Genomic DNA, 56723 nt, shown 5'->3' on the forward strand with positions numbered 1-56723 from the left:
CATAACAGTGTGGCGGCTTCCCTGAACGGCACCCCGGTCCGCGTCGTATGGTGACGGTAGTCACAATGGGCTGACGCAACTGCCGTAGGAGATGCGGCAGCGAGATCGGAGGTGGTCGATGACGACCAGCGTTCGAGTTCCCCGGCCCGCGTCCGTGCCACGGACGGAGCTGCACGTCGATCCGCGGTTCCTGCCGCTCGCCGACCGATTCTTCGCGATGTACCGGCAACCACAGCACGGCGGCGGGGCGCTCACCGCGTACTTCCGGGGTGAGAAAGTCCTCGACATCTGGGCGGGCTGGGCTGACCGCGACCGCCGATGGGACCGCGACACCGTCGCCCTCTCGTTCTCGACGGGAAAGGGTGTGGCCAGCACGGTCGTCCACCGCCTCGCCGAGCGCAGGCTGATCGACTACGACGCGCCCGTCGCACGCTACTGGCCCGAGTTCGGCGCGGCAGGCAAAGACGACATCACGGTCCGCGAACTCCTCACCCACCGGGCCGGACTGCACAAGGTCCGGGGCCTGATGCGGAGCCCGCTCGATCTCCTCGACTACGACGCCGTCGTCCAGGCCCTCGCGGCCACCCCCGCGGATCCGCGCAGGCTGCGCGGTCCCGGGTATCACGCCGTCACCTACGGGTGGCTGGTGGCCGAGCTGATCGCACGCGTCACCGGGAAGCCGTTCGTTCAGGCCGTTCAGGACGAAATCGCGGGCCCGCTCGGCGTAGACGACTTCTGGTATCAGGTTCCCGGACAGCACCGTCCACGGATCGCGAAGCTGTTTCCGCACATCAACCCGGCCGGCCTCAACTGGGAGCTCACGTCGAACGTGCTCTCGCTCGTCGGCCCCACCCGGGGCCTCGCCGAGGCGGCGATGCCCCAGGGGTTCGACGTTCTGGTCCGGAACCCCGCGGTGCACGACGCGGTGATGCCCGGCTGGAACGGCGTGTTCAGCGCGCGGGCGCTCGCGCGCATGTACGGCGCCATCGCCAACGGGGGCAGGCTGGACGGCAACCGGTTCCTGCGCAAGGCCACCATCGCGCAGATGTCGCAGGTACAGACCCACGACCGCGACTACGTCCTCGGTATCCGGCCGCAGTGGTCCCTCGGCTATCACCGGCCGATTCTCGCGTCCCGGGAACAACCGCGGAACGCGATCGGGCACTACGGCGTCGGCGGGTCCGGTGCCTACGCGGACCTCGACAGCGGATTGTCCCTGGGCTTCGTCACCAACCGCCTCGGGAGTTCCCTCACGGCTCTCGGCGATCTTCGTCTGGCCCGGCTCGGTGTCGAGGCGCAGGCGATCGTCCGGAACGGCAAGTAACCACGAAAGGAATCCCGATGAGTGATCACGTGTACCGAGTTGTCGAGGTCGTCGGTTCGTCGAGCGACAGCACCGATGCGGCCATCGAGAACGCCATCGCGCGGACCAACGAAACCGTGCGCAACGTCGAGTGGTTCGAAGTCGTCGAGACCCGGGGTCACGTCGAGAACGGCGTCATCGCGCACTACCAGGTCACGGTGAAGGTCGGATTCCGTGTGGAGCCTGGCGACGCGGTCTGACACCGCGCACGGTTCTCGCGCAAAATTGGAACACGTTATAGTCTGGTGTCACATCTCGACGTCGGACTGCGCGTACTCAGGTAGGGGAGAACCGTGGCTTATGTGATCACGCAGCCGTGCTGCAACGACGCCTCGTGCGTCGACGTCTGTCCGGTCAACTGCATCCATCCCACACCGGACGAGAAGCCGTTTGCCACCACGGAAATGCTGTACATCGACCCGGACACCTGCATCGACTGCGGGGCCTGCGTCGAGGAGTGCCCGGTGGAGGCCATCTACGCGGAGAACGACCTCGACGAGGTCGACGAGCCGTACTTGGACATCAACGCGCAGTACTACACCAAGCACCCCATCGGCCCCGACTGGCCCGAGCCGCTCAAGCTGCCCCAGATCGATGCGGCCCTCGGCACACTCCACGTCGCGGTCGTGGGGTCGGGTCCGGCCGCCTGCTACGCCGCGATGGAACTCACCGCGAAGCCGCGCGTCGAGGTCGACATCTTCGACCGCCTGCCCACCCCGTACGGACTGGTGCGCGCCGGTGTCGCGCCGGACCATCCGGGCACCAAGGGCGTCACGGACCAGTTCCGCTCCGTCGTCGGCAAACGCACGGTGCACTGCCACTTCAACGTGGAAGTGGGCCGGGACGTCAGTCATGAGGAATTGCTCGCGCACCACCACGCCGTCATCTACGCAGTCGGTGCGGCAGGCGACCGCACGCTGGGCATTCCCGGCGAGGATCTGGTCGGCAGCCACGCCGCCACCGAGTTCGTGGCCTGGTACAACGGTCATCCCGACTACGCCGACCGCACGTTCGACCTGTCGGGGGAGCGGGCCGTCATCGTCGGCAACGGCAACGTGGCACTCGACGTGGCCCGCATCCTCGTCACCGATCCGGAGATCCTGGCGAAGACGGATCTCGCGGAGCACGCCCTCGAGGCCCTGCGGGCGAGCAACATCCGTGAGGTCGTCGTTCTCGGCCGCCGGGGCCCCGCCCAGGCCGCCTACACCAACCCCGAACTCCTGGCGCTCGGGCGCATGCCGCACGTGGACATCGTGGTCGACCCGGAAGAAGCGGTGCTCGACCCGGCGAGCCGCGCGTTCATCGACGGCGACGAGGCCGAGCCGTCGCAGCGCCACAAGGTGAGACAGGTCGAGGAATTCGCCCGGCGCACCGCCGATCCGGCGAAGAAGCGGATCGTGCTGCGTTTCCTGACGTCACCCGTGGAGATTCTCGGCACCGACACCGTCGAATCGGTTCGCATCGCGAAGAACGAGTTGGTCACGGACGCATCCGGCAGGCTCAGCGCCAAACCCTCCGACGTCACCTCGACGCTGGACACCGGCCTGGTGCTGCGCTCGATCGGCTATCGCGGCCAACCCGTGGCCGGGATCCCCTTCGACGACCGGCGCGGCGTCATCCCCAACGAGAACGGCCGGGTGATCGATCCGGAGACCGGCGCTCCCGTGCCCGGCGTGTACGTGGCGGGCTGGATCAAACGCGGGCCGACGGGCGTGATCGGCACCAACAAGTATTGCTCCGCGGAGACGGTCAGGATGCTGATCGACGACTTCTGCGCCGGGCGGCTCGACGCGCCCGCCGAACGCGAGGCCCTCGACCGGCTGATCGCCGAGCGTGCACCCGACGCCGTCGACTACCAGGGCTGGCAGCGGATCGACAAGACCGAACGCGCCGGGGGCAGGGCGGCCGGTCGGACGCGCACCAAGCTGATCACCATCGAAAGCATGCTCGCCGCCGCCCGCGCCGAGACCTGATCGTGAGGACTTCTTGACCGCTCGGTGACACCACCGCCTCGCAGGCCGCGGAGCGGCAACGATTGCGGGCAAATTGCTCGTGGCCGGATGATGTGTGTTAATGGCAGTGCGCGATTGATAGGTCCGTCGGGGACGCGCGTTGCACACGTCGTCGAACGAGAGTGGTCATATGGGCAAGTCAGGAATCGGATTTTCCAGGAACAAGCACTGGTCTTCGCGCGTCGCCGTCGCACTGACCGGGGCCGTCGTCTCCGGAACTGCGCTGGTCGGGGCCGCACAGGCCGCACCGCTCTTTCCCGGTGGACCGGAGATTCCGAGTCTTCCCACCCTTCCCGGGCTGCCCGGCGCGCCGCAGCTGCCGCTTCCCGAGCCGGCACCCGCGCCTGCGAACTTCTCGGCTCCGTCCCTCAACCCGGGCGCGGGCGAGGTCGTGGGTGTCGCGCAGCCGGTGATCATCCGCTTCAACGAGGCGATCGGCGACCGCGCCGCCGCCGAGCGGGCAATCAAGGTCACCACCAGCCAGCCCGTCGAGGGTGGTTTCTACTGGATCAACGACAGCCAGGTGCGCTGGAAGCCCACCGAGTTCTGGCCCGCGAACACCGAGGTCACCGTGGATGCCGGCGATTCGCACTCCACTTTCACCATCGGCGACGCGCTGGTGGCGACCGCGGACGACAACACCAAGCAGATCACCGTCACCCGGAACGGCGAAGTGGTCAAGACCATGCCGACGTCGATGGGTAAGACCGATCACGAGACGCCGAACGGCACGTACATCATCGGCGACAAGTTCCGCGACATGTACATGGACTCGTCCACGTACGGTGTCCCGGTCGACTCGGCCGAGGGGTACCGCACGTACGTCGAGTACGCCACCCGCATGTCGTACAGCGGCATCTTCGTCCACGCCGCACCGTGGTCGGTGGACGCCCAGGGCAACACCAACGTCAGCCACGGCTGCCTCAACGTGAGCACCGAGGACGCCAAGTGGTTCTACGAGAACTCGAAGAAGGGTGACGCCGTGGTCGTGCAGAACACCGCGGGCGGCGTGTTGAACGGCTCCGACGGACTCGGCGACTGGAACCGCTGACCCCGATTCCCACCGCGTTCTTCCCGTAGCCCGCACAGTTCAATGTGCGGGCTACGGCAATTCACCGGCTATTCGTCATCGGTCGTCAGACTGCCGCAGTGAGATCGAGTCCGCAACGTTCCCTGCCGTCGCCGGGAAAGCAGGGACTGCTCGGGCGTCCATGGCGGGACTACGCGTTGTTCGCGGCGCTGGTGGGTCCCAATCTGGTTCTGCTCGTGCTGTTCACCTACCGGCCCCTGGTCGACAACATCCGGCTGTCGTTCTTCGACTGGAACATCGCCGACCCCGTCGCCATGTTCGTCGGATGGGACAACTACCGCGAGTGGTGGAGCCGGACCGACACCTGGCAGATCGTCGGGAACACCGTCGTGTTCACCGTCGCGACCGTGGTGGGATCGATGATCGCCGGTCTCGCGCTCGCCGTGCTGCTGGACCGTAACCTGCACGGCCGCAACCTCGTCCGCTCGGCGATCTTCGCGCCGTTCGTCATCTCGGGCGCCGCGATCGGGGTGGCGTTCCAGTTCGTGTTCGATCCCCGTTTCGGGTTGATCCAGGATCTGCTGCACCGTGCCGGGGTCGGCTCCGTCCCCGACTTCTATCAGGACCCGCACTGGGCGCTGTTCATGGTGACGGTTACCTACCTGTGGAAGAACCTCGGCTACACGTTCGTGATCTACCTTGCGGCACTGCAGGGCACGCGGCGTGAGCTGACCGAGGCCGCGGAGATCGACGGGGCGGGCAGGTGGACGACTTTCCGCCGGGTCATCCTGCCGCAGTTGCGTCCGACCACCTACTTCCTCTCGATCACGGTGATGCTGGGCTCCCTTCAGGTGTTCGACATCATCAACGTGATGACCCGGGGCGGTCCGCTCGGCACCGGAACCACCACGATGGTCTACCAGGTCTACAACGAGTCGTTCCGCAATTTCCGTGCCGGCTACGGCGCCACCGTGGCCACGATCATGTTCCTCGTCCTGCTCGGGATCACCGTCTACCAGGTGCGGATCATGGATCGCGGTGAGGTCCGGTGACCGCGGACACCCGGCGCGAACAGCGCAGCACGGAGGTGCCGGTGACGGCAGACCCGGCCCGTGACCATCGCCGCCGGGAGGTGCTCGTGACGGCCCTGGGATACGCCGCGATGGTGGCGGTGCTGGTCATGGTGGCCCTGCCGCTGTACTGGATCGTGATGACGTCCTTCAAGGATCGCCCGGACGTCTACACCCTGCCGGTCACCTGGTGGCCCGGCACCTTCCATCCCGAGAACTACTCGGAGGCCACCACGTCGGTGCCGTTCTGGACGTTCCTGCGCAACTCCGTGATCATCACCGGGGTGCTGGCCGTCGTGAAGTTCGCACTCGGCGTGTTCAGTGCCTACGGACTGGTGTTCCTGCGGTTCCCGGGCAAGAACGTCGTATTCCTCGGCATCATCGCCGCCTTGATGGTGCCCAACCAGATCACGGTCATCTCCAACTACGCACTCGTCGCCGAATGGGGCTGGCGGAACAGCTTTCACGGCATCATCGTTCCGCTCGCCGGGGTCGCGTTCGGAACGTTCCTGATGCGCAACCACTTCCTGTCGATACCCACCGAGATCGTCGAGGCCGCCCGGATGGACGGCGCAGGCCACTTCGGGCTGCTGTGGCGGGTGATCCTGCCGGTGTCGGGGCCCACCATGGTGGCGTTCGCGATCATCACCGTCGTCACCGAGTGGAACGAATACCTGTGGCCGTTCCTGATGGCCGACGACGCGTCCGTCGCGCCCCTGCCGGTCGGGTTGACCCAACTCCAGAACAACGACGGGCTCACCAACTGGGGCCCGGTCATGGCGGGAACGGTACTCACGATGCTGCCGATTCTCGTGGTTTTCCTTGTGCTGCAACGGCACATGATCAAGGGCCTCACATCGGGTGCGGTCAAGGGATAGCGGAGAACGAGGAGAGACATGAATCGGATGAACCGTCGGGGATTCCTCGGGCTGGCGGGCGCGGTGGCCGCCGGCGCCGCGCTGACGGCGTGCGCCGGGTCGGGGTCGGGCTCGTCGGCGACGTCCGGCGCGAACACCATCACGTTCTGGTCCAACCACCCCGGCAAGTCGCAGGACGTCGAACGGGAACTGATCAACCGGTTCCAGGCGAAATACCCCGACCTCACCGTGAACCTCGTCGACGGCGGAAAGAACTACGAGGAGGTGTCGCAGAAGTTCAACGCCGCCCTGTCGGGCGGCGAACTGCCCGACGTCGTGGTCCTGTCGGACGTCTGGTGGTTCAACTACGCCCTGACCGGGGCCATCGAGCCGCTCGACGGACTGTTCGGCGAGGTCGGTGTCGACTCCTCCGATTACGTCGACTCACTGCTCGCCGACTACCTGTTCGAGGGCAGGCACTACGCCCTTCCGTACGCGCGGTCGACGCCGCTGTTCTACTACAACAAGCAGGTGTGGGCGCAGGCCGGCCTGCCCGACCGCGGGCCCGCCACCTGGCAGGAGTTCGACGAGTGGGGTCCCGAACTGCAGCGGGTGATGGGCGGCGGCAAGCTGGCCCACGGCTGGGGCGACGCCAAGAACTACCTCGGCTGGACGTTCGAGGGGCCGGTCTGGACATTCGGCGGGGCGTACTCGGACCAGTGGGACCTGAAGTTCGGCGACGAGAAGACACTCGCCGCGGGAACGTTCCTGAAGGACATGATCCACACGAAGAAGTACGCGGCCGTGTCGAGCGACATCGCCAACGAGTTCGGTGCGGGCATCCTCGCGTCGACCATCGCCTCGACCGGCGACCTGTCGGGGATCACCAAGTCCGCCGCGTTCGACTTCGGCACCGCCTTCCTCCCCGCGTCGGGCGCGCCGGGCTGCCCGACCGGTGGCGCGGGCCTCGCGATTCCGGCGCGGATCTCCGACGAGCGGAAGAAGAACGCGCTGACGTTCATCGACTTCGTGACCAACGGCGAGAACACCGCGTACTTCTCCCAGAACGTCGGGTACATGCCCGTCCGCAAGTCCGCTGTCGAGGACCCGAGCATGAAGGCGTACCTCGACGCGAACCCCAACGCGCGCACCGCCGTCGACCAGCTCGCGAAGACCCGGTCGCAGGACTACGCCCGGGTGTTCGTGCCCGGCGGTGACCAGATCATCGGCACCGGACTCGAGCAGATCGCGCTGCAGAACGCGGACGTGGCGGCGACGTTCGCCGGTGTCGGGACACAACTCCAGCAGATCATCGACCGACAGATCACACCCAAGCTGCCCCAGTAGGAGGAGAAGGAATATCCATGGCCCACGTCCAGTTCGCAGGTGTCACCCACCGCTATTCGGGAGCCGATCGACCCGCGGTCGATCGGCTGGACCTCGACATCGCGGACGGCGAGTTCCTCGTCCTCGTGGGTCCGTCCGGGTGCGGTAAGTCGACCAGTCTGCGGATGCTGGCCGGCCTCGAAGCCGTCGAGGCGGGCCGCATCGAGATCGGCGGCGCCGACGTCACCGCGCTGCCGCCCAGGGCGCGGGACGTGGCCATGGTGTTCCAGAGTTACGCGCTGTACCCGAACATGACCGTCGCGGACAACATGGGTTTCGCGCTCCGCAACGCCGGCGTCGGGAAGGTGGAACGCACCGCGCGGGTGCTGGAAGCGGCGCGGATGCTCGAACTCGAGCCGCTGCTGGATCGTAAACCGGTGAAACTGTCCGGCGGGCAACGTCAACGGGTCGCGATGGGCCGGGCCATCGTGCGGCACCCCAAGGTGTTCTGCATGGACGAACCGCTGAGCAACCTCGACGCCAAGCTGCGGGTGAGTACCCGCTCGCAGATCGCGGGTCTGCAGCGCCGGCTCGGCACGACCACCGTGTACGTCACCCACGACCAGGTGGAGGCCATGACGATGGGCGACCGGGTGGCGGTCATGCAGGGTGGGCGCCTCCAGCAGGTCGCCCGGCCCCGCGATCTCTACGACGACCCGGTCAACACGTTCGTCGCCGGTTTCATCGGCTCGCCCGGGATGAACCTCATGGACACCCCGATCCGCGACGGCGTCGCCGAACTGGGCGGCCTGCGTATTCCCGTGCCGCACTCGGCGATCGGGGACGGCTCCGTGATCGTCGGGGTGCGCCCGGAGTCGTGGACGCTGGTGGGGTCGTGGCGTAAGGACTCGTACACGGTCGACGCCGACCTGCTCGAGGAACTCGGGGCGGAGTCCTTCGTGTACGCGTCCGGGACGTCCGGGAAGGTGGTGGTGCGGGTGGACCGCACCCGCACCGTCGCCGCGGGGGAGAGGGTGCACCTGCAGCCGAAGCCCGGTGCGGTGTACTTCTTCTCCGCGGCGACGGGGAACCGTCTGCGGTAGTCGCTACCAGATCTTGACGCGCTCCTCCTGATCGAGGTAAAGCGCGTCACCGGGCTTGACGTCGAACGCGTCGTGGAACGTGTCGAGGTTGCGAACCACGCCGTTGCAGCGGAACTCCGGCGGCGAGTGCGGATCGACGGCGAGCCTGCGGAGCGCCTCGGCGTCCCGGGCCTTGGTGCGCCACACCTGCGCCCAGCCGAAGAACACCCGCTGGATACCGGTGAGGCCGTCGAGAACCTCGGGCTCGGACCCTTCCGTGGCGATCCGGTACGCCGCGATGGCGATGGACAGGCCACCGAGGTCGCCGATGTTCTCACCGATGGTGAACTCGCCGTTCACATTGTGGCCGGGCAGCGCCTTCGGCTCGAACTCGTTGTACTGCTCGATCAACGCCTTCGTGCGCTTGCCGAACTCGGTCCGGTCGTCGTCGGTCCACCAGTCGACCATGTTGCCGTCGCCGTCGTACTTGGCGCCCTGATCGTCGAAGCCGTGGCCGATCTCGTGACCGATGACGGCACCGATTCCGCCGTAGTTGGCGGCGTCGTCTGCGGCGGCGTCGAAGAACGGAGGCTGCAGAATGGCTGCGGGAAAGACGATTTCGTTCATGCCCGGGTTGTAGTAGGCGTTGACCGTCTGCGGCGTCATGAACCACTCGTCGCGGTCGACGGGGCCGCCGAGCTTCGCGAGGTCGCGGTCGTACTCCGCCGCGTAGCCGCTGCGGTAGTTGCCGACCAGGTCGTCGCGGGAGATGGTGACGGCCGAGTAGTCGCGCCACTTGTCGGGGTACCCGATCTTGGGTGTGAACTTCTCCAGCTTGCGCAGCGCCGCCTGCCGCGTCTCGGGGCTCATCCAGTCCAGGTCGGAGATGTTGCGCCGGTACGCCTCCTGCAGGTTGGCGACGAGTTCCTGCATGCGGGCCTTCGCGTCGGCCGGGAAGTGGCGTTCGACGTAGAGCTTGCCGACGGCCTCGCCCAGCAGATCCTGCACCAGGGACACGCCGCGCTTCCAGCGCTCACGGATCTCCTCGGCGCCGGTCAGCGTCTTCCCGTAGAACGCGAAGTTCTCGTCGACCAGGGCCTGCGTGAGGTACGGGGCGCGGGAGCGGATGACGTTCCACGTCGCCCACGCCTTCCAGTCGTCGATGTCCTCGGACGTCCACAGCTCGGTCAGCGTGGTGAGGAAATCGGGCTGGCGGACCACGATCTCGGCGAACTGCTCGGACGTGCCGCCGAGCGCGCCGATCCACGACGACCAGTCCAACCCGGCGGGGAGCTGGTCGAGGGTGAGCAGGTTGTAGCTCAGCTCGGCGTCGCGACGCTTCACGACGTCCCAATGACCGGCCGCGATCTTGGTTTCCAGGTCGAACACGCGCTGCGCGTCGTAGTCGACGCCTGCGAGGGCGAACATCTTCGCGATGTGCTTCACGTACGCCGCGCGGATCTCCGCGTGGTCGTCCTGGCGGTAGTACGACTCGTCGGGCAGGCCGATGCCCGACTGGCTGAAGTGGACGAGGTAACGCTCGGAATTCTTGGCGTCCGTGTCGACATAGTGGCCGACGGCTCCGCCGACCCCCGTGCGTTGCTGGCGGCCGATGACGGCGGCGAGCGCGGAGAGGTCGGCGGCCGAGGCCACGTCGGCGAGCTCGCCCGCGATCGGTGCGAGCCCCGCGGCCTCGACGACGTCCGCGTCCATGAAGCTGCCGTACAGGTCACCGATGCGCTGCGCGTCGGTCCCCGGCGCCGCGCCGGAGTCCGCCGCCTCCTCGATGATGGTCTGGACGTCGACCTCGGCCTTGTCGTACAGCGTGCGGAACGCGCCGTCGATCGCCCGGTCCGCGGGAATCTCGTAGTCGTCGATCCACTTGCCGTTCACGTGGACGAAGAGGTCGTCCTGGGCGCGGGTGTCGTTGTCGAGGTGAGTGAGGTCGATGCCGGAGCGCTGAGCCGTGGTCATGCGTTCCATCCTTACACCGTTCCGGGCCGGGAGGTCCACCACTGCGCTCAGGGCGAAACAAAGGTCCGGGGATCGATCAGACGTCGATGCCGAGGTTGATCGCCGCGAGGTAGCCGTCCGACTGCTCGGCGACGGTCAGCAGGCCTGCGGCGTCGTAGATGCTGTCGGTGGAGTTGTTCACGTTGTTCTCGCGTCCGGTGTGGTCGGAATACGGTGCGGTCGCGTACACCTCGTCGAGCAGGGCCTCGTCGAAGAACAGCTGGGTGGTGAGCACCGTCTTCTTGTCGATGTGCACCTTCAGGTGGATGTGCGTGGTCCGGCCGGTGTACCACCCGGGGAAGATGGTGGTGAACTGGGCGATGCCGTTCGCGTCCGTGGTCTGGGCGCCGCGCAGGTAGGTGCCGTCGTCCGTGGTGGCGGCCTCGCTGTCGCCGACGCTGTAGGACCCGTCGGACGTCTCACCCGAACCGCCGGACATGTCCCCACCGGGACCACCCGCTCCGGGACCACCGGGACCACCGGCCGGGAGCTGGCCGCCGCCACCGGGTCCGCCCACCGGAGGCGCGCCTGCGGGGGCGCCGTTGCCGCTGAGGTCCGCGGCCCTCGAACCCGACTCGAAGCCCGAGTACACACCACCCGCGTCGCAGTGCCAGATCTCCACGACGGCATTGCTCACCACCGCGGCGGAGCCGTCCGCGGAACAGTTCGTCAGGTCCTGCACCCGCAGTGCGAGCTGCAGCTTCGTGCCCGGCCGGTCCTCGCGGATGTCGCTGCGGATCGAGTCGACGTCGAACCAGTACGGTCCCTGCGTCTCCTCGACGGCCATGACGCACTGCGGGGCCTGGTCGAGCAGGGCGCTCACCGTGTCGGCGCTGGTCGTCGCGGCACTGGATGCGGCTGCGGTCGACGTGGCCGACGCCGACGTGCTGCTGCTCCCGTTCCCGGTGCAGGCGGCGATGAGCCCACCCAGGCTCACCGTTCCTCCGACCGCCAGCGCGCGGCGGCGGCTGATGCGCAGACGGCTCTTCTCCACGTCCTTGTTCACTGTGCGTACCTCTCCATGATCGGGCTGTGACCCGATCGTGGCGCACGAACCTGCGCGCAGCGTGCCGTCCAGCTGTGAACTTGCTGGGAACTCACCCGCCGAGGCGGGCGTGCATCTCCCAGACGAGGACCTCGGCGCCGGAGTGCGAGGTGACCTGCTGGCCACCGGAGGCGCTCAAACGGACGGCGTCCCCCTCGTACAGGGTGCCGACACCCTCCATCTCCGCGGTGCCCCGGGCGACGAACACGTGGAGGAACGGCGCTTCGGGAAGCGTCACCGATGCGCCGGGAAAGAGTCGCGCGACATGCAGGGCCGCGTGCTTGTTGTTGATCCGGATCGCCGAATTGTCCTTGTATTCAGGCATTCCGGACGCAACGGGCACCAGCCCGCCCTTGAGGATCTCGTCCTCGATCTCGAGTTGTTCGTAGCTCGGAGTGAGGCCGGCTTCGTCGGGTACCACCCACATCTGGACGAAATGCACCGGCTCGTGATGCTGCTCACCCTCGAGGCGCCAGCTGTCGTTCTTCTCGGAATGCATGATGCCCTTGCCTGCGCTCATGCGTTGCGCAAGGCCGGGATAGATGATGCCGGAGTGGCCGATCGAATCCTGATGCACGAGCGAGCCGCGCAGCACCCACGTGACGATCTCCATGTCCTTGTGCGGATGCGTGTCGAATCCCTGACCGGGGAGCACGGTGTCGTCGTTGTTCACGAGGAGCAGCCCGTGGTGTGTGTTGTCGGGGTCGTAGTGCTGGCCGAAGGAGAACGAGTGCTTCGAATCCAACCAGGAAATCTTGGTTTTCAGCCGATCGCCGGCACGATGAACATAGACATGAGGTGTGGTGACTGCTGGCATATCGGTCCTCCTTCGGGTGGTACCCGGTCCAGAGTACGAGGTGCCGGCTGCAGGTACTCGCAAGACGGTGTCGATTGTGCATCGAATTCATCGCCTGCCGGCAGCGGTGGAGGACCCGCGTCGAAGGCGAAATGAGGTTGCGCAGTGCGACATTGGCGTACCTGGCGCCCGTAAGGCGGTGTTCGGCAACAGCTTTCATCGACGGTGCGAACCGCGTGAAAGACGGGCGTCCAGTTCGTGCCGCCGTGAATGCCCGCTTCGGCGGGCCCGCGGCGTACAGTTCGAATTGTGCGTCCGGAAGTCGCAGGATTTGCGGCACGTCGCACACAGCGGAAGGAGCGTGATGAAGGCGAATTCGGATCGACACGATCAGCACCTCCCCGAGCACCAGCGGATCGCAGACCTCGTCGACGACATGGAAGACCGGCTGGTGGCCGAGCGTGAGGCGAAGGGAATCGCGGGCAATGCGTCCGAGCGGAAGCAGGCGGAACAGGTCGAGCCCGACGACCAGGCCCCCGAGTAGGCATGCGCCTTCGGCGCCTGTGAGTACTTGTTAACCGCGGGCGGTTAACAAGTACTCACAGGTGGGTCACTCGAAGAAGCGGTACACGGCCTCGGCGACGACCGCGGGACGCTCGCTGCCCTCGAGTTCGATCTGCCCGGCGACGGTCACCTGGACGCCTCCCTTCGGCAGCTCCTCGACGGACTGCAGCGTCGCGTTCAGGCGGACGCGTCCCTCGGCGGGCACGGGGTTGGTGAATCGGACCTTGTTGAGACCGTAATTGACGGCCATGGTGACGCTGTCGACGGTCAGGATCTCGTCCCACATGGGGATGATCAGCGACAACGTCAGGTAGCCGTGGGCGATGGGCCCGCCGAACGGGCTCTCCGCCTTGGCGCGCTCGGGGTCGACGTGGATCCACTGGTGGTCGTCGGTGGCGTCGGCGAACGTGTTGATCCGCTGCTGGGGGATGTCGATCCACGAGCTGGTGCCCAGCGGCCGGCCCTCGAGTGCGGCGAGGTCGGCGAGGGTGGCGACCCGGGTGGTGGTTGCGGTGGTCACGATGAGTCTCCTGGTGGTTCGGTGGGGCAGGGTCAGTGCTTGATGCCGAGAACGCGCAGCGCGTTCTGCTTGAAGATCAGGGGCGCGACCTCGGGTTTGATGTCGAGGTTCGCGAAGTCCTTCATCCAGCGGTCGACCTGGATGACGGGGAAGTCGGAGCCGAACAGCACCTTGCCGCCGAGCATGCTGTTGGCGGCCTTGACCAGCTGCGGCGGGAAGTACTTCGGCGACCACCCGGACAGGTCGATGAAGACGTTGGCCTTGTGGGTGGCGATGGAGATCTGCGAGTCGACCCACGGCACCGACGGGTGCGCCATGATCAGGGTGAGGTCGGGGAAGTCGGCGGCGACGTCGTCGAGCAGCATCGGGTCGGAGTAGCGCAGTTTGATGCCGTGGCCGCCGGGCAGCCCGGCGCCGATCCCGGTCTGACCGGTGTGGAACAGGGCGGGGACCCCGGCCTCGGTGATGGCCTCGTAGAGCGGGTAGAACTGCCGGTCGTTCGGTTCGAATCCCTGCATGCTGGGGTGGAACTTGAACCCCTTCACGCCGTAGTCGTCGACGAGCCGGTGGACGCGCCGCACGGCCGCCTTGCCCTGCCAGGGGTCGACGGATCCGAAGGGGATCAGGACGTCGTTGTGGCGGGCCGCGCCCTCGGCGATCTCCTCGACCGAGTTGGTGGGGTGTCCGCTGGCCGAGGCCGCGTCGACGGTGAACACGACCGCGGCCATGTTGCGGGCACGGTAGTGGTCGGCGATCGCGTCGATGGACGGGGTGCGTTCCTCGCCGGACTTGAAGTACTTCTCCGAGGCGGCCATCAGTTCGTCGTCGAGGGACCGGTGCCCGCAGCCGTCGATCTCGACGTGGGTGTGGATGTCGATGGCGTCGATCTTGTCGAAGTCGATGCCGTACTCGTAGCGGCTCACTTCGCCATCAGCTCCTCGGGGAATTCCTCGCCGACGGACTGGACGGCGTCGCCGAACGTGCCGGCCCACTGAGCCGCGATGTCGTCGGCCGACCAGCCACCGTCGTGGTACTCGACCGCGGTCAGGTCGGGGTGCGACCACAACGCGAGGCGGTCGCCACCGACGGCGAACGCCTGTCCGGTGATCTCGGCTGCCGCGTCGGACGCGAGGAACGAGATGATGCCTGCGGCGTCCTCGGGGGTGCCCAGGCCCACCTCGCGGCGGATGATGTCGGGCAGCGGCTCGCCGTTCTTCATGCCCTCGATGTAGGGGGCGAGGAACGGGACGGTCTCGGTCATCGCGGTCGCGGCCACGGGGCAGACGGCGTTGGCGGTGATGCCCGCGCGCTGCAGTTCCATCGCCCACGTGCGGACCATGCCGACGATGCCGGACTTGGCGCCCGAGTAGTTGGTCTGCCCGAAGTTGCCGCGCTGGCCGGCGGGGGACCCGATGCAGATGATGCGACCACCGTCGCCCTGTTCGCGGAACTTCAGGACGGCTTCGCGGACGCAGGTGAAGGTGCCGCGCAGGTGCACAGTGATCACGGCGTCGAAGTCGTCGTCGGTCATCTTCCACAGCACCTTGTCGCGGAGGATGCCTGCGTTGGTGACCATGACGTCGAGGCGTCCGAACGCGTCGACCGCGCCGGCGACCAGCTTCTGGGCGGTCTCGGTGCTGCCGACCGGGGCGACGACGGCAACGGCCCGGCCGCCCGCGGCGGTGATCTCGGCGACGGCGGCGTCGGCGGTGGCCTGGTTGACGTCGTTGATCACGACCGCGGCGCCGTGGCGCACCAGGTCCTTGGCGTATGCCAGTCCGAGGCCCTGTCCGCTGCCGGTGACTACGGCGACTTTGTTGCTGAGGTCCATGTCGTGATTCTCCTAAGGTCGTGTTCGCTGAATCACACGTAATCATTGATGATTGAGAATGTCAATGATTAAGGTCTGCTACTCTACCGACAATCATCAGAAGGGGGTCGTCGCATGGCAGAGTCGCAGGCGTTATCGGACGACATCGGGTTCCTGCTCTCGCGCGTCGGCGGAATGGTGCTGGGCGCGGTGAACAAAGCCCTCGTACCCACGGGTCTGCGGGTGCGCTCCTACTCGGTCCTGGTCCTCGCCTGTGAGCAGGCCGAGGGCGTCAACCAGCGCGGTGTGGCCGCCACCATGGGTCTCGACCCCAGTCAGATCGTGGGTCTGGTCGACGAACTCGAGGAACGCGGACTCGTCGTGCGCACCCTCGACCCCTCGGATCGCCGCAACAAACTGATCGCCGCCACCGAGGAAGGGCGCCGGCTCCGCGACGACGCGAAGGCGCGCGTCGACGCCGCGCACGGACGCTACTTCGAGGGCATCCCCGACACGGTCGTGAATCAGATGCGGGACACGTTGCAGAGCATCGCCTTTCCCACCTTCGTGGAGTAGCGCGCGCGATGACCGAGCTCCTCACCCCGGCACCGCCCGGCATGTCGTTCCTCGCCACCTTCGTCGTGGAGGTGGCCGAGCCGGTGGAGATCGGGTCCACGCCCGAAGGCACACGGCGCATCATCCCCATCGTCGGTGGCCGGGTCGAGGGCCCCGAGCTGCGGGGCACCGTGCTGCCGGTCGGGGCGGACTTCCAGCTGCTCAGCTCGTCCACGCTCACCGAGCTCGAGGCCAAGTACGTCATCGAGACCGACGACGGCGACCGCATCTACGTCACCAACTTCGGGCTGCGCTCGGGTACCGCCGAAGACATCGCCCGTCTGGTCGACGGCGAGGCCGTCCCGCCCGACCGCGTCTACTTCCGCTGCACCCCACGGCTCACCGCCGCCGAGGGCCGGTGGTCGTGGCTGCGCTCGCGGATCCTCGTCGGCACCGGCGAACGCCTCCCCGGCGAGGTACGACTCGCGGTGTTCGTGGTGGACTGACCGGCCATGGAAATCCGCTGGATGAAGTCGTTCGTCGCGGTCGCCGAAGAACTCAACTACGGCCGGGCGGCCGAGGTGCTGCACATCGCGCAACCGGCCGTGAGCCAGCAGGTGCAGCAACTCGAGAAGCGCCTCGGCGTGAAACTGTTCGACCGCACCACGCGATCGGTCCGGCTCACCGCGGCGGGGGAGCGCTTCCTGCAGCCGTGCAAGGACGCGCTCGCCGGAATCGTTCGCGCCGTCGATGCCGCGGTGATCGCGGATCCGGCGGTCGAGGGTCGCGTCCGGGTCGGTTTCAGCGGCGCCTACGGGCAGACCGAATTGTCCTCTCTGGCACGATCGGTGCGCCGCCGGTACCCCCTGATCGATCTCGTCCTCGAGGGGGCGACGGTCAGCGGGCAGATCCTCGACGAAATCTGGGAGGGACAACTCGACCTCGGCATCGTCTCGGACGCGGTGTCCCACCCCCATGTGCTCACGCGGCAGATCTCGGTGGAGTACCTCAGTGCGCTGCTCCCGAGCGATCACCCACTCGCCGAACGGAAGTCGATCGACCTCGCGGAACTGCGCGACGAAACGTTCGTCGCGAATCCCGCCGCCACCGGATCCACTCTCCGCCGCGATCTGCTCGCCGCGTGCCGGGACGCCGGGTTCACGCCGAACATCGTGCAGGAGACCACCGACGGCATCGTGCTGACCGCCCTCGTCGCGGCGGGGGTCGGTGTGGCGCTCGTGCCGGGTGACGTCCAGACGTATCCCAATCGCGTGGTGCTCGTTCCCCTCGATGCCGGCCGATACGAAGTCCGGGCCGCGCTGGCCTGGTCGGACCGTCCCGTATCGCCCGTCGTGCAGACGGTTCTCGACCTCGCTGCCGAGGTGCTGCCGTCGCCGGACGCCCTCGCCGTCGAGCAATAACGATCGCTTATCAATCACTACCGATACTGCTCTTGGACGGTGATCGGTTTCTTTGGCAGAGTCTCCCTCGGTGGCAGCGGATGTGACCTGGACAACTCCGATCCCCGGTGCCGCACCCGCCTCGAGGCCTCTCCGAACTCCCGGATGCCCTTCACATTCAGGTAGGAACCACATGACTTCCACATTCGACGGCCGCGTCGTACGCGCCGACACCAGCGTCCGATCGCCCCACGCGCGCCGGGCAGCCCTGGCCTCATTCGTGGGCAGCACACTCGAGTACTACGACTTCTTCATCTACGCCTCCTTCTCCGCGCTCGCGTTCAACACCCTGTTCTTCCCGGACCTCGGCCCGTTCTGGGGGACCATCGTGTCGATGGCGACCATCGGGATCGGTTACGTCGTCCGACCTCTCGCAGCCCTCGTCTTCGGGCACTTCGGAGACACGCTCGGGCGTAAGCGGATGCTGGTGGTCACGCTCGTGATGATGGGTGTGGCCACGTCCCTCATCGGCTGCCTGCCGACATACGGGGCGATCGGCGTCGCAGCACCGATCCTGCTGGTGCTGCTCCGGGCCGTTCAGGGCGCGTCGGCGGCAGGCGAATCGGCGGGAGCCGCGTCCCTGGCGCTCGAACACGCACCCGCCCACCGCCGGGCGCTCGCGGCCAGCTGGGTGAACACCGGCGCCGCCGCAGGAATGCTGCTGGCGTCGCTGGTCGTCCTCGTGTTCTCCGGACTGCCCGAGGACGCCTTCCTCAGCTGGGGATGGCGTATCCCGTTCCTGCTCAGCATCTTCGTCGCACTCGCCGGGCTCGTGATCCGCCGGATGCTGCCCGAGAGCGAGGTGTTCGAGGAGGCCGTGTCGACCGACGAGCCGAAGGAGATGCCGGCGAAGGTGATCTTCCGCGACCACTGGCCGAGCGTGCTGCGGGTCGTCGGGTGCGGACTGTTCGCGGTGGTCTCCACCATCTTCAGTGCCTTCGCCCTCTCGTGGGGCACCCACGAGGCCGGTGTGTCCCGGACCGTCATGGTCGGCGCTACCGTGCTCACCGCCGCACTCGCGCTCGTGGCCCAGCCCGCCGCGGGGATTCTCGCCGACCGGATCGGACGCAAGCCGATCTTCATCACCGGCAACCTCGTCTGCGCCGTCGCCATCTCCGGATTCTTCTGGGCGGTCAGCCAGCGTTCGACAGCCCTGATCCTGATCACGGCGTGCGTCGTGATGGTGGCCGGCTACTCGCTCGTCAACGCCGTCGGTCCCGCGCTGTACGCCGAGATGTTCGAGACGCGCATCCGTTATTCGGGCATGGCGATCTCCGGGCAGCTGGCGCTGGTGGCCACCGGATTCGCCCCCACCATCGCCGCGGCGCTCGTCCGGCCCGGACCGAACGGCTGGATCCCGGTGGCCGTGTTCACCGCGTGCTGCTGCCTGGTCAGCGCACTCACCACGCTCACAGTCCGCGAAACCTACCGGACCAGCACCACCGACCTCGGCAAATGACCGAACTCCCGTCGAAAGTGACCGAACCTGTGAAACACGATGTACTGATCGAGAACGACATCGAGGCGACGATGCGGGACGGGGTGGTTCTGCGCTCGACCGTATACCGCCCGAACGGATCCGGACGTTTCCCAGTACTGCTCACCCGCACCCCGTACGGCCGCGACCTGTCCGTGAACTCGGGCTACCTCAACCCCACCACCGTCGCAGCCGCCGGATTCGTCGTGATCATGCAGGACGTCCGCGGCAGGTTCGGCTCGGACGGCGAGTTCGTGCCGTCCGAGAACGAAGGTCCGGACGGTTACGACACGGTTCAGTGGGCCGCCGAACTGCCGTACTCGACCGGCGCCGTGGGCATGTGGGGGCGGTCGTACTTCGCCGAAACCCAGTGGCGTGCAGCCCAGGAGAAGCCGCCGGCCCTGCGTGGTATCGCCCCGGGCATCTCCGCAGGCGGCAATGCGCGGTCCGGTGGACTCGTGCGCGGCGGCGCGATGGAATTCGGTGCCCGGCTCGGGTGGGGGCACCACTCGGCCGGACCGGCCGAGATCGCGAAACTGTCCCGCACCGATCCCGTCCGCGCCGAACGCGAATGGGCAGCGTGGGCCCGGATCGATCGGGCGATGTCGGAGGACACGTTCCTCGACACCCTCCCCGTCCGCGACATGGCCGCCGACGCCCCGGCGTTCTTCGCGTCGCCGATCGTCGAATCGCTCGGATTCCCGATCGATCACCCCACCCGCGACCTGTGGGACAGCGCGAGCGACCGGGCCGTCGACCTCCCCTCACTGCACATCGGCGGGTGGTACGACATCTTCGTGAACAGCACCCTCGACCAGTACTTCGGCCAACTGGCGCACAGTGATTCCGGAGCGGCCCCCGCGCCGTACCTGATCGTGGGCCCGTGGAGTCACACCAACTTCTCCGGGCTCGGTGGGTCGGTCGTGTTCGGAAGTCCCGCGAATCAGGCGGTGCTCGATTCGGGTCAGGACCTGTCGTCGGTCCACGCGCAGTGGTACGCGTCGGTGCTCCGCGACGAGGAACCCACCATGCCCCGCGTCCGGATCTTCGTGATGGGGGAGAACCGGTGGCGGACGTACGACCGCTTCCCGGAACCCGCGCGGACGGCCGAACTCTTTCTCGCTCCAGGCGGAACCCTCGTCGCGGACGCGGAGGACACCGACGGGCGCGTCGACTACGACTACGACCCGGCGGATCCGGTGCCGACGGTCGGTGGGGCGACGATGATGCCGGGAACGTTCGCGCCCGGCGCACTGGAACAGAGCCGCGTCGAATCCCGCGACGACGTTCTCGTCTTCACCGGTGGGGCACTCACCGAGCCGTTGACGGTGATCGGCCGGGTGTCCGCGACGCTGTTCGCGTCGTCCAGCGCGGTCGACACCGATTTCGTCGTGCGACTGTGCCGGGTGACCGCGGACGGCACGTCGATCACGCTCACCGACGGCATGGTGCGGGCCCGCTACCGCGACTCCTACCGGACCCCCGGGACGTACACGTCCACCGAACCGAGCCTGCTCGTGCCCGGGGAGGTGTGCGAGTACGCGATCGACCTGTGGTCCACGGCCGTCACGTTCCAGCCGGGCGAGCGGATCCGGGTCCACGTGACGTCCAGCAATCATCCCCGCTGGGACCGCAACCTCAACACCGGCGAATCCGCCTACGAATCATCGGAATCCGTGGTCGCCCACCAGACCGTGCACACGGGGCCGCGTCACCCCAGCCGCGTGTCGCTGTCCGTGGTGCGCTGACGCGCCCGTGAGTACTTATTAACCGTCCGCGGTTAACAAGTACTCACGGGTCGCGAAGCGGCATGCGTCGTAGCCGGTCTGCCTTTCAGCAGGCCGGCTTTTGCGTAGACCAGGGAACCGGTGCACACGCTGGTCATCAACGGAACGTCGGCGCGCTGCCGGCGGACCCAGTCGAGATGGGCGTCGTCGAGCAGTTGTGGTCGCGTGCCGTGAACCTGGTGCGCTGACGCGCTCGTGAGTACTTGTTAACCGCCCGCGGTCAAGAAGTACTCACAGGCTGCGAAGCGGCAAGCTTGCGCAGGTCAGGTTTGCGGATCTTACCGGTGGCGGTGCGGGGGAGTGCCTCCGCGATCTGGATGAATGTGGGAATCTTGAACCCCGCGAGCTTTTCTCGCAGCCGGGCGCGGACCGTCTCCTCGTCGAGTGTCGTGCCGTCGGCGGCGACCACGAAGGCCATGCCGGTCTCGCCCCACTTCTCGTGGGGGACGCCGATGACCGCCGCCTCCCGGATGCCGTCCAGTTTCAGCAGCGCAGCCTCGACCTCGGCGGGGTAGACGTTCTCGCCGCCCGAGATGTACATGTCCTTGTAGCGGTCGCAGATGAAGAGGAAGCCTTCGTCGTCGAAGTAGCCGGCGTCGCCGGTGTGCAGCCAGCCGTCGACGATGGTGCGGGCGGTCGCCTCGGGCTGATTCAGGTAGCCGAGCATCACGTTCGGGCCCTTGGCGACGATCTCGCCGATCTCGTTCGGTTCGGCGCTCGACCCGTCCGGGCGTACGACGTCGACGTCGGTGAAGAACGTCCGCTTACCGGCGGAACCGATCTTGGTGCGCACGTCCGCACTCGACAGCATGGTCACCGACGGCGCGGTCTCCGTCAGGCCGTACGCCTGCGTGATCGCGACGTCCCGGTCCTGCCACGGGGAGATGAGCGCTTCGGGCAGGGGAGCCCCGGCGACGCAGATGGCCCGCAGGCTGGACAGGTCGGCGTCCGCGAACCGGGGGTGGTGCCAGAGTTCCTGGATCATCGTGGGGACGGCGAAGAACGTGGTGATGCGTTCCTTCTCGATCGTGTCGAGGACGACGCCGGCATCGAACTTGCGCAGCAGCACCACGGTGCCGCCGTTGAGCAGCGTGGGTGTGACGGCACCGCCGATCCCGCCGATGTGGAACAGCGGCGCCACCGACAGAGTGCGTTCCTTCGACGTCATGTCCTGGGCGAGAAGCTGGTTCAGTGCGTTCCACAGCATGTTGCCATGGCTGAGCATGACGCCCTTCGGTGCGCCGGTGGTGCCCGACGAGTACATCAGTACGGACAGGTCGTCGAGGCCGACCTGTTCGTCGATGCGGGTGTCCGGCTGCCCGGCGCGCACGCCCTCGTACGTGTGGGTGGACCACGAGTCGCCCAGGCCGATCCAGGTGGTGACCGGGGTGTCCGACTGCGCCAGCTCCTGCGCGACGTCGGCCTGCTGATCGCCGAAGATCACTGTGGTGCAGCGTGAATCGCCGAGCACGAAGCGCGCTTCCTCGGCGGTGAGGCGTGCATTGAGCGGGAGATACGTGGCGCCGAGCAGCCCGGCCGCGAACATCACCTCGAGCGCTGCCGGGTCGTTGAACCCGAAGAAGCCGACGCAGTCACCCTTCTCGACGCCGAGGGCGCGCAGGCCGTGGGCGAGTCGGCGTGTCCGCAGGGCCATCTCCTCGTACGTGACGGCCCGTCCGTCGAAGACGAGCGCCTCGTTCTTCGGCGTCATGGTGATGCGGCGCTCGAGCCACGAGCCGATGCCTTCGTTGTCCATGGTGACTCCTCGTTCTCTTCGAAACTACTCTCGAGCTTGTGGCGGGGTGGTGTGTCAGGCCGACGGGGTGTCGGCGCTCAGGTCGTTGTCCTTGCTCTCCTTCGTCGCGACGAGGAAGACGGCGCTGACCACGCACAGTGCGATGATGAACAGCCCGACGGGGAGGATCGATTTACCGGACGACGCGAACAGCGACGCCAGGATGACGGGGGTGAATCCCGCACCGATGAGGGTGGCCAGCTGATATCCGAGCGACGCACCGGTGTAGCGCGCCCGGGTGCCGAACTGCTCGGAGATGAACGCGGCCATCGGACCGTAGGTGGCCGAGTGGCAGATGGTGTAGCCGACGAAGGCGAGCGCGATGAACAGGAACTGTCCCGTGCTCAGCAGCAGGAAGAGTGGGTAGACGCTGAGGATCATCGCGCCGAGTCCTGCGAGCATGACCGGGCGGCGGCCGATCCGGTCGGACAGTCGCGCCGATCCGAGGACCAGGAAGATCGCGCAGAACTGGCAGAAGGAGAACGCCAGTAGCGCGTCGGACCGCGCGGCGCCGCTCGACACGGCGTAGGTGATGGCGAACGTGGTGAACGCGGTTTGCATTCCGAAGCTCGCGATGCAGCTCATCGACGCCACGACGACCGCGCGGGGCCGCTTCAGGATAGTGACGATGGGCGGGGTGGTTTCCTTCTTCGCGGATTCCTTCAGTGCCGCCGTGAACAGCGGGCTCTCCGACACCTTGGACCGGATGAACAGGCCGAGGGCCAGCATGAACGCCGAGATCAGGAACGGGATGCGCCAGCCCCAGGTCAGGAACTGCTCGTCCGGGAGAAGTGACACGGCCGCCAGCGCGAGCGTGCCGAGCAGTGCGCCGGTGGGGGCGCCCGCGTTGGTGAACGCCGCGGCGAAACCGCGCTTGCCGGATTCGGCGTGCTCGAGCGACATCAGCGCTGCGCCACCCCATTCGCCGCCGACGGCGAGTCCCTGGCAGACGCGGAGGAGGACGAGGATCACCGCGGCCCAGGAGCCGATCATCTCCGGCGGGGGAATGAGCCCGATCGCGAACGAGGCGATGCCCATGACGGTCATCGAGATCAGCAGCATGGCCTTGCGGCCGACGGTGTCCCCGAAGTGACCGAAGACGATTCCGCCCAGGGGGCGCGCGACGTAGCCGGCGGCGAACGTTCCCATCGACGCGATGCTCGCGGCCAGGGGGTCCAGATCGGCGAAGAACACCGGACCGAAGACGAGGGACGCTGCGGTGGCGTAGAGCAGGAAGTCGTAGAACTCGATGGTGCTGCCCAGGTAGCTCGACAGGATCACCCTGCGAACTTCCTTCTTGCGTTGGGTGGCCGACATGGTGCCGGCGGTGGCGGTGACCGTCATCGATACTCCTTGGCCGAAGCGTGGGACAACAGAGCGGAGCGCGCGTGTAGCGCGGATCACAATTAAACATTAATCATTGAACTTGTCAATGGAAGAGATTGACAACGCTTCTGTGGTAACTGCACCCGTCAGGCACGCGTGAGCTTGCGCCCGATGATTTCCTTCATGATCTCGGTGGTCCCGGCGTAGATCGGCCCGCCGCGGCAGTCGAGATAGTCCTGGGCGACGTCGTACTCGCGCATGTATCCGTACCCGCCGTGCAGTTGAACCGCGCGCTGGACGACCCGTTGCTGCAGCTCGGTGATCCACCATTTGGCCATCGCCGCGGTCACCTCGTCGAGCGTGCCGTTGGCGGCGTCGAGGATGCAGCGGTCCGTGAAGCACTGCGCGATCTCGATCTCGGTGGCGAGTTCCGCGAGGTAGAAGCGATTGGCCTGGAAGTCGGCCACCCGCCGGCCGAACGCTGTGCGGTCGCAGCTGTACGTCAGAGCCTGGTCGAACGTGCGTCGCATCGACGCCATGGATGTGACGGCCACGCTGAGGCGTTCCTGGGGCAGATTGTGGCGCAGGTAGCCGAAGCCGTCGTTCGGCTCGCCCAGGACGTTCTCGCGGGGGACGCGGACGTCGTCGAACACCAGCTCGGCGGTGTCCTGTGCGGTCAGGCCGATCTTGTGCAACGGTCCGTTGCGGGTGAAGCCGGCCATCCCGTCTTCGACCACCAGCAGGCTCACGCCCTTCTTGCCCGCCGCCGGATCCGTCTTGGCCACGACGATCACGAAGTCGGCGAGCATTCCGTTGCTGATGAAGATCTTGGTGCCGTTGAGGACCAGGTCGTCGCCGTCGGGGAGGGCGGTCGTGGAGATCGCGGCCAGGTCGCTACCCGCACCCGGCTCGGTCATGGCGATGGCGCCGATCTTCTCGCCGGTGCACAAGGGGGTCAGGAACCGATGCTTCTGCTCCTCGTTCGCCAGCGAGACGAGGTACGGCGTCACGAGGTCGTTGATGCCCGCCAGGCCCATCACCACGGCGGGGGCCCCGACGCGGCAGAGCTCTTCGATGACGATGGCGTTGAAACGGAAGTCGTCGATGCCGCCGCCGGCGAATCGTTCCTCGACGTCGATCCCGAGGAGCCCGAGCTTGCCGGCCTGACGGTAGAGGTCCCGGTCCACCTGTCCCGCCTCGGCCCAGTCACGAAGATGCGGGGCTACGTCACGTTCGGCGAACCGGCGCACCGTTTCCCGGAACGCATCGTGATCGGCGTCGAAGATGGTCCGTTCCAGTGCAACCGAAGACATGCGAGGTTCCTTTCGACCGCACGCGTGCGGCGCACGCATGCATACTCGAAAGGAACCTATCTATCAATCATTGATAATGTCAATGATTGACTATGTCTGGCGGATGGGCGCCGGGCGTCAATACCAGTACTTCCGCCCGCCGACCGCGCGGCCCGTCGTGCCCAGCACGAGTAGCACGAGGCCGATGACGAGAAGGATGATTCCGATCGTCGTGAGGATGGAAATCCCCGCGACGAGGCCGATGACGAGCAGGATGATCCCGAGAACGATCACGGTCTTCCCTCTTTCGGTTGACGGTCTGGAACTACTGACTCGGTTGCGGCACTTCACAATCGATCTTCGGGTTCACACCCGCGTAGTTGAGTGGGCCGGCGATCACCGTGACCGCGATCGTTCCGGCGCTGGCGCAATCGGCCGCCGTGTCCTTGAAGTAACCGCGCTGCCACACGGCAACGGCGCCGATGATCAGCCAGATGATCACGATGAGCGTCACGAGCCGTCCGATACGCATTTCCGACCTCCCGTGTGGGCACCGGCGCCGAGCCGGTGCACATGTCGTACTCGAATGCTATGTCGACGACGTGTCGGTCGGCTTCGCGTGTGCTCCATGAGTATTCGTGGAGTCCGTGCCGTTGGGGCGACCGTTGGCAGGCCCTGCGCCCGTGGTTCGAGCGTCGGTGGCCCGAGTGTTCGCGGGCCCCGCGCCCGTGGTTCGAGCATCGGTGGCCCTGGCGTCGTTCGTCGCAGTGTCCGTCTTCTTGACGTCGGGATCGAGCTCGTCGGCGCGCTGCCACTCGTGCTTCAGGTCGTCACGGGACGTGGTCGCCGTGTTCTTGTGCGTCTGCGCATCGACCTGCAGTCTCTTGGCCTCTGCCGCCTTGGCCTCGGCTTCTGCTTGAGCCCTTCTGGCGTTGGCTGCAGTTTCCTCCGCGATCGCCTCGCGCTTCTCGACGACGGACGTCTGCTCCTGCGCGTTTGCGCGGATGCTGTCGGCCTGCTGACGGTGGCGCTGGTTCCGCTTGCGCGATGCCGCAACGGCCAGCGCGATCAGGGCGAGAACGACGACGATCGCGACGATGATCCAGATGACAGTCATGGTGTCCATTGGTTACTCCCAGCGGTTGTGTTGTTAAAGTACCCCGCGCTGAAACCCGGCAAACAGACCGAGAGCCAATCGCAATCAACCGTCGTATTTCGACACGACATAGGGTGCGGGCATGGAGATCCGCTGGATGCGCGCGTTCCTCGCCGTAGCCGAGGTGTCGAACTACGGCCGGGCCGCCGAGTCGTTACGTATAGCCCAGCCCGCGGTCAGCCAGCAGATCCAGCAGCTGGAGAGGCATCTCGGAGTGAAGCTGTTCGACCGCGGTACGCGACCGATTCGGCTGACCGCCGCTGGCGAGCAGTTTCTCGAACCCTGCCGGGCCGCGCTCAAAGCCGTTGCCTGGGCCGAGCAGTCGGCGTCGGCGGGCAATCCTGCGGAGGAGGGGCGTGTTCGGGTCGGATTCAGCGGTGCCTACGGCCAGTCGAAGCTGCCCTTGTTCGCCCGCACCGTGCGCAAGAGGTATCCGAAGCTCGAGCTGGTTCTCGACGGGGCGAGACCGAGTGGGCTGATCCTCGACGACATCTATTCCGGCAAGCTCGATCTCGGTTTCGTCTCGGCGGCTATGTCGCATCCCGAGATTCGGACGAGAGTGATCTCGATCGAGCCACTGGGGGCGCTACTCCATGCCGACCACCGACTGGCGAAACGCTCGGAGATCTCGCTGTCCGAACTGCGCGACGATCCGTTCGTCACCAACCCCGCGTCGTCGGGATCCACACTTCGTCTGGACGTGCTGGCCGCATGCCACGACGCGGGGTTCACGCCGGAGATCGCGCAGGAAACGTCGGATGGATCGACGCTGACCGCACTGGTCGCGGCCGGCGTGGGGGTGTCACTCATCCCGGTGAGTTCTCATCGCGCCGGAGCAGCCGACGCCGTCGTCGTGCCCACGGACGGCGGCCGCCACCGAATCCGCGGGGCACTGGCGTGGGCGGACAGGCCCCTGACACCGTTGCTCGAGACCGTCCTCGCGCTCGCGGAGGAGCTCATGCCGACGATCCACGGGATCGATAAGTAGAGCTTATCGAAAGTATGCCAAGTTGATCTTGGACGGTGATGAAGGGGTTTGGCAGAGTCGTCGGCGCAGCGGTGGTGTGATCCGCGGCACGTCATCACCTCCACTCCGGTCCGAAAGGCCTCCCATGAGCGTACGAGCTGGTTCTGCTGCGCACCCGGACGCGCAGCAGCCTGTCGGTACCCCGGCGAGTGTGCCCGCGCGTCAGCCGCGCAGGGCGGCTTTCGCGAGTTTCCTCGGCAGCCTCGTCGAGTACTACGACTTCTTCATCTATGGGTCGGCGGCCGCCCTGATCTTCCCGACGGTCTTCTTTCCGTCGGAGAGTCCGGCGACCGGCACGTTGGCGGCACTGGCGACATTCGGCGTCGGATACATCGCCCGCCCGATCGGGGCCGTCGCGCTCGGACACTACGGCGACCGCGTCGGGCGCAAGCGTGTGCTCGTCTTCACGCTGGTCCTGATGGGCGTCTCGACGTTCCTCATCGGATGCCTGCCGGGCTTCGCGAGCATCGGGATCGCGGCGCCGATCCTCCTGGTGGTCCTTCGCCTCATGCAGGGTGCGTCGGCAGCGGGCGAGCAGAGTGGCGCCAATTCGCTGACCCTCGAGCATTCCCCGGAGGGTTCGAGGGCGTTCTACACCAGCTTCACGATGAGCGGCACCCAGGCGGGGCAGCTCGTCGCGACCCTCGTCTTCATCCCCGTCGCCGCGCTGCCCGAGGACATGCTGATGACGTGGGGGTGGCGAATCCCGTTCCTCGTCAGTGGAATCCTGACGATCGTCGCGCTGTTCGTCCGCCGGACGATGGAGGAGACACCGGTGTTCCGGGAGGCGGAACGCGACAACGAGTTGGTCGAGATACCCGTCGTCGAACTGTTCAAGAACTATCGGCTGCAGATGCTCCGGGTGATCGCGTGCTCGCTCTTCGCCGTGTCGGGCACGATCATGACGGTCTTCGCGCTCGCCTACGGTACCGGTGAGGCCGGGCTCGAACGGCAGACCCTGCTGTGGGCGGGCGTCATCGCAAACATCATGCAGCTGTTCGCCATTCCCCTCTGGGCGATGCTGGGAGACCGGATCGGCCGCCGGCCCGTGTATCTCGCCGGAATCGTCGGCGCCATCGCCGCGTTCTTCTTCTACTTCGAGGCGATGAGCATCGGTTCCGTTCCTCTGATCTTCGCGGTGTCGGCCTTCTTCGGTGCCGCCGCATCCGGTGTCAGCGGTGTCGGTCCGACCTTCTTCGCGGAAATGTTCGATACCCGAGTGCGGTTCTCCGGCATCGCCATCTCGACGCAGATCGGGTTCGCCTTCGCGGGCTTCGCCCCGAGCATCGGCTATGCGCTGCTCGGAACCGGCACGCACGGGTGGATACCGGTGGCCGCGTTCGGCTCCGTCTGCCTGCTGGTGGCCGGCCTCTCGGCGGTGACCGCCCCGGAGACAGGCAGCGTCGCGATCACCGACCTGGGCAAGAAGTAATCGTTCCCCGAACCGCCTCGGCGCGGTTCCCCATCACGAGGAGAATCATGACGCTCGACCCCGACATGGCCGTACTACTGGACAAGTTGAACGACTGGGACGCCGCCGCAGGTGCCCAGACGACGATCGAAGGCGCCCGCAAGCGCATCGAAGAGATGCGTGCCCTCTACTTCGAGCCCGAACTGCTCGAGGTACGAGAAGTCGAGAACGTCACCGTCCCGGGTCCTGCCGGCGGCATCCCCGCCCGCATCTACCGGCCGGACACGGAGGAGTCGACTCTGCCGACCGTCCTGTACCTGCACGGCGGTGGCTGGGTGATGGGCGGCCTCGATTCGCACGAGTCACACGCTCGACGCGTCTGCGCTCGAACCGGCTCCGTCGTCGTCGCCGTCGACTACCGGCTGGCGCCGGAACACCCGTTCCCGGCCGGCTACGACGACTGCCTGGTCTCGCTCCACTGGATCCACGACACCATCGATCAGCTGGGCGGCGACGCGTCCCGAGTTGCCGTCGCCGGAGACAGCGCGGGCGCCAATCTCGCGGCGTCGGTGGCCTTGGCGGCCCGCGACGCGCAACTTCCGCTGCGGGCACAACTGCTGCTGTACGTGCCGGTGCATTTCGCGAAGCGTTACCCGTCGATGGACGAACTCGCCGACGGGTATTTCCTCAGGATGCCGGCAAACGAGGACATGGGGGCCGGCTACCTCGAAGACCGCAGACTGTCGTCGGACCCCCGCGTCTCGCCGATCGAGGGCGATCTGACGGGGGTGGCACCCGCCATCGTGTGCGGTGCCGAATGCGATCCGCTCCGAGATCACGCCCCCGCGTACGCCGCTGCGCTGGAGGCCGCCGGCGTGCCGGTGCGACTCCGGATCTCGCCGGGCATGCTGCACGGGTACTGGAGCATGGGCGTCGTGCCACGCGCCAACGACCTCGCGAACCAGCTGTGCGAGGAACTCGCGGAGTTGCTCACCCCGGAGTAGCTCGACATTCCACTACCGTGAACCGCATGATCGAGTTGCTGGAACGTGACGGCGTGCGCGGACATCTCCACCGCCCCACGGGTGACGGGGTGGCGGGGCTGGTTCTGACGCATGGAGCGGGAAGTGACTGCGACACAAAGCTGTTGCGTGCCGTGACCGACGGGTTCGTGGAGCGGGGCGTCGTCGTCCTGCGGTTCGATCTCCCGTTCCGTCAGCGCCGCTCGTCGGGTCCTCCGCATCCGTCGAAGGCGGCGGAGGATCGGGACGGCATCGCGGCCGCGGTGGCCGTGATGCGGGAGCTGGTGTCGGCGCCGGTGTGGGCAGGCGGGCACTCGTACGGCGGGCGGCAGGCGTCCATGCTCGCTTCGGAGCGACCGGGTCTCGTCGACGCCCTGTTGTTGCTGTCGTACCCGCTGCATCCACCGGCCAAGCCGGAGAAGCTCCGGACCGAGCACCTGCCCGGTCTCCGCACCCCGTCCGTGGTGGTGCACGGTTCGAAGGACCCGTTCGCGACCACCGGTGAAATGCGGTCGGCACTCGAACTGATCCCCGCTCCGACGACGCTCGTCGAACTCGAGGGGGCCCGCCACGACCTGGCCCCGGACAAGTTCCCGGTGGTCGAACGCGCGGTCACGGCCATGCTCGACCTTCTGTAGGCCGGTCGAGGACGGCCGCGCGTCGTCGGTATGTTCGGTGAATGAGCAACGTGCAGACGGACGCGCCCCACTGGTTCACCACGGCGTTGGCGTCGCCGGTCGACACCGGCCGGGTCGACGTCGCAGGTGCGCAGGTCCACTACCGTGCGTGGGGGCCGTCGGGCTCACCCGGAATCGTGCTCGTGCACGGCGGCGCCGCCCACAGTCGGTGGTGGGACCATGTGGCACCCATGCTGGCCACGGGCCGTCGCGTCGTCGCACTCGACCTGACCGGGCACGGCGACAGCGACCGGCGCGCGGAGTACGGCCTGGAGCAGTGGGCGGAGGAAGCCCTGGCGGTGGCGAAGCCGGCGGGCATCTCGGGGGCGCCGGTGTTCGTCGGGCACAGCATGGGCGGCATGGTGTCCTACGTGGCAGCGCAGCTGTTCGGCGAGGATCTGGCCGGTGTCCAGCTGATCGATTCGCCCGTCCTCGCCCGCACACCGGAGGAGGAGGAAGCGCGCAAGCAGCGTGCCTTCGGTCCGAAGAAGGTCTACCCGTCCAGGGCCGAGGCGCTCGAGCGGTTCCGGTTCGTCCCGCCGCAGGACACCGCGGTGCCCGCGGTCCTGCGTCACGTCGCCGAGAACTCGATGGAGGAGGTGGACGGCGGCTGGTCGTGGAAGTTCGATTCCACGTTCTTCGCGCGCCACAGCAGCAACCACCTCGGCGGATCCGACCCACGCTGCCGCATCGCCTACTTCCGTGCCGAGAACGGCATCGTCACCGAGGCCATGATGGACGACATGCGCCGTCGATTCGGGCCCACCGCGGTGGTCGTCGAAATCCCCGACGCCGGACACCACGTGATGATCGACCAGCCGCTCGCGCTCGTCGTGGGCATCCGGACGGTGCTCGCGTCGTGGGATGTCGAAGATTCCGTGGCCGGGATGCCGGGCTGACTCAGTCGCCGGACCGGACGGCGGCGACGAACTGCTCGATCAGCGCCGCATCCTTCACTCCACGCGACGATTCGACGCCGCTCGACACGTCGACGCCCCACGCGCCGGTCGCGTCGACGGCGGCCCGCACGTTGCCCGGATGAAGTCCGCCGGCGAGGATCCACTCGCCGTCGGGACGGCTCTGGTTCGCCCAGTCCCAGGGCACGCCCGCCCCGGCGGTCGCCCCGTCGACGAGGATGCGGTCGGCGCCGAAATCGCCCGACGTGTCACCGGCGACCACGGCACGGATCACGCCGAGCCCCGCCTCCCGCAACCGGGCGACGTCGTCGGCGGACGTCAGGTCGTGCACCTGGACGGTTCCGAGACCCGCCGCGGCGGCGACCTCGATCACCTCCGACACGGGACTCCCCTTGAACACACCCACCGCGACCGTGTGACCGGTGACCCGGCGGACCAGCGGCGCGGCGTCCGCGGGGGAAATCCGGCGGACGCTGTCGGCGAACACGAAACCCACGGCGTCGACGCCGAGGCGCACGGCCAGATCGACCGAGGTCTCGTCTCGCAGACCGCACACCTTGATGAATGTCACCCCGGCAATTTTACCGGTCGCTCCGAGTCGCCGACGCAGCGCGGGTTCGCGCTCTAGGCTTCGTGACGTGGAATGGCTCAGCGACCTCAGCGTGATCTCAGGGCCTCTGCCCTGGATCCTCACGGTGATCGGTGTGCTCGGCGGCGTGTGGCTGCTCGCCGCCCGCACCCCGTGGTACCGCAGGAAGGCGATTCCGATCTGCCTGGCCGTGTCGGTGGTCGTCACCGTCGTCCTCTACTGGATGGTCGAGAAGGTTCTCCGGCCGTTCCCCGACCCCATCGAGATCCCCATCTACGTGTGGATCGGACTGGGGCTCTTCGCGATCGTCCTGCTCGTGCCGAGGATTCGCGCCGGCCGGACGGTGAAAGCCGCCGTCGTGTCGGTTCTCGCGGTACTCGCCGTGCTTCTCGCGTCCGCGACGCAGATCAACCTGGTGTTCGACGCCTACCCCACGGTGGGCACGGCATTCGGGGCGGAGCCGTTCGACCGGGTTCAGATGAACGACCTCGGCAGCACCGCCGAGAACGTGGTGACGGGAACGCCTCTCGACGCGTCGTGGACCGCCCCGCCCGGAATGCCGAGCGAGGGACGGGTCCTGACGGCGGGCATCCCCGGAACGGCGTCGGGGTTCGCCGCCCGCGATGCCGAGATCTACCTCCCGCCCGCCTACTTCGCCAACCCGCGCCCCCTGCTGCCGGTGCTCGTGATGCTGGCCGGTCAGCCCGGTTCGCCGGAGGACTGGTTCGCCGGAGGCAAGCTCGCCACCACGATGAACGAATTCGCCGCGAAACACGGGGGACTGGCCCCGATCGTGGTGGTGGCGGACGGCACCGGCTCGCAGATCGCGAACCCTCTGTGTGTCGATTCGAAGCTGGGCAACGTGGCCACGTATCTGGCGAAGGACGTTCCGTCCTGGGTGAAGTCGAACCTGCAGGTGAATCCGGACCCCAAGGCGTGGGCCATCGGCGGCCTCTCCTACGGCGGCACGTGTTCGCTGCAGATGGCCACCAACTATCCCGACGTGTACCCGACGTTCCTCGACATCTCGGGTCAGGAAGAACCCACGCTCGGCGACCACCAGCGCACCCTCGACGACGGATTCGGCGGTGACGAGGCGGCGTTCAAGCGGGTCAACCCACTCGATCTGATGGCGTCGAAGCAGTACCCGGATTCGGCCGGGGTCTTCGTGATCGGCAGCGACGACGACGCCTACAAGCCGGGGGCCCAGAAGGTCTATCAGGCCGCGAAGAACGCGGGCATGGACGTGCAGTACGTGGAAGTGCCGGGCGGGCACAGCTTCGCGGTGTGGTCTGCCGGACTGGAGAAGGAACTGCCGTGGCTGGCACAGCGGTTGGGGCTGATCGGCTCGTAGGCACTCGTCGCGGCGGAGAGGGATGGGATGACGGCGGCAGCGCACATACTGCGGGTGGGTTCGGCGTTGCCCGACCCGCCGTTCGAGTTCCGGGACGGCGGGGCTCCGGCGGGTTTCGATGTCGAGTTCACGCGGGCCGTCGCGCAGGTGCTCGGCCTCGAATGGTTGCTCGTCCCGTACCGGGGCACCGACTTCAACGGCATCTTCGATGCGCTGGCGGACGGTGAATTCGACTGCATCGCCTCGGGAACCACTGTGACGCCGCAGCGGAGGGCGCGCGCGGATTTCTGCGCTCCGTACCTCGTGTCGGGTCAGTCCCTCGCCGTCGACACGTCGCGGCATCCGGGAGTGCGCGGGGTGGACGACCTGGGCGGTCTCACCGTCGGTGTCCAGCACGGCAACACGAGTCAGCCGATCGTGGAGGGACTGGTTGCGGAGGGTCGCGCGGGCGCGATCCGGGTGTACGCGTACGACCGGATCGGGCAGGCTCTCGACGATCTGTCCTCGGGCGGGTGCGATGCCGTGATGAAGCTCGCGCCTGTCCTCACCTGGCTCGTCCGGGACCGCCCGCACGTGGAGGTGGTCGAACGAGGAATCTCCCGCGAGGAGATCGCTGTCGCTGTGCGCACGGGTGATGACGCGCTGCGCGAACGTATCGAGTCGGCGCAGGGCACCCTGGCCGCGGACGGCACCCTCGACCGGCTGAGGTCGACGTGGCTCGGGATCGGTGAAACGGACGGCGGCTCGTTCTGACCGGCACACCTGTCCAAGAATAGGAACGTGTTCTATATTTGCGGCAACCCTTTCTCTCAGTGACTGGAGTGCCCGGCATGTATGAGTGGTCAGATACCGACCTGATGTTCCGCGACGCGATCCGCGGTTTCATCGACAAGGAAATTCGACCGCACGTCGACAAGTTGGAGACCGGTGAGCTGCCTCCGTTCGACATCATCCGCAAACTCTTCGCCACCTTCGGTCTGGACGAGATGGCCCGTGATGCGCTGACGAAGTCGCTGGACCGCGAACGCAGTGGGGCCGCGTCCGGCGCGAAGGAAGAGAAGTCCGGCGGGCTCGGCGGTGCGGGCAGCATGGGCGTGATCATGAACGCCGAGTTGGCCGGCGTCAGCCTCGGGCTCGTCGCCTCGCTCGGGGTGAGCCTCGGGCTGGCGGCGGGCACCATCCGCAGTCGCGGGACGCTGGCGCAGAAGGAGCGGTGGCTGCCCGGCCTGGTCACGTTCGAGAAGGTCGGAGCGTGGGCCATCACCGAGCCCGACTCCGGCTCGGACGCGTTCGGCGGCATGAAGTCGTACGTGCGCCGCGACGGTGACGACTACATCCTCAACGGGCAGAAGACGTTCATCACCAACGGTCCCTACGCCGACGTCATCATCGTCTACGCGAAGCTCGACGAGGGAGACTCGTCCGTCGACCGCCGCGACCGGAAGGTTCTCGCCTTCGTCCTCGACGCGGGCATGGAGGGGCTCACTCAGGGTGCGCCGTTCAAGAAGATGGGCATGAACTCCTCGCCCACCGGAGAACTGTTCTTCGACAACGTGCGCCTCACCCGCGACCGTCTGCTCGGCGAGACGGAGGACGGCGGAAAGTCCGACGGCAAGTCCAGCGCGAAGGAGAGCTTCGCGGCCGAACGGATCGGCATCGCGTCGCTGTCGCTCGGGATCATCAACGAGTGTCACCGGCTGTGCATCGACTACGCCAAGTCCCGCAAGTTGTGGGGCAAGGAGATCGCCCAGTTCCAGCTCATCCAGCTCAAGCTCGCCGAGATGGAAATCGCCCGCATCAACGTGCAGAACATGGTCTTCAACGCCATCGAACGCACCGCGGCGGGCGATCAGGTGAGCCTCGCGGAGGCGTCGGCGATGAAGCTCTACTCCTCGCGGGCGGCTACGGAGGTGGCGATGGAGGCGGTGCAGTTGTTCGGCGGCAATGGGTACATGGCCGAGTACCGGGTCGAGCAACTCGCGCGCGACGCGAAGTCGCTGATGATCTACGCAGGCAGCAACGAGATCCAGGTGACGCACATCGCGAAGGGCCTGCTCGCGATGTGATGCGGGCGCCCGGGAACTAATGTCGTACGGCGTACGTTAGTGGGGTGTCGTCAACGAAAGGACACCACCATGAAGGTCACCGCGAGCGCACTGTCGCTGAACGTCGCAGACCCCAGTGCGTCGGCCGAGTTCGCCAAGTCCCACCTGGGCTTCGTCGAGGAGATGGCCGCCGAGGGCTTCGTGTCACTGAAGCGTGCGGACGTGGGCTTCAACCTCGTCTTCCTGAAGACCGGACTGGAAACCTTCAAGCCTGCGCGGATCGCCGGTGACGCCGGCCAGGGGTTGCTGATCGCGCTCGTCGTCGACGGTATCGACGCCGAATACGAGCGACTGCAGGCGGAGGGCGTCCCGATCGTGACGCCCATCGAAACCGAGCCCTGGGGCGAACGCTACTTCCAGATGAGTGACCCCAACGGGGTGATCATCCAACTGGTCGAATGGATGTAGCGGTCACACCGAGGCGAGGAACGGCTCGACGGCCGCGAGCACCTCGGGGCTCGCGGCCACCGCCGTCGAGTGGTCGAAACCGGGCAGGATCGTCAGCGACGCACCGGGAATCAGCGCCGCCACCCGCTGGGTGTCGCCGATCCGCTCGGCGTCGTTCGAACCGACGAACAACAGGGTGGGGACGGCGATCCCGCGCAGGACGTCGTCGTCCACTCCCGGCTCCACACCGGAACGCCGCATGTACGCGGCGAGCGCCTGCGCGTCGTTCGCCATGAACGCCGCCCGGGTGCCCGCGTCGATCGGCCACGAGCGCCGGGCATTCCACTGCGCCAGGAACGCATCCATGCCGTCCCGTTCGAGGACGTCGATGCAGCCCGGGAAGAACAGGCGGTCGAACGCGCCGGCCTGCGGGCGGCTGCTGCCGCCGCCGACGATCAGGCTCTCCAACCGTTCGGGCGCCCCGACCGCCAAGGCCAGCGCGACCCGGCCGCCGAGCGAATACCCCAGCACGTGCGCGCTCGGAAGATCCAGGTGATCGAGGACCGCCAGAACGTCGCCGCTGACCAGATCCATGGCGTACGCGCTCTCGTCGTGCGGCTTGTCGCTGCACCCGTGGCCCCGCAGATCGACCAGGATCAGCCGGTACCGGTCACGCAGCGCGGCGACGTAGCCGAATCCACGCCAGATCGCGTGCGAGAGCGCCGTGCCGTGGATGAGAACGAGGGGCTCGCCGTCCCCGACGGTCTTGTACGCGATCCGGACACCGTCGACGGGATTCGTAGCATGCTGCACCCGCCCAGTCTGCATCACTCAGAAGTCGCGGCCCTCCGACACCCACTGCAGATCCTCCGAACGCGCACCCTCCACGTGTTCCCCGGCCGAGTTCAGTACCGCCAGCTGCTCCGCATCGAGTTCGATATCGAGAGCGCCGGCGTTCTCCGTCATTCGTTCCGCACTGCGGGTTCCGGGGATGGGTACGACCGGAAGTCCGAACGCGCGGCCTTGCGCGTAGAGCCACGCCAGCGCAACCTGTGCGGGCCTGGCCCCCAGGTCGCCTGCGACCGAATTCACCGCATCCACCACGCCGAGGTTCCGCTGCAGCGTGCCCTCCGCGAACCGGGGGAGAGTCCGTCGGAAGTCGTTGGGCGCCAAGGTGTCGACGCCGGTGACGGTCCCGGTGAGGAACCCCCGGCCGAGTGGCGAGTAGGGGACGAACCCGACACCCAGTGCGGCCGCCGCCGGCACGATCCGCGCCTCGACGTCGCGGCTCCAGATGCTCCATTCCGACTGGACTGCCGTGATGGGATGCACCGCGTGCGCGGACGCCAGCTCCCCGGCCGTCACCTCCGACAGTCCGAGATGTCGCACCTTGCCCGCCGCCACCAGTTCGGCCATCGCACCGACGGTGTCCTCGATCGGAACCGACGGGTCGGGGCGGTGCAGGTAGTAGAGGTCGATCGTGTCGATGCCGAGTCGGCGCAGGCTGGCGTCCACCGACTCGTGGACGTAGGCACGGTCGCCGCGGGTCGAGGCGCCGCCCTCGCTCCGCTTCCTCGGATCCCCCACAATCCCGAACTTGGTTGCCAGCGTGACTTCCTCGCGCCGGTCCCTCAGCAACTGCGCGATCAACCGCTCGTTGTCGCCGGCCCCGTACACGTCGGCGGTGTCGAGGAAACTCACTCCGAGATCCACCGCGTGATGCAGTGTCGCGAGCGCCTTCCCCGGTTCCACCCCGCCGTAGACGGGTGTGAGAGCCATTCCTCCGAAACCCATGTCGGAGACGGTGAGCGAGTCGCCCAGGGTTGTCGTACCGATGTCGGTCATGCTTCTCCTCGTCGTTGTCGGGCAGGGTCCTCGTCGGTCCCTGCGATGAGGGCCCGGTAGTGATCGACCTTGGTGTCGAGGGCGGCCAGGGCGTCGTCGAGCCTCGCCTGCTGGGCGAGGATGCGTTCGCGATGCGCGAGCAGCAGCGCCAACCGCCGCTCATGGGTCTCGGCGCCCCCGGCCAGCAGCACCGCGAAACGCTGCATGTCACTGGTCGGCATGCCCGTCGTCCGCAGCTTCACCAGCAGTTCGATCAGCCGCACGTCCCGCTCGCTGTAGCGGCGGCGACGGTCCGAACCGCGCGCGATCGTCGGGATCATCCCCTCACGCTCGTACCAGCGCAGGGTGTCCTGCGTGAGACCCGTGATCGCCGCGACCTCCGAGATACTCGCGAACGTTCCGGGCGACTGCTCCAACTGGGTGGCCATGACTGAACCGTACGACCTGGAGTGCACTCCAACGCAAGGCCCGGGCCGACTACCGCCTCGTCGATCTGTCCGCACCGGGAGCCCGTTTGACGGACACATTGTCGGTTGTCGCTGCAGGCCTGGGCGAACACAGTGCTTCTATGGCAATTACCGAGGGCACCAGCAGCGAGGCGACGCCTGCCGAACGCGAGTACGGCGACCGCGTCCTGGCCGTCGAACCGGGCGGAAACGAATTCATTCCGCACGAGGTCCGCCACGGAACTCCACGCCAACTCTTCTGGACGTGGATGTCGCCGAACCTCGAGTTCGCCACGATCTTCATCGGGGTCCTGTCCGTGTCGGTGTTCGGGATGACGTTCTGGCAGGCGACGCTCGGGCTCGTCCTCGGAACAGGACTCGGGGCGGCAGCGCACTACGTTCTGTCCGCGCGAGGTCCCTTGCACGGCGTTCCGCAGATGGTGCTCGGACGCCTCGGCTTCGGCTATCGGGGCAACGCCCTTCCGGCGGCGTTCATGTCGATCATGTGCGGCGTCGGCTGGTTCGCCACCAACAGTGTCAGCGGCGCGTTCGCGCTCAACACGCTGACCGGTCTGGCGCCCCTGCCGTCCCTGCTCGTGATCGTCGTCATCCAGACCGTGTTCGCGTTCTTCGGGCACAACCTGGTCCAGGCGTTCGAGCGTTACGCGTTCCCCGTGCTGGCCGTGATCTTCGCGATCACCGCAGTGGTGGTACTCGCGAAGTCGAACCCGGGCGCGCCGGCGGTCGAGGGTGGTGTCGGCGGAATGGGCGGGTTCCTCCTCACCGTTGGAACGGCGTTCGGCTATGCCGCCGGGTGGACGCCATACGCCGCCGACTACACGCGGTATCTGCCGGCCACCGTGTCGAGGGTCCGCACCGGGCTGTTCGCCTCGGCCGGACTGTTCGTCTCGTGCGTCGCACTGTCGGTGGTCGGTGCCGCCTCCGTGACGATCGGCGCACCGTCCTCCGACAACCCGACCGACGCGTTCACCGCGAATCTTCCCTCGGCACTGGCGAACCTGACGCTGCTCGCCATCGCGCTCGGGGCGGTCGCCGCCAACGCCCTCAACGTGTATTCCGGGTCGATGGCCTTCGTGACCATCGGACTGAAGTTGCCGCTGAAGACTCAGCGGGCGATGGTCACCCTGATGTTCGGAGTCGTCGGATTCCTCGTGGCGTGGTGGGCGCTCGCCGACGCCGCCGCGAGCTACGAGGCCTTCCTGCTCATCGTCGCCTACTGGATCGGACCGTGGCTGGGGATCATGTTCGCCGACCAGTACCTGCGCCGCGGGCAGCGGATCGACAACCTTCTGTACGACCGCGGGTACAGCAACTGGGGTGGTCTGACCGCGTTCGTGATCGCCCTCGTCGGATCCGTCCTGTTGTTTTCCAACCAGGAGAAGTTCGTCGGCTACGTGGTGCAGGCTGTACCCGAACTCGGCGACATCACGTTCTTCGTCGGCTTCGTGCTGGCCGGTGCGCTCTACTTCGCGATCAACGGTGCCAGGATCTCACGTGGCCAACCTATTGGCGCACAGGGCAAGTAGCAGCGAACCGTACATCGACGGCGAACCCGGGTCGTATCCGAGCAACGCCCGGATACGCTCGAGGCGCTGGTACATCGATTGCCGGCCGAGATGCAGCGCCGACGCCGAACTGGTGGCGCTGCACCCGTGCCGAAGGTGCACCTCCAGGGTGCGGACCAGGTCGCTCGAATGGGTTCGATCCCACTCCACCAACGGCGCAATGGTTGTCGCGACCATCCGCTCCCGGACGTCGGGAGGTAACCGGTCGAGCGCGAGTTCGGGGGCGAGTTCCCGTGTCGTCGTCACCACCCGCCCCGCCAACCACGACCGCCGGGCAGACATCGCGAGGCGCAGTCCCGAGCGGGCGGTGTGCAGCGCGGCGCCGACGTCCCCGGGAGCGAAGTCGCACGGATCGCCGACCACCACCGTCACCCCGTCGGTGATGTTGGACGCCAACGATTCCTGAAAGCAGTCGACGGCGGTCCCCACCGGGTCGACCACGGTCGCGGGGACCGCGATCAGGCCGAACGTGCTCGCGTGCACCTCCGCACGCAGGCACGGCTGCCCGAGCAGTTTGGCGGCCGAATCCAGCAACCGGGTCGCGATGCGCGAACCCGGGGAATCGATGGCGACCGCGACCACCCGGTTGCCCGGTGCAGGATGGAACCCCGCCGCGGCGGCTCGCACCGTGAGGTCGATCTGCCGAACGTCGCTGCGGTCCAGCAGGTCCGACACCAACGCGGCCGCGGCGCGCTGGGGACGTCCCGCGAGGCTGCCGGAGTAGGTCAGTGCCAACCCCAGGGACGCCGTCGATCGTTCGAGCAGCGCACGCAACACGGAAGAATTCATCGTGGAACCGGGGCCGGCCGTCAACGTCCCCCACGCGCCGTCGCGTGAATGGATGGTGGCCGTGACGGTTCCGGCGTCGGCCGCCGCCCAGGCTGCGCGGTCGTCGTCGACGCCGTGCGCCGCGACCAGTGCCCCGCTGCCGCTGGTGACGATCAGCGGGCAGCCGCTCGTCTCGCTGATGCGCTCGAGCAAGCGGGCCACCCCGTTGCCTGCCATCAACTCCGCTTCCAGCACACGGGACAGTTCGTTCTGGGTCCGCAGGGCCGACACCTCGCGGGAGATGATCTCGGTGTTGGCGTTCTGGCAGAGTTCGATGAACGGGACCACCGTCCGGAGCGCGATGAGCGGTAGGTCCAGGGCGGCCGCCTCTTCGATCATGTCACCAGGAACGACGTCGAACGTCCGGCCCAGCTCGATCGCCACGCCCGCGACATTGCGTTCCCCGACCTCGCGGAGATAGTGCCTGCGCGTCCCGGGATCCACACCGGACAACCCCAGCCCGGTGGTCAGCAGCAACTCGTCGCCGGACAGCAGCGGGCTTATCTCGTAGATCTCACTGGAATGCACCCAGCGCACCGCGCGGCCGAGCTGCGACTTCCCGGCCAGAACCTGCGGGTTCGCGCTGACGAACTGGTTCCGGAGCAACTCGCGCACGGTCAACGACATCGTCGAACCCTCCTCGGGAGGCGGACAGTCTGTACAGGTTAAGGCCCGTTCGTTACCACAGTGTGTCCGTTGTGGTCGCGGCGTCCGAGACGGAAGGTAGAGGCATGTCGATCTCTGTGAACTCTGCGCGGATGGCCCTCGACCCCGAGGAACTGCTGACCGTGGCGATCGCCGAAGCCGAACTCGGCAAACGCGAGGGCGGGATACCCATCGGGGCCGCACTCTTCGCCGGCGACGGATCCCTGCTGGGCAGCGGCCGCAACCGACGGGTCCAGCACGCCGATCCGTCCGTCCACGGTGAGACGGACGCGTTCCGGGCTGCCGGGCGCCAGCGCGACTACCGCTCGACGATCATGGTGACGACCCTGTCGCCGTGCTGGTACTGCAGCGGTCTGGTCCGGCAGTTCAACATCGGTGCGATCGTCGTGGGGGAGAGCGTCACGTTCACCGGCGGTCACGAATGGCTCCGTGAGAACGGCGTGGACGTGACCGTCCTGCGCGATCAGCACTGCATCGACCTCATGACCGAATTCATCGAGAACCAGCCCGAACTCTGGAACGAAGACACTGGAGTAGCCGAATGACCGCGATCGCCACCGTCGACATCGCCCTCTGGCGGGCGGGCGGGCCCTCCGCTGCGGCCGTCGCCAGGGACGTCGACGAGGGACTGCAGCGCGCCGGGTTCCTCCTCGTCCGCGGCCACGGAGTCACCCGCGAACTGGCCGCGGACGTACGGGCCGCGGCGCGCCGGTTCTTCGCACTCCCGGAAGAGGTGAAGGCGCGGTACTCGGCGATCGTGGGCGAGCGCGGCTGGATCGGGCCCGGGATGGAGGCCAACGGCTATGCCGAGGGCACCGAGACGCCTCCGGACCTCAAGGAGACGTTCGCCATCGGGGCCGAGACGCGTACCGGGGATCCCGTCGTCGACGACGTGTGGTTCAAGCCCAACGTGTGGCCCACCGAAGTGGCGGACCTGCGCGCCCTCCTCACCACCTACACCGAGGCGATGCGCCGGCTCTCCGACGACCTCCTCGCCCTGTTCTCGGCGGCACTCGCACTGCCCGCCAACCCCTTCGACGGACTCGCGGACCGCCCGACGTGGACGTGCAACATCAACCACTACCCGCCGATGTCCTCGGTGGGGGAGCCGGAGCCGGGCCAGTTCCGTATCGGGCCGCACACCGATTTCGGCACCGTCACCGTCCTGGACCGGGAACCCGGCGCAGGCGGACTCCAGGTGTACACCGACGAAGGCGGCTGGGCGGACGCGCCCTACGACGCCGACGCTCTCACCGTCAACATCGGCGACCTCCTCGAGTACTGGAGCGGCAAGCGCTGGCCGTCGGGCCGACACCGCGTGCTGCCGCCGCAGGCCGACGCCCCCGAAGAAGACCTGGTGTCGCTCATCTACTTCTACGAACTCAACCACGACGCGCAGGTGACACCTCTCGAGCCGCCGATCGGAACCGTCGCCGGGCTCGGGCCCGTCACGTCGGCGGACTTCATCAAGACCCGCCTCGACGCGATCACCTTGTAGGCGCCGCACGGGTCCGAAGGGCCTCGTCGGTCAGTTCCAGCCACCGGGTGACGCCGATGTCGTGGAGGAACTGCCGGTCGTGGCTGACCACGATCAACGCGCCGCGGTAGCTGCGGAGCGCCTGCGTGAGGTGGGCGAGGCTCGGCAGGTCGAGGTTGTTCGTCGGCTCGTCCATCAGCAGCAGGCGCGGGGCGGGTTCGGCCAGCAGGATGGTCGCGAGCGCGGCCCGCAACCGTTCGCCACCCGACAATGCCGATGCGAGCACGTCGGAATCATTGCCCCGGAACAGGAACCGGGCCAGCTGGGCACGGATCTGTTCCTGCGACGCGTGAGGCGCCGCCGCGGCCACGTTCTCGGCGACCGTGAGCGATTCGTCGAACACGTCGAGTCGCTGCGGCAGCGCCTTGAACGGAACCCGCGGTCCCGCGGCCACGACGGCGTCGAGGAGGGTCGTCTTGCCGACACCGTTGCGTCCGACGAGGGCGATCCGCTCGGGGCCCACGACGTCCAGCGACACCTCCTGTCCGCTGAGCAGGCTCACGTCCCGGACGGAGACCACCTCCTGGCCCGAGTGCACCTGCGTGGCCGGGAGGTCGATGCGCACCTCCCTGTCGTCCCGTAGGGCACTCTCCGCTTCCGTCAACGACTCCCGCGATTCGTCGACCTTCGCGATGTGGTTGTTCCGCAGCTTTCCCGCGGATTCCTGCGCCTGACGCTTCCGCAGCCCCATCACGATCTTCGGTTCGCGCTTGTTCTCGAACATCTTCTGCCCGTACCGCTTACGACGGTCGATCTTGATGCGGGCCTCGACGAGTTCCCGCTTCTGCTTCTGCACATCGCTGCGGGCATCGCGCACCGCCGACCGCGCGGCCTCCTGCTCCGCCTCGACGATCTCCTGGTAGGCGCTGAAGTTCCCGCCGAACACGCGGATCTCACCACCACGCAGCTCCGCGACGGAATTCATGAGATCGAGCAGGTCGCGGTCGTGGCTGACCACCAGCAGGGTGCCCGGAAACTGTTGCACCACCTCGTAGAGCTTGCTGCGGGACGCGCTGTCGAGGTTGTTGGTGGGCTCGTCGAGGAGCAGCACCTCCGGTTCCTTCAACAGTTGCGCGGTGAGGCCGAGCAACACCGTCTCACCGCCGGACAGGGTGCCGACGGTGCGATCGAGGTCGGACGTGCTGCCGAGCACGCGTTCGAGACCGAGCCGGTGCAGGGTCGAGACCGCCCGCTCCTCGATGTCCCAACGGCCGGTCGCGGCATCGAAATCGTCGGGTGTGCCGTCGCCGGACTCGATGCGGTGCAACGCCGCCCGGAGGTCGGCGATGCCCAGGATCCGGTCGACCTTCAGCGTGGGATCGAGCGTGATGTCCTGCGGCAGGTACGCCACCTCGCCCCGCGCCGTCACCGACCCGCGGTCGGGGTGCAGGCGCCCGGCGATCAGCCGGAGCAGTGTGGATTTACCGGAACCGTTGAGACCGACCACCCCGGTGCGTCCGGGGCCGAAGACGGCGTCGAGGCCGTCGAAGACCGGCTCGCCGTCGGGCCAGGTGAACGTGAGGTCGGACAGGGACAGATATGACTGGGCCATGGGGTACTCCCGAGGTGTGTGCGGATGAAGACTCGCGTGACTACCTCGTCAGGAGCAATGGACCGTTCCTCTCTGTCTGACGCGCCCGGTGCACATCGGTGACGTTCACGATAGGACGCCGCCGATGCCCGCGCAATCGAATTAGATCTGGGGCCCGTCGGCCCTGAGTTCGTCCACCTTCGCCATGGCTTCGCGGAGCTCGGCGAGCCACTGTTCGCTGTGCTGGCCGGCTAGGCGCACCGTCCACATCAGCGCGTCCGACCGCGACCGCGCCACGCCGGCGTCGACGAGCGTGTCGAGAACCTTGCGTTCGGGCTGGCGGAGCCGGGTCATCACCGGCACGGCGAGGTGAGTGAACAGCGTCTTGTGGCCGTCGAGGCTGACGCCCCACGCGACCTTGCGCCCGTAACGCCTCTCGGCCTCGTCGGCGATGCGCATCCGATCGCCCCGGGTCGTTTCGCGGAACCGGGAGATGCGTCCGTCGATCGCGGCCTCCGAACCGGAGTCGGCGGACTCGACGGGCGGCAATTCGCCGACCACGACGATCTCCTCGCGGTCGACCTCTACGGTCGCGGGGCCGGTGAACCAGTCGTCGGGAAGACGGCCGGTGAACCATTCGGCCGCGTCGCTCGCATCGGGGACATCCGCCTGCTGCCATCCACCGGGCCGGCCGAAGCGGCGGGGGCCCGGACCTTGTGTGTTCCTCATGGCGTCCTCCTGGGGACCCTGGTGCCGCGATCACTGTGATGCAGCACTGATTACATAATTACACCGATTATTCGAAGCGCGCCACCACGTCAGGCATGATCGAGTTCGTGCGCACCTCAACCGTTCGTCACAGCCCCATCCGTCCCACCCCCACCCGGAAGGCAGCGGCCGGAATCGCCGTCCTCGCGTCCGTGCTCTCCGCCTGCGGACTCTTCGGGCCGGACCAGCCCGACACCGTCTCGCAGCAGTTCGCCGACGCCCTCAACAGCGACGACGTGCAGGCCGCCGCCGAACTCACCACCGATCCGGCCGCCGCAACCGCCGCGATCACGGCGATGTACGACGGGCTCGGAAACAAGGACGGAACGTTCACCCGCACCGACGTGCAGGAGTCGGGTGACAACGGCGGCACGTTCACGATGGACGTGTCGTGGCCGTTCGCCCCGGGGCAGGAGTGGAAGTACAGCACCACCGGCAACGCCACCAAGGAAGGCGACGACTGGAAGATCGTCTGGGACCCGGCCGTCCTCGCACCCGGCCTCACCGACGACACCACCGTCCGGTACACCACCACGACCGGGGCGCCGCCGAAAGTCCTCGCCGCGGGTGGGGCGCCGATCCTCGAGCAACAAGTCGTGACGCTCGTCAACCTCGAACCAGGTGCGGACACCGCGGCGGTGGCCGCGTTGCTCTCGCCCATCGCCCCGACGATCACCGCCGCCTCGCTCCAGCAGGATCTGGCCGGTGCCCAAGGTCAGCCGGTCACGGCCATCTCGCTGCGCGCCGAGGACCTGGCGCCCATCGAACCGCAGTTGCGGCAACTCGCCGGAGTGACACTGGCCCCGCAGACCAGACTGCTCAGCACCGACAAGGCGCTGGCCTCACCCACCCTGGCGGGCCTCGGCGACCTGTGGCAGGAGGGACAGGACGCCTCCGCCGGCTGGGCGGTGCAGCTGGTCGGCCAGGACGGCGCGGCGAAGAGCATCGCCGGCGAGCAGGGACCCGACGCCCCCGACATCGCGACGACCCTCGACCTCCCGATGCAGATGGCTGCCGAGCGGGCGCTCGCCGACGTGCCGCAGCAGGCCGCGATCGTCGCCCTGCGACCCTCCACCGGGGAGGTGCTGGCGGTCGCGCAGAACGCGCCGGCCGACGCACTCGGGCCGATCGCGCTGACCGGCCTCTACCCGCCGGGATCCACTTTCAAGACGGTGACGACGTCCGCGGCACTGCAGGCCGGTGCCGCCACGCCGGACACCGTCCTGCCCTGCCCCGGCACCGAGAACATCGAAGGCAGGCAGATCCCCAACGACGACGAATTCGACCTGGGCGCGGTCCCGCTGCACACCGCCTTCGCGCGGTCGTGCAACACCACCATGGGACGGCTGGCGGTCGGCTTGCCGCCCGACGCCCTGCAGCAGGCCGCGCTGCAGTTCGGGCTCGGCGTCGACTACGTGACGCCCGGGCTGACGACCGTGACCGGCAACGTGCCCGTCGCCGACAGTCCGGCGGCCCGCGTCGAGTCCGGGATCGGGCAGGGGCAGGTGACCGCGACGCCGTTCGGGATGGCCATGGTGGCCGCCTCCATCGCGAACGGTTCGACGCCGTCGCCTATGATCGTGCAAGGCCAACCGGGTACAGCCGACAAGACGGCGCCCACCGTGCCTGCGAACGTCACCTCCGACCTCCGGACGATGATGCGTGAAACTGTGACGGGCGGTACCGCTACTGCGCTGCAGGACATTCCGGGACTGCTCGGCAAAACGGGGACGGCCGAGTCGGGAAATGGACCCGCGCACGGCTGGTTCGTCGGAATCAAGGACGACCTAGCATTTGCCGTATTTATAGCAACAGGTGACAGTTCGGCCCCTGCTGTGCAGGCTGCGGGGCGTTTTCTTCGATAAACCCGTTCGCGCGTTGCTGTTCGGGGATAAGTTGTGGCTCAACCGTAACTCCTTCGTAGGCAAATGGTGCTTGTTACGCATGTGACTGAAAGCAAGATGGTGGACATGGGGAATGGACGATCGCTTGGCCGCCGCAACAGATACGTGATCGCCCTGACGTCGGCTGTCGTTCTGGCGGTGATTCTGGCGTCGTGTGTGCTCTCGAAAGAGGAGGCGACCGCTGAGTCGGTCGTCGACGACTTCGTCAATGCGCTGAACGAGGGCGACGCCGCCGCTGCTGCAGCGCAGACCTCTTATCCCAACGCCGCGGAGACGGCGATTCAGCAGATGTTCGACGGGCTCAAACCCGAGGACGCCAAGTTCGACCTGACCCAGTTCATGGATCTCGGCTCGGACTCCGGCTTCTTCACTGTCGGTGCCGCTTGGCATTTCGGTGAGGGCAAAGATTGGACCTACCAGGTTCAGGGTGGTGTGCGGAACCTGTCCGTCGGCTGGCGCATCTCCTGGGATCCGTCGATCCTCGCGCCCGATCTGGGCAACGGGCGTATCGTCCGCTACGACCGGACGGACGCCGCTCCGCCGCGGGTCTTCGACGCGTTCGGTGCGTTGCTCATGAACGAGCAGACCATCAACTCTGTCACCCTCGATCCCGCCACGATGCCCGATCCCGTCGCGACCACCCGGCGTCTCGCGGAGGTCCTCGAGCCGGTGGCACCCCTCGTGACGTCCGACACGATGATGGCGGAGATGGCCGAGAAGCCCGGCCAGCAGGTCACCGCCGTGTTGCTGCGCGACCAGGATTGGGAGTACCTCGAGCAGGATCTCGCGATCCCCGGCGTCATCACCATCAAGACGCCGAAACTCATCACGGCGGATCGGCGCATCACGACGCCGCTGCTGGATCCGCTGCGCAAGGTGTGGCAGGCCAACCGGGACGCCACGGCCGGCTGGGCCGTCCATCTCGTGGACCCCGACGGCACGCTCATCCCGCAGGCAGGGTTCCAGGGCCCGCCCGGACCGGACATCGTCGCGACCATGGACTCCCGCCTGCAGCTGGCAGCCGAGGAAGCCGTGGTCAGTGTCGGCACCCCCGCGACGATCGTCGCGATCCAGCCGTCCTCCGGCGCGGTGCTGGCCGCCGCGCAGAACAATCAGGCGATGGAGCAGGGGCCGATCGCGTTCCAGGGCCTGTATCCCGCCGGGTCGAACCTCGACCTGGTGAAGAAGGCCGCCGGACTGCAGAAGGGCGTCGACCCGTCGTCGCTGTCGATCGAGGACATCGAGAAGGCAGGCAATCAGCTCGGGCTCGGCATGAACTACAAGATCCCGGGCCTCGACCATCAGACCGCCGTCTTCACCGCCGACCAGTCGGGCATGAACCAGGTGATGAACCGTAAGGACAGCGACCTGCCCGCCGTGACGCCGTTCGGGATGGCCATGCTGGCTGCATCGATCGCGCGGGGCAGCGCGCCCGCCCCGATGATCGTCCAGGGACAGCCGGGCACCACCGATGTGGCCGCTCAGCCGCTTCCGGCGAACGTCAACGATCAACTCCGCGGCATGATGCGTGACAACGTGGTGCGGGGCGGGGCGTCGTTCCTCAACGGCTACCCGGACCTCATGGGCATGAACGGTGCGAGCGGCGACGACCGCTGGTTCTACGGCTCACGCGGCGACCTGGCCTTCGCGGTCTTCGTCGCCGACGCCGACGGTGGCGACCGCGCGGTGAAGATGACCGACATGCTCTTCCGTGAGATGGCGAAGCCGGCGAACTGAGGACACGGAGATGGCGAAGCCGGCGAACTGAGGACACGGAGATGGCGAAGCCGGCGAACTGGAGGGCGGGGCCGTCCACGCTGAGGGAGTAAGTGAGCAAGGGTAAGTTTCTACCTTGTGCCCCTGCTTGATATCGGTCTTCTCGTCGTAGCGGGGTTCTTCGCGGGACTGGTCGGCTTCGTCACCGGCCTGGCGTCCATCGTGTCGTATCCCGCACTCCTCGCGGTCGGTCTGCCGCCGGTGACCGCGAACGTCACCAACACGGTCGCGATGGTGGCGGTCGGCGTCGGCGCCTTGTCCAACTCGACGCGGGAGGTCGCCGACACCGGCCCCAAGCTGTGGCGCTGGGCGCTGTACTCGGCCGCGGGCGGCCTGGTCGGCGCGGGAATCCTGCTGGTGGCTCCGGCGGGGTCGTTCGAGGCGATCGTCCCGTTCATGGTGGCGTTCGCCGCGCTGGCGCTGCTGCTGCAACCCCGGCTCCGCGCGCTGGCGGGCGAGCGGGACATGCCACGCGCGTACTCGGTGTCGCTGTTCGTCGTCGCCATCTACGGCGGGTACTTCGGTGCCGGCGCCGGCGTGATCTTCCTGGCGATCGCCTTGATCCTCACCTCGGAGAAGATCTGGCGCGCGACCATCCTGAAGAGCTTCCTCCTGGGCGTCGCGAACCTGGTGGCGGCGATCGGGTTCGCGGTCTTCGGTCCCGTCCACTGGGGCGCCGCCGCCGCGATGGCGGTCGGCGCCCTGGCCGGTGGCTGGTGCGGGCCGCCCGTCGTCAGGCGGATACCACCGTCCGTCCTCCGCGTCGTCATCGCGATCGCGGGATTCGGGTTGGCCGTGTGGTTGTGGGTGCGCTGAGACGACGCTCAGTGCATCGTCAGTGCACGCCCTTCATCAGACGCCGGATCCACGGTGAGCCGATGGCGAGGAGCACACCGACGGCGATCGAGCCCAGCCCGACCGCGGTGAAGTACGGGACTTCGTTGTTCTCGTCGTAGTAGCCGGCCAGTGTGCCCGCCATGGCGGTGCCCAGGGCGACGGACAGGAAGAACAACGCCACCATCTGGGTGTGGAAGGCCTCGGGCGCCAGTTTGGTCGACAGCGACAGCCCGACCGGGGACAGCAGCAGTTCGGCGAACGTGAACAGCAACAGGATTCCGGCCAGACCCAGCAGCGGTGCACTGTTCGCGCCGCCACCCGACATCGGGATGAACGCCAGGAACGCGATACCCATGATGACGGTGCCCGCCGCGAACTTGATCGGCGACGACGGCTGTCGAGGTCCGAGCTTCGTCCACGCGGCTGCGAAGACGCCCGCGAAAATGATGATGAAGACCGGGTTGATGGACTGCACCCACGACGGCGGGAAGTCCCAGCCGAACAGGTTGCGGTCGAGTCGCTTGTCGGAGTACACCGCGACGGTGGTGAACTGCTGCTGGAACAGCGACCAGAACACCGCGCTGGCGATGAACATCGGGATGAACGCGTAGACGCGGCTGCGCTCGACGGCCGTGATGCGGCGGCTCGACAACATGATCGCGAAGTAGCCGATCGCCGCGACGATGGTGAGGCCGACCACGATGTCCGACATGTTGGCCGCGGTGATCACCCCGGTCAGGGACAGGGCCGCAATGACCACGACCGCGGCGGCGCCGATCGCGATCCACTTGGGTCGCTGGGCGCGGGGGAGGGGATTGGGCGGTTCCGCACCGATGCCGCGGAGGTGCTTGCGGCCGAGTGTGTACTGGATCAGTCCGAGCGCCATGCCGATTGCGGCGAGCGCGAAGCCGGCGTGGAAGCCGATGGAGTCCTGCGCCCAGCCCGTCAGCAGCGGGCCGACGAGGGCGCCGAGATTGATCCCCATGTAGAAGATGGAGAATCCGGCGTCCCGGCGCTCGTCGTTTTCGTCGTAGAGATCCCCGACGAGGGATGTGGCGTTGGCCTTGAGCCCGCCACTACCGAATGCGACGCAGACCAGGCCGATTCCCACACCCCACAGTCCCGGGAACACGGCGAGGGCGATGTGGCCGAGCATGACGAGGATGGCGCTGTAGAACAGGGTCCGTTCGGAGCCCAGGAGCCGGTCGGCGATCCAGGCTCCGAGAATGGTGGACAGATACACCGTGCCGCCGTAGGCGCCGACGATACTGGTCGCGGACGATTCGGCGATTCCGAGGCCACCGTCGGCGGCCGAATAGTAAAGGTAGTAGATCAGGATGCCTTGCATCCCGTAGAAGGAGAATCGCTCCCACATCTCGACGCCGAACAGGTTCGCGAGGGCGGACGGCTGGCCGAAGAAGCCGCGGTCGGACCGCTTCTCGTCCCGGGCCGGATCGATGGTGTCACTCATGGGAAAACTGTCTCACCTCGAGCGGGTGTTCGTGTGCCGTCGGGGCGGATTCGCCGCTATCGGGTGGTGGCGCGCGACCTCGTCACGATCTTCGCGACGGCACGCCAGCCGAGGAGGAACACGGCGAGCACCGTGCCCGCCACGAGGACGAAACTGAACGCCGTTCCCTGGCCGCTGACGACGCGCAAGAGCATGCCCACCACGAGCGTCGACAGCCACACCGCGATGCCTGTCGGGACGATCAGGAACGCGTCGAACTTGTCGCGGTAGAGCGCGACGGTGGCGAGCCAGCCGACCGCGAGTCCGGTCAGGAACGGCCACGCCGTGGTGGCCAGACCTGTCAGGGCATTGGCTTCGTCGTGGCTGCGGCGGCCGATGGCACAGAACACGATCACGAGGACGACGTCCAGGGCCAGCGCGGGGAGGTACTTCTTCACACGGCCAGCCTAGAGGGGCCGCATTGCCGACGAGAGGTGGACTCATACCAACAGTGGACCGGGGAGAAAATTGTACTCGGTCCAAGTTGGGGTTAGGGTCGATTCATGGCTGCGGAGAGCGGATCAGGTCTGCGCGTCGCGAAGAAGCACGAGACGTGGCGGACGTTGCATGCGTGCGCCCTCGACCTGGTGGACACCCGCGGTTACGACGACGTCAGCGTCGAAGAGATCGCCGCCGCGGCGCGCGTGTCCAAGAGCACGCTGTTCAATTACTTCGAGTCCAAGGAAGCGCTGCTCTTCGACCCCGGACCGGGTGACCGTGAGCGGTGGCAGAAGCTGGCTGACGAGCGTCCCGACGGCGAACCGATGTGGGTGTCGGTCCGTGAGATCATCCGCGCGAACATCGCCCACAACGCCGCCACCCTCACGGTGCAACGGCGGATACTGGATGCGGCGCCCCACCTCGCGCAGTCGACGAAGGCCGCCGGCGAGCGATTCCAGCAGTTCGTCCAGGAGTGGGTCGACGCCCGGGTCGGACCGGATCAGGTCGACTCGCTCTGCAGTGCGCTGCTCGTCAACACGGCGTTCGCCGTCCTGCGCACGGCGTATCTGCAGTGGCAGCCCGGCGACGACGCGCAGCGGTTCCTCGCGTTGCTGGATTCGGCGTTCGCGGAGATCGAGGCCGGGGTCCTCGACCTACCCCGGTCGCGGACCGGCGTCGCGTCCCATGAACGTCACTGACGTGTGGCGCGGGCGCTCGATACCCAGGACGGCGTTGGCGCTCGCCGCGGCCGGTGCACTGGCCGTCGAGGTTCTGGTGTTGAGTCCGTACATCGCGCGAGCGTCGGGCACGTTGCTGCACCCGCGGTGGCGCTGGCTCGTGCTGGCGGTGATCGCCGAGATCGCGTCGATGACGACGTTCGCGCGACTGCAGCGGCAACTGCTCGCGGCGGGTGGTCTCCGGGTGGCACTCCATCGTTCGATCGCACTGACTTTCGCGTCCAACGCGCTGTCCGTCACGCTCCCGGCCGGACATCTCGTGTCTGCCGGATTCACGTTTCGGAGACTGCGCACGTGGGGCGCGAGCACGCCGCTGGTCGCCTGGACGATGCTCGCGTCGGGGATCATCAGTTCGCTCGCGCTCGGGGCCCTCGGAATTCTCGGGGCGACCGTCGGCGTCCGGGTGCATGCCGATCCGCTCACCGTCGGCGGCGAGATCCTGGGAGTCGTCGGCCTCGCCTTCGCGATCCGGGAACTGGTGCGTCGACCGGAACTGCTCGCGCGTGCGGGGGATCGGGTGCTCGGCTGGGCCAACGCGTTCCTGCGGAGACCCGCGGCCTCGGGCGTCGAACGCGTCCGCGCCCTCGTCGAGCAACTGTCCCTCGTCCGGCCCCGCCCGCGGGACTGGGTGCTGGGCGGTGTGTTCGCGGGACTGAACTGGATCGGCGACCTGCTGTGCCTGATCGCCGCGTGCCGCGCGGTGGGCGTCACCGACGTCGGGATCGGCCTCGCGATGACGGCCTACGTCGCGGGCATGGCCGCGTCGAGCATCCCGCTGATTCCCGGCGGGATCGGCGTCGTCGACGGCGCCCTGATCGTGGCGTTCGTCGCCGGCGGGCTGGGCACGGACGAGGCGACTGCCGCCGTGATGCTGTACCGGCTGATCAGCTTCGCGCTCATCGGCGCGATCGGGTGGGCAGTGCTGTTCGCCGCCAGGTATGCCCGTCGCACGACCGCGCCCCGTCGTCCGGGTGGATGACGGGGCGTGTGGTGCGGGTGGGGTCAGGCCTGCAGGCCGGCCTCGATCTCGAGGGTGATGGTGATCTTGTCGCCGACGACGGCTCCGCCGCCTTCGAGGGGCATGTCGATGGTGATGCCGAAGTCCTTGCGGTTGAGGACGGTGGTGGCTTCGAAGCCGGCGACCGGTCCGTTGCCCATGCCGGGGTTGACGCCGTTGAACTCGAGGGCGAGCTCGACGGGGCGGGTGACGCCGTGGAGGGTGAATTCGCCCTCGACCACGTAGTCGTCGCCCTTGGCGCGGACGGCGGTGGAGGTGAAGGTGGCGGTGGGGTACTGCTCGGCGTCGAAGAAGTCGGCGGACTTGATGTGGGCGTCGCGGTCGGTGTTCTTGGTGTCGATGGACGCGACCTGGATTTCGGCGGTGACGGCGGCGGTGCCGTCCTCGGCGACGGTGATCGCGCCGGTGAAGTCGTTGAAGGTGCCGCGGACCTTGCTGACCATCAGGTGGCGGACGGAGAAGCCGACGGTGGAGTGGACGGTGTCGATGGCCCAGGTTCCGGCGGTGAGGTTGGGCAGGGTGGCGGTGGCGGTGGTCATGTGAACTCCTCGGAGCGTCGACTCAAATAGTTGAATGTTCAAGTTCTTGTAGCTTCAACTATGAACCCGGAGAATTTCTTCCGCAACCCGAATGTGATGCCTGTCACACGACGCAGGTGAGTGGCGCGGTGTGGCCGGGTCGCTTTCTCACTCACGTGGGGGGAGGCAGGCAGGCGCGTGCCGCGGCAAGGACCGTGGCGCCGGCGGCATCGAGTGGTTCGGTGCTGCGCAGTGCACGCGCGAGGACGAATGCCCCCTCCAGGCTGGTGACGAATCCCAGGATCAGGCGCCTCGCATCGGCCTCGTCGAATCCGCGCTCGCGCAGCAGCGCGCTCCCCGACTCGATCCAGCTCGTGAACACGTCCGCTGTGGCCACGCGAAGCACCTCGTTGGTGCTCGCGACCTCGAGCGCGACCGTGGCGATGGGGCAGGCGTCCGCGTAGTCGGTGGCCACCAGGGTCTCGCCCGCCAGCCGGAACCCCACCTCGATCCCTTCGAGGATGTCGGGATGCGCGTCGAGGATGGAGAAGACCAGCCGGGCGTACTCCTCGCCCGACGAGCGGATGACCTCCTCGCCGAGTTGCTGTTTGCCGCCGGGGAAGAAGTGGTAGATCGACCCGAACGGTGCGCGGGCCTCCGTGGCGACCTGCTTGAGGCCGGTCCCGGTGTAGCCGTTGCGGCGGAAGAGGTCGCTGCTGGTGCCGAGGATCCGGGCCTTCGTGTCGTTCACTTTCCTGCCCTCCGACCGTTGCGCTGGGTGCGTATCTCATCGTAACGTGATTCTCAGTAGAACGATCTATCAAATGGAGTGAGCGCCGTGAAACAGATCGAGCTGTCCGCGGGCACCGTCGAGTATCGGGACACCGGGGGCGACGGCCCCGTCCTCGTGTTCATCTCCGGGCTGACCATCGACGGCACCGTGTGGCGACACGTGGTGGAGCAACTCGCCCCGGACTTCCGCTGCATCGTCCCGAACCTCCCGCTCGGCGCGCACCGCATTCCGATGCGCGAGGACGCCGACCTCTCGCTACGCGGACTCGGACTGCTCATCGGCGAATTCCTCGAACGGCTCGACCTCGCGGACGTCACACTCGTGCAGAACGACTGGGGTGGCGCGCAGGTGCTGATCGCCCTCGGCGACTCGAGCCGCATCGGGGCTCTCGTCCTCACCCCGTGTGAGGCGTTCGACAATTATCCGCCCGGAATTCCCGGTCGCGCAATCGGTCTCGCGGTGGCGATCCCCGGTGGTCTGGCGTTGACCATGCACGCGCTGCGATTCCGGGCGATGCGCCGGGCGCCCGCTGGTTGGGGCTGGATGAGCAAGCGGCCCGTACCGAAGTCGGTGATGGACGGGTGGTTCCGGCCCGCGACCACCGACCGCCTGGTGCGACGAGATCTGCGCAAGTACACGACCTCGGTGCCACCGAAGTCGACGCTGCGGGAGTGGGCGGAAGCGAACCGGAGCTTCGACCGTCCGGTCCTCGTGCTGTGGGCCGTCGAGGACAAGGTGATGCCCCGCGACCACGGCCGGCGCCTGGCCGAGCTGTACCCGCACGCCGAACTGCAGGAGGTCGAGGACAGCTACACGTTGATGCCCGAGGATCGCCCGGACGTGGTCGCGGAGGCTCTGCGGCTTCGCCGCCCGTGAGTACTTGTTAACCGCGGGAGGTTAACAAGTACTCACGGCTCGGTACACCGCCCGGATCGCGGAGGCCGTCACCGACTGATGTGAGCCCATGCCCCACACCGTCCGATCCCCGACGCGGCACTCCGCCAACGTGATCGCCGCGCTGTCGCGGCCCGACCTCTGCGAGTGCTGGGTGAGGGAGAGGACGTCGACGTCCTTGCCCTTCGACGCGAGGACGTGGGTCATCGCCTCGACAGGGCCGGTGGCGACCGCCTCGCCCGACACTTCCACGCCGTCGACGTCGAACACGACGAACAGCCGGTCGCCGTCCGGGCCGTGCTCGACGGACCACCGGCCGAGGCCGCCCCGGTACCCGTACTCGGCGCAGAACAGCGTCCACAGTTCCTCGGCGGTGATCTCGAGCCCCGACGAGTCCGCCGCCTCCTGCACCTTCGCGGCGAAGTCGATCTGGAGCCGCCGCGGCAGTGTGACGCCGTATTCGCTCTGCAGCAGGTGCGCGATGCCGCCCTTGCCGGATTGGCTGTTGATGCGGATGACGGCCTGGTAATCGCGTCCCACGTCCGCCGGGTCGATCGGCAAGTACGGCACAGCCCACGGTGCGGTTTCCGCATCCAGCCCGGCTGCCGCCGCGGACGCCCGATGCTCCGCGAATCCCTTCTTGATAGCATCCTGATGGGTGCCGGAGAACGCCGTGTACACGAGGTCGCCGCCGTAGGGGTGCCGTTCGTGGACGGGAATCCTGTTGCAGTACTCCACGGTTCGCCGCACGGTGTCGATGTCCGAGAGGTCGATCATCGGGTCGACGCCCTGCGCGTGCAGATTCAGGGCCAACGTCACCAGATCGACGTTGCCGGTCCTCTCACCGTTGCCGAACAGGCAGCCCTCGACCCGCTGCGCACCCGCCAGCACCGCCAGTTCGGCGCAGGCGACCCCGGTGCCGCGGTCGTTGTGCGGGTGCACCGACAGGATGACCGAATCCCTCCGCTCCAGATGCCGGTGCATGTATTCGATCTGGTCGGCATACACGTTGGGTGTCGAGACCTCCACCGTGGCGGGCAGATTGTGGATCACCGGACGGTCGGGGCTCGCGTCCCACAGCCGGGTCAGGCTGTTGCACACGTCGAGCACGAAGTCCGGTTCGGTCAGGTTGAACACCTCGGGTGAGAACTCGAAGCGTCGGCCCGGATGGTCACCGGCGCCGCGTGCCACCTCCTGCGCTGCATCGAAGATCAACCGGTGCAGCGCTTTCCGATCCCTGCCGAGAACGACGGAGCGCCACGT

The 56723-nt window shown here is 67.4% G+C and carries 57 protein-coding genes and 1 pseudogene (2 of these 58 running past the window's edge); 33 read left to right on the top strand and 25 right to left on the bottom strand.

From position 1 onward, the window contains the following. The 9 genes from RHA1_RS25000 to RHA1_RS25040 form a co-directional block, all read left to right on the top strand. Positions 1 to 25, top strand: partial view of a DUF6764 family protein gene (locus RHA1_RS25000; protein WP_009478143.1) — the end only. It extends 491 nt beyond the left edge of the window; the window shows 25 of its 516 coding nt (coding positions 492-516); its start codon lies beyond the left edge, outside the window; its stop codon occupies positions 23 to 25. 93 nt (positions 26 to 118) lie between these two features. Next, a complete protein-coding gene (locus RHA1_RS25005; protein WP_011597345.1) occupies positions 119 to 1324 on the top strand; it encodes a serine hydrolase domain-containing protein in 1206 nt (401 codons plus the stop codon). Positions 1325 to 1341: 17 nt separating this feature from the next. Further along, on the top strand, positions 1342 to 1563 hold the full coding sequence (locus RHA1_RS25010) for a dodecin (protein ID WP_011597346.1): 222 nt from the start codon (positions 1342 to 1344) through the stop codon (positions 1561 to 1563). 93 nt (positions 1564 to 1656) lie between these two features. Continuing rightward, complete coding sequence (locus tag RHA1_RS25015; RefSeq protein WP_011597347.1) at positions 1657 to 3336, top strand: FAD-dependent oxidoreductase; 1680 nt, start codon at positions 1657 to 1659, stop codon at positions 3334 to 3336. 169 nt (positions 3337 to 3505) lie between these two features. Next, complete coding sequence (locus RHA1_RS25020) at positions 3506 to 4426, top strand: L,D-transpeptidase (protein WP_029539573.1); 921 nt, start codon at positions 3506 to 3508, stop codon at positions 4424 to 4426. Between the two features lie 98 nt (positions 4427 to 4524). Then, positions 4525 to 5457, top strand: a complete 933-nt coding sequence (locus RHA1_RS25025) for a carbohydrate ABC transporter permease (protein WP_050787376.1) — start codon at positions 4525 to 4527, stop codon at positions 5455 to 5457. Further along, positions 5454 to 6353 (top strand): carbohydrate ABC transporter permease, encoded by a 900-nt coding sequence (locus RHA1_RS25030; protein WP_011597350.1) that lies wholly within the window; start codon positions 5454 to 5456, stop codon positions 6351 to 6353. The genes RHA1_RS25025 and RHA1_RS25030 overlap by 4 nt, the downstream gene beginning before the upstream one ends. An 18-nt stretch (positions 6354 to 6371) precedes the next feature. Continuing rightward, entirely contained in the window at positions 6372 to 7679 is a 1308-nt protein-coding gene (locus tag RHA1_RS25035) for an ABC transporter substrate-binding protein (protein ID WP_011597351.1), read from the top strand. Between the two features lie 17 nt (positions 7680 to 7696). Then, positions 7697 to 8761 (top strand): ABC transporter ATP-binding protein, encoded by a 1065-nt coding sequence (locus RHA1_RS25040; protein WP_011597352.1) that lies wholly within the window; start codon positions 7697 to 7699, stop codon positions 8759 to 8761. 3 nt (positions 8762 to 8764) lie between these two features. Here the strand turns inward: RHA1_RS25040 and RHA1_RS25045 are convergent, their stop codons facing one another. The 3 genes from RHA1_RS25045 to RHA1_RS25055 all read right to left on the bottom strand — a co-directional run bounded on the left by RHA1_RS25045 (position 8765) and on the right by RHA1_RS25055 (position 12615). After that, the gene (locus RHA1_RS25045; protein WP_050787377.1) at positions 8765 to 10714 is read right to left on the bottom strand and encodes a M13 family metallopeptidase; all 1950 of its coding nucleotides are present in this window, start codon (positions 10712 to 10714) and stop codon (positions 8765 to 8767) included. A gap of 76 nt (positions 10715 to 10790) precedes the next feature. Continuing rightward, positions 10791 to 11759, bottom strand: coding sequence for an intradiol ring-cleavage dioxygenase (locus RHA1_RS25050; protein ID WP_011597354.1), 969 nt, complete (start codon positions 11757 to 11759; stop codon positions 10791 to 10793). Between the two features lie 91 nt (positions 11760 to 11850). Further along, positions 11851 to 12615, bottom strand: a complete 765-nt coding sequence (locus RHA1_RS25055; protein WP_009478152.1) for a pirin family protein — start codon at positions 12613 to 12615, stop codon at positions 11851 to 11853. Positions 12616 to 12958: 343 nt separating this feature from the next. On the opposite strand from RHA1_RS25055, the gene RHA1_RS25060 reads away from it, so the two are divergent. Beyond that, complete coding sequence (locus tag RHA1_RS25060) at positions 12959 to 13138, top strand: hypothetical protein (protein ID WP_005243850.1); 180 nt, start codon at positions 12959 to 12961, stop codon at positions 13136 to 13138. 66 nt (positions 13139 to 13204) lie between these two features. On the opposite strand, the gene couM is transcribed toward RHA1_RS25060, so the two are convergent. From couM to couN, 3 genes are read right to left on the bottom strand one after another with little or no spacing between them, the layout of a single operon-like run. Continuing rightward, positions 13205 to 13678, bottom strand: coding sequence for a p-hydroxycinnamoyl-CoA hydratase (gene couM, locus RHA1_RS25065; protein ID WP_011597355.1), 474 nt, complete (start codon positions 13676 to 13678; stop codon positions 13205 to 13207). Between the two features lie 32 nt (positions 13679 to 13710). Beyond that, positions 13711 to 14601 carry a 4-hydroxyphenyl-beta-ketoacyl-CoA hydrolase gene (couO, locus tag RHA1_RS25070; protein WP_011597356.1) on the bottom strand — a complete coding sequence of 297 codons (891 nt, stop codon included), beginning with the start codon at positions 14599 to 14601 and terminating at the stop codon, positions 13711 to 13713. Next, the gene (gene couN, locus RHA1_RS25075; protein ID WP_011597357.1) at positions 14598 to 15509 is read right to left on the bottom strand and encodes a 4-hydroxyphenyl-beta-hydroxyacyl-CoA dehydrogenase; all 912 of its coding nucleotides are present in this window, start codon (positions 15507 to 15509) and stop codon (positions 14598 to 14600) included. Before couN ends, couO begins: the two co-directional genes overlap by 4 nt. 114 nt (positions 15510 to 15623) lie before the next feature. On the opposite strand from couN, the gene couR reads away from it, so the two are divergent. From couR to RHA1_RS25100, 5 genes are all read left to right on the top strand, one after another. Then, entirely contained in the window at positions 15624 to 16064 is a 441-nt protein-coding gene (gene couR / locus RHA1_RS25080; RefSeq protein ID WP_009478157.1) for a MarR family transcriptional repressor CouR, read from the top strand. A gap of 8 nt (positions 16065 to 16072) precedes the next feature. Continuing rightward, positions 16073 to 16549, top strand: a complete 477-nt coding sequence (locus tag RHA1_RS25085) for a DUF3237 domain-containing protein (protein WP_011597358.1) — start codon at positions 16073 to 16075, stop codon at positions 16547 to 16549. Between the two features lie 6 nt (positions 16550 to 16555). Beyond that, complete coding sequence (locus RHA1_RS25090; protein ID WP_011597359.1) at positions 16556 to 17464, top strand: LysR family transcriptional regulator; 909 nt, start codon at positions 16556 to 16558, stop codon at positions 17462 to 17464. 172 nt (positions 17465 to 17636) lie between these two features. After that, on the top strand, positions 17637 to 18962 hold the full coding sequence (locus RHA1_RS25095) for an MFS transporter (protein ID WP_011597360.1): 1326 nt from the start codon (positions 17637 to 17639) through the stop codon (positions 18960 to 18962). Further along, a complete protein-coding gene (locus tag RHA1_RS25100) occupies positions 18959 to 20728 on the top strand; it encodes a CocE/NonD family hydrolase (RefSeq protein WP_011597361.1) in 1770 nt (589 codons plus the stop codon). Before RHA1_RS25095 ends, RHA1_RS25100 begins: the two co-directional genes overlap by 4 nt. A gap of 53 nt (positions 20729 to 20781) precedes the next feature. Here the strand turns inward: RHA1_RS25100 and RHA1_RS53280 are convergent. From RHA1_RS53280 to RHA1_RS25125, 7 genes and pseudogenes are all read right to left on the bottom strand, one after another. Continuing rightward, positions 20782 to 20937 (bottom strand): annotated as a pseudogene (locus tag RHA1_RS53280) (DJ-1/PfpI family protein); the annotation flags it as partial. A 50-nt stretch (positions 20938 to 20987) separates the two neighbouring features. Next, on the bottom strand, positions 20988 to 22523 hold the full coding sequence (gene couL, locus RHA1_RS25105) for a p-hydroxycinnamoyl-CoA synthetase (RefSeq protein ID WP_011597362.1): 1536 nt from the start codon (positions 22521 to 22523) through the stop codon (positions 20988 to 20990). 54 nt (positions 22524 to 22577) lie between these two features. Continuing rightward, positions 22578 to 23906 carry a p-hydroxycinnamate MFS transporter gene (gene couT, locus RHA1_RS25110; RefSeq protein ID WP_011597363.1) on the bottom strand — a complete coding sequence of 443 codons (1329 nt, stop codon included), beginning with the start codon at positions 23904 to 23906 and terminating at the stop codon, positions 22578 to 22580. Positions 23907 to 24034: 128 nt separating this feature from the next. Next, positions 24035 to 25201: a dihydro-p-hydroxycinnamoy-CoA dehydrogenase gene (gene couH / locus RHA1_RS25115; RefSeq protein WP_009478165.1), complete on the bottom strand. Its 1167-nt coding sequence runs from the start codon at positions 25199 to 25201 to the stop codon at positions 24035 to 24037. Positions 25202 to 25318: 117 nt separating this feature from the next. After that, the gene (locus RHA1_RS50595; protein WP_007299239.1) at positions 25319 to 25474 is read right to left on the bottom strand and encodes a DUF6131 family protein; all 156 of its coding nucleotides are present in this window, start codon (positions 25472 to 25474) and stop codon (positions 25319 to 25321) included. A 31-nt stretch (positions 25475 to 25505) separates the two neighbouring features. Beyond that, positions 25506 to 25712, bottom strand: a complete 207-nt coding sequence (locus RHA1_RS25120; protein WP_011597364.1) for a hypothetical protein — start codon at positions 25710 to 25712, stop codon at positions 25506 to 25508. Between the two features lie 57 nt (positions 25713 to 25769). Next, entirely contained in the window at positions 25770 to 26306 is a 537-nt protein-coding gene (locus RHA1_RS25125) for a hypothetical protein (protein ID WP_011597365.1), read from the bottom strand. Between the two features lie 112 nt (positions 26307 to 26418). Here RHA1_RS25125 and RHA1_RS25130 point away from each other — a divergent pair, with 112 nt between their 5' ends. The 5 genes from RHA1_RS25130 (at position 26419) to RHA1_RS25150 (ending at position 31372) form a co-directional block, all read left to right on the top strand. Beyond that, entirely contained in the window at positions 26419 to 27324 is a 906-nt protein-coding gene (locus RHA1_RS25130) for a LysR family transcriptional regulator (RefSeq protein ID WP_011597366.1), read from the top strand. 124 nt (positions 27325 to 27448) lie between these two features. Beyond that, the gene (locus RHA1_RS25135) at positions 27449 to 28795 is read left to right on the top strand and encodes an MFS transporter (RefSeq protein WP_011597367.1); all 1347 of its coding nucleotides are present in this window, start codon (positions 27449 to 27451) and stop codon (positions 28793 to 28795) included. A 47-nt stretch (positions 28796 to 28842) separates the two neighbouring features. Further along, positions 28843 to 29778: an alpha/beta hydrolase gene (locus tag RHA1_RS25140; RefSeq protein WP_011597368.1), complete on the top strand. Its 936-nt coding sequence runs from the start codon at positions 28843 to 28845 to the stop codon at positions 29776 to 29778. Positions 29779 to 29804: 26 nt separating this feature from the next. Beyond that, the gene (locus RHA1_RS25145) at positions 29805 to 30434 is read left to right on the top strand and encodes an alpha/beta hydrolase family protein (protein WP_011597369.1); all 630 of its coding nucleotides are present in this window, start codon (positions 29805 to 29807) and stop codon (positions 30432 to 30434) included. Between the two features lie 41 nt (positions 30435 to 30475). After that, a complete protein-coding gene (locus RHA1_RS25150) occupies positions 30476 to 31372 on the top strand; it encodes an alpha/beta fold hydrolase (protein WP_041811990.1) in 897 nt (298 codons plus the stop codon). Between the two features lies 1 nt (position 31373). Here the strand turns inward: RHA1_RS25150 and RHA1_RS25155 are convergent, their stop codons facing one another. Beyond that, a complete protein-coding gene (locus RHA1_RS25155; protein WP_011597370.1) occupies positions 31374 to 31961 on the bottom strand; it encodes a phosphoribosylanthranilate isomerase in 588 nt (195 codons plus the stop codon). 67 nt (positions 31962 to 32028) lie between these two features. On the opposite strand from RHA1_RS25155, the gene RHA1_RS25160 reads away from it, so the two are divergent. The 4 genes from RHA1_RS25160 (at position 32029) to RHA1_RS25175 (ending at position 35846) form a co-directional block, all read left to right on the top strand. Beyond that, positions 32029 to 33333 (top strand): alpha/beta hydrolase, encoded by a 1305-nt coding sequence (locus RHA1_RS25160; RefSeq protein WP_041811992.1) that lies wholly within the window; start codon positions 32029 to 32031, stop codon positions 33331 to 33333. A gap of 27 nt (positions 33334 to 33360) precedes the next feature. Continuing rightward, positions 33361 to 34086 carry an ABC transporter substrate-binding protein gene (locus tag RHA1_RS25165; RefSeq protein WP_011597372.1) on the top strand — a complete coding sequence of 242 codons (726 nt, stop codon included), beginning with the start codon at positions 33361 to 33363 and terminating at the stop codon, positions 34084 to 34086. Positions 34087 to 34163: 77 nt separating this feature from the next. After that, on the top strand, positions 34164 to 35399 hold the full coding sequence (locus RHA1_RS25170) for an acyl-CoA dehydrogenase family protein (protein ID WP_009478175.1): 1236 nt from the start codon (positions 34164 to 34166) through the stop codon (positions 35397 to 35399). 69 nt (positions 35400 to 35468) lie between these two features. Continuing rightward, the gene (locus RHA1_RS25175; protein ID WP_009478176.1) at positions 35469 to 35846 is read left to right on the top strand and encodes a VOC family protein; all 378 of its coding nucleotides are present in this window, start codon (positions 35469 to 35471) and stop codon (positions 35844 to 35846) included. A 3-nt stretch (positions 35847 to 35849) separates the two neighbouring features. Here RHA1_RS25175 and RHA1_RS25180 read toward each other — a convergent pair whose 3' ends face one another. Genes RHA1_RS25180 through RHA1_RS25190 form a run of 3 tightly spaced genes read right to left on the bottom strand, consistent with a single transcriptional unit; the run spans position 35850 to position 38098 of the window. Beyond that, positions 35850 to 36656: an alpha/beta fold hydrolase gene (locus RHA1_RS25180; protein ID WP_016883816.1), complete on the bottom strand. Its 807-nt coding sequence runs from the start codon at positions 36654 to 36656 to the stop codon at positions 35850 to 35852. After that, the gene (locus RHA1_RS25185; RefSeq protein WP_011597374.1) at positions 36657 to 37670 is read right to left on the bottom strand and encodes an aldo/keto reductase; all 1014 of its coding nucleotides are present in this window, start codon (positions 37668 to 37670) and stop codon (positions 36657 to 36659) included. Continuing rightward, positions 37667 to 38098, bottom strand: coding sequence for a MerR family transcriptional regulator (locus tag RHA1_RS25190; protein ID WP_050787378.1), 432 nt, complete (start codon positions 38096 to 38098; stop codon positions 37667 to 37669). The genes RHA1_RS25185 and RHA1_RS25190 overlap by 4 nt, the downstream gene beginning before the upstream one ends. A 140-nt stretch (positions 38099 to 38238) precedes the next feature. On the opposite strand from RHA1_RS25190, the gene RHA1_RS25195 reads away from it, so the two are divergent. Further along, positions 38239 to 39663 (top strand): purine-cytosine permease family protein, encoded by a 1425-nt coding sequence (locus RHA1_RS25195; protein WP_041811995.1) that lies wholly within the window; start codon positions 38239 to 38241, stop codon positions 39661 to 39663. On the opposite strand, the gene RHA1_RS25200 is transcribed toward RHA1_RS25195, so the two are convergent. Further along, positions 39628 to 41157 carry a PucR family transcriptional regulator gene (locus RHA1_RS25200; RefSeq protein ID WP_011597377.1) on the bottom strand — a complete coding sequence of 510 codons (1530 nt, stop codon included), beginning with the start codon at positions 41155 to 41157 and terminating at the stop codon, positions 39628 to 39630. The two genes, RHA1_RS25195 and RHA1_RS25200, sit on opposite strands and share 36 nt — an antisense overlap. A 104-nt stretch (positions 41158 to 41261) precedes the next feature. Between RHA1_RS25200 and RHA1_RS25205 the strand changes: the two genes are divergently transcribed. Both RHA1_RS25205 and RHA1_RS25210 read left to right on the top strand, forming a co-directional pair. Further along, a complete protein-coding gene (locus RHA1_RS25205; protein ID WP_011597378.1) occupies positions 41262 to 41741 on the top strand; it encodes a nucleoside deaminase in 480 nt (159 codons plus the stop codon). Continuing rightward, a complete protein-coding gene (locus RHA1_RS25210) occupies positions 41738 to 42694 on the top strand; it encodes an isopenicillin N synthase family dioxygenase (protein ID WP_011597379.1) in 957 nt (318 codons plus the stop codon). Before RHA1_RS25205 ends, RHA1_RS25210 begins: the two co-directional genes overlap by 4 nt. On the opposite strand, the gene RHA1_RS25215 is transcribed toward RHA1_RS25210, so the two are convergent. Beyond that, entirely contained in the window at positions 42684 to 44285 is a 1602-nt protein-coding gene (locus RHA1_RS25215) for an ABC-F family ATP-binding cassette domain-containing protein (protein ID WP_011597380.1), read from the bottom strand. The genes RHA1_RS25210 and RHA1_RS25215 overlap by 11 nt on opposite strands. A 141-nt stretch (positions 44286 to 44426) precedes the next feature. Then, positions 44427 to 44993, bottom strand: coding sequence for an ATP-binding transcription factor AbmR (gene abmR / locus RHA1_RS25220; RefSeq protein WP_009478185.1), 567 nt, complete (start codon positions 44991 to 44993; stop codon positions 44427 to 44429). Between the two features lie 95 nt (positions 44994 to 45088). Between abmR and RHA1_RS25225 the strand changes: the two genes are divergently transcribed. The 3 genes from RHA1_RS25225 to RHA1_RS25235 all read left to right on the top strand — a co-directional run bounded on the left by RHA1_RS25225 (position 45089) and on the right by RHA1_RS25235 (position 49528). Continuing rightward, positions 45089 to 46897 carry a penicillin-binding transpeptidase domain-containing protein gene (locus RHA1_RS25225; protein ID WP_009478186.1) on the top strand — a complete coding sequence of 603 codons (1809 nt, stop codon included), beginning with the start codon at positions 45089 to 45091 and terminating at the stop codon, positions 46895 to 46897. Positions 46898 to 46993: 96 nt separating this feature from the next. After that, complete coding sequence (locus tag RHA1_RS25230) at positions 46994 to 48673, top strand: NTF2-like N-terminal transpeptidase domain-containing protein (RefSeq protein WP_009478187.1); 1680 nt, start codon at positions 46994 to 46996, stop codon at positions 48671 to 48673. A 117-nt stretch (positions 48674 to 48790) separates the two neighbouring features. Then, entirely contained in the window at positions 48791 to 49528 is a 738-nt protein-coding gene (locus RHA1_RS25235; RefSeq protein WP_011597381.1) for a sulfite exporter TauE/SafE family protein, read from the top strand. Positions 49529 to 49547: 19 nt separating this feature from the next. Here the strand turns inward: RHA1_RS25235 and RHA1_RS25240 are convergent, their stop codons facing one another. Together RHA1_RS25240 and RHA1_RS25245 are read right to left on the bottom strand one after the other, a co-directional pair. Further along, positions 49548 to 51020: a peptide MFS transporter gene (locus tag RHA1_RS25240; RefSeq protein WP_009478189.1), complete on the bottom strand. Its 1473-nt coding sequence runs from the start codon at positions 51018 to 51020 to the stop codon at positions 49548 to 49550. Between the two features lie 56 nt (positions 51021 to 51076). Then, positions 51077 to 51457: a DUF3054 domain-containing protein gene (locus tag RHA1_RS25245; RefSeq protein ID WP_009478190.1), complete on the bottom strand. Its 381-nt coding sequence runs from the start codon at positions 51455 to 51457 to the stop codon at positions 51077 to 51079. Between the two features lie 105 nt (positions 51458 to 51562). Between RHA1_RS25245 and RHA1_RS25250 the strand changes: the two genes are divergently transcribed. After that, a complete protein-coding gene (locus tag RHA1_RS25250) occupies positions 51563 to 52198 on the top strand; it encodes a TetR/AcrR family transcriptional regulator (protein WP_009478191.1) in 636 nt (211 codons plus the stop codon). Further along, a complete protein-coding gene (locus RHA1_RS25255; RefSeq protein ID WP_237726943.1) occupies positions 52185 to 53216 on the top strand; it encodes a lysylphosphatidylglycerol synthase transmembrane domain-containing protein in 1032 nt (343 codons plus the stop codon). The genes RHA1_RS25250 and RHA1_RS25255 overlap by 14 nt, the downstream gene beginning before the upstream one ends. Before the next feature lie 23 nt (positions 53217 to 53239). Here the strand turns inward: RHA1_RS25255 and RHA1_RS25260 are convergent, their stop codons facing one another. Continuing rightward, the gene (locus RHA1_RS25260; protein WP_009476977.1) at positions 53240 to 53794 is read right to left on the bottom strand and encodes a YceI family protein; all 555 of its coding nucleotides are present in this window, start codon (positions 53792 to 53794) and stop codon (positions 53240 to 53242) included. A 151-nt stretch (positions 53795 to 53945) separates the two neighbouring features. Continuing rightward, positions 53946 to 54524 (bottom strand): TetR/AcrR family transcriptional regulator, encoded by a 579-nt coding sequence (locus RHA1_RS25265; RefSeq protein WP_011597383.1) that lies wholly within the window; start codon positions 54522 to 54524, stop codon positions 53946 to 53948. A gap of 87 nt (positions 54525 to 54611) precedes the next feature. On the opposite strand from RHA1_RS25265, the gene RHA1_RS25270 reads away from it, so the two are divergent. After that, on the top strand, positions 54612 to 55442 hold the full coding sequence (locus RHA1_RS25270) for an alpha/beta fold hydrolase (RefSeq protein WP_009478194.1): 831 nt from the start codon (positions 54612 to 54614) through the stop codon (positions 55440 to 55442). A 21-nt stretch (positions 55443 to 55463) separates the two neighbouring features. Here RHA1_RS25270 and RHA1_RS25275 read toward each other — a convergent pair whose 3' ends face one another. Continuing rightward, a protein-coding gene (locus RHA1_RS25275) for a 2-isopropylmalate synthase (RefSeq protein ID WP_011597384.1) crosses the window boundary here: on the bottom strand, positions 55464 to 56723 show its 3' portion. 444 nt of this gene lie beyond the right edge of the window; only the last 1260 of its 1704 coding nucleotides appear in the window; the start codon falls outside the window, past its right edge; it ends in the stop codon at positions 55464 to 55466.

This window comes from Rhodococcus jostii RHA1 (genome assembly GCF_000014565.1).
GTDB classification, from domain to species: domain Bacteria; phylum Actinomycetota; class Actinomycetes; order Mycobacteriales; family Mycobacteriaceae; genus Rhodococcus_F; species Rhodococcus_F jostii_A.

Coding starts and splice junctions, on each gene's coding strand:
- RHA1_RS25170 (WP_009478175.1), top strand. CDS start 34,164: ATGTATGAGTGGTCAGATACCGACCTGATGTTCCGCGACGCGATCCGC.
- couN (WP_011597357.1), bottom strand. CDS start 15,509: ATGGACCTCAGCAACAAAGTCGCCGTAGTCACCGGCAGCGGACAGGGC.
- couR (WP_009478157.1), top strand. CDS start 15,624: ATGGCAGAGTCGCAGGCGTTATCGGACGACATCGGGTTCCTGCTCTCG.
- RHA1_RS25095 (WP_011597360.1), top strand. CDS start 17,637: ATGACTTCCACATTCGACGGCCGCGTCGTACGCGCCGACACCAGCGTC.
- RHA1_RS25215 (WP_011597380.1), bottom strand. CDS start 44,285: ATGGCCCAGTCATATCTGTCCCTGTCCGACCTCACGTTCACCTGGCCC.
- RHA1_RS25100 (WP_011597361.1), top strand. CDS start 18,959: ATGACCGAACTCCCGTCGAAAGTGACCGAACCTGTGAAACACGATGTA.
- RHA1_RS25085 (WP_011597358.1), top strand. CDS start 16,073: ATGACCGAGCTCCTCACCCCGGCACCGCCCGGCATGTCGTTCCTCGCC.
- RHA1_RS25125 (WP_011597365.1), bottom strand. CDS start 26,306: ATGGACACCATGACTGTCATCTGGATCATCGTCGCGATCGTCGTCGTT.
- RHA1_RS25005 (WP_011597345.1), top strand. CDS start 119: ATGACGACCAGCGTTCGAGTTCCCCGGCCCGCGTCCGTGCCACGGACG.
- RHA1_RS25150 (WP_041811990.1), top strand. CDS start 30,476: ATGAGCAACGTGCAGACGGACGCGCCCCACTGGTTCACCACGGCGTTG.
- RHA1_RS25135 (WP_011597367.1), top strand. CDS start 27,449: ATGAGCGTACGAGCTGGTTCTGCTGCGCACCCGGACGCGCAGCAGCCT.
- RHA1_RS25035 (WP_011597351.1), top strand. CDS start 6,372: ATGAATCGGATGAACCGTCGGGGATTCCTCGGGCTGGCGGGCGCGGTG.
- RHA1_RS25010 (WP_011597346.1), top strand. CDS start 1,342: ATGAGTGATCACGTGTACCGAGTTGTCGAGGTCGTCGGTTCGTCGAGC.
- RHA1_RS25020 (WP_029539573.1), top strand. CDS start 3,506: ATGGGCAAGTCAGGAATCGGATTTTCCAGGAACAAGCACTGGTCTTCG.
- RHA1_RS25130 (WP_011597366.1), top strand. CDS start 26,419: ATGGAGATCCGCTGGATGCGCGCGTTCCTCGCCGTAGCCGAGGTGTCG.
- RHA1_RS25045 (WP_050787377.1), bottom strand. CDS start 10,714: ATGACCACGGCTCAGCGCTCCGGCATCGACCTCACTCACCTCGACAAC.
- RHA1_RS25260 (WP_009476977.1), bottom strand. CDS start 53,794: ATGACCACCGCCACCGCCACCCTGCCCAACCTCACCGCCGGAACCTGG.
- RHA1_RS25200 (WP_011597377.1), bottom strand. CDS start 41,157: ATGTCGTTGACCGTGCGCGAGTTGCTCCGGAACCAGTTCGTCAGCGCG.
- RHA1_RS25210 (WP_011597379.1), top strand. CDS start 41,738: ATGACCGCGATCGCCACCGTCGACATCGCCCTCTGGCGGGCGGGCGGG.
- RHA1_RS25145 (WP_011597369.1), top strand. CDS start 29,805: ATGATCGAGTTGCTGGAACGTGACGGCGTGCGCGGACATCTCCACCGC.
- RHA1_RS25120 (WP_011597364.1), bottom strand. CDS start 25,712: ATGCGTATCGGACGGCTCGTGACGCTCATCGTGATCATCTGGCTGATC.
- RHA1_RS25190 (WP_050787378.1), bottom strand. CDS start 38,098: ATGGCCACCCAGTTGGAGCAGTCGCCCGGAACGTTCGCGAGTATCTCG.
- RHA1_RS25255 (WP_237726943.1), top strand. CDS start 52,185: ATGAACGTCACTGACGTGTGGCGCGGGCGCTCGATACCCAGGACGGCG.
- RHA1_RS25090 (WP_011597359.1), top strand. CDS start 16,556: ATGGAAATCCGCTGGATGAAGTCGTTCGTCGCGGTCGCCGAAGAACTC.
- RHA1_RS25175 (WP_009478176.1), top strand. CDS start 35,469: ATGAAGGTCACCGCGAGCGCACTGTCGCTGAACGTCGCAGACCCCAGT.
- abmR (WP_009478185.1), bottom strand. CDS start 44,993: ATGAGGAACACACAAGGTCCGGGCCCCCGCCGCTTCGGCCGGCCCGGT.
- RHA1_RS25040 (WP_011597352.1), top strand. CDS start 7,697: ATGGCCCACGTCCAGTTCGCAGGTGTCACCCACCGCTATTCGGGAGCC.
- RHA1_RS25195 (WP_041811995.1), top strand. CDS start 38,239: ATGGCAATTACCGAGGGCACCAGCAGCGAGGCGACGCCTGCCGAACGC.
- RHA1_RS25165 (WP_011597372.1), top strand. CDS start 33,361: ATGACGGCGGCAGCGCACATACTGCGGGTGGGTTCGGCGTTGCCCGAC.
- RHA1_RS25240 (WP_009478189.1), bottom strand. CDS start 51,020: ATGAGTGACACCATCGATCCGGCCCGGGACGAGAAGCGGTCCGACCGC.
- couL (WP_011597362.1), bottom strand. CDS start 22,523: ATGGACAACGAAGGCATCGGCTCGTGGCTCGAGCGCCGCATCACCATG.
- couH (WP_009478165.1), bottom strand. CDS start 25,201: ATGTCTTCGGTTGCACTGGAACGGACCATCTTCGACGCCGATCACGAT.
- RHA1_RS25205 (WP_011597378.1), top strand. CDS start 41,262: ATGTCGATCTCTGTGAACTCTGCGCGGATGGCCCTCGACCCCGAGGAA.
- RHA1_RS25250 (WP_009478191.1), top strand. CDS start 51,563: ATGGCTGCGGAGAGCGGATCAGGTCTGCGCGTCGCGAAGAAGCACGAG.
- RHA1_RS25060 (WP_005243850.1), top strand. CDS start 12,959: ATGAAGGCGAATTCGGATCGACACGATCAGCACCTCCCCGAGCACCAG.
- RHA1_RS25230 (WP_009478187.1), top strand. CDS start 46,994: ATGGTGGACATGGGGAATGGACGATCGCTTGGCCGCCGCAACAGATAC.
- couT (WP_011597363.1), bottom strand. CDS start 23,906: ATGACGGTCACCGCCACCGCCGGCACCATGTCGGCCACCCAACGCAAG.
- RHA1_RS25055 (WP_009478152.1), bottom strand. CDS start 12,615: ATGCCAGCAGTCACCACACCTCATGTCTATGTTCATCGTGCCGGCGAT.
- RHA1_RS25185 (WP_011597374.1), bottom strand. CDS start 37,670: ATGACCGACATCGGTACGACAACCCTGGGCGACTCGCTCACCGTCTCC.
- RHA1_RS25225 (WP_009478186.1), top strand. CDS start 45,089: ATGATCGAGTTCGTGCGCACCTCAACCGTTCGTCACAGCCCCATCCGT.
- RHA1_RS25140 (WP_011597368.1), top strand. CDS start 28,843: ATGACGCTCGACCCCGACATGGCCGTACTACTGGACAAGTTGAACGAC.